The organism is Pseudomonas sp. AC229 (assembly GCF_979254655.1).
Map to the genome: position 1 here is coordinate 170,024 of NZ_CEEDHK010000007.1, position 43,382 is coordinate 213,405.

Annotated in this window: 48 protein-coding genes (1 of these 48 cut by a window edge); 22 read left to right on the forward strand and 26 right to left on the reverse strand. The window is 61.2% G+C overall.

The features are described 5' to 3' along the window. Both AC0IW7_RS11875 and AC0IW7_RS11880 read right to left on the reverse strand, forming a co-directional pair. On the reverse strand, positions 1-600 hold the 5' portion of the coding sequence (locus AC0IW7_RS11875) for a LysR family transcriptional regulator (RefSeq protein WP_471818136.1). 315 nt of this gene lie to the left of the window's left edge; only the first 600 of its 915 coding nucleotides appear in the window; its start codon is at positions 598-600; the stop codon falls past the left edge of the window. Positions 601-762: 162 nt separating this feature from the next. After that, positions 763-1,755, reverse strand: coding sequence for a zinc-dependent alcohol dehydrogenase family protein (locus tag AC0IW7_RS11880; RefSeq protein ID WP_471818138.1), 993 nt, complete (start codon positions 1,753-1,755; stop codon positions 763-765). 283 nt (positions 1,756-2,038) lie between these two features. Here AC0IW7_RS11880 and AC0IW7_RS11885 point away from each other — a divergent pair, with 283 nt between their 5' ends. Beyond that, a complete protein-coding gene (locus AC0IW7_RS11885) occupies positions 2,039-2,557 on the forward strand; it encodes a hypothetical protein (RefSeq protein ID WP_471818140.1) in 519 nt (172 codons plus the stop codon). Positions 2,558-2,811: 254 nt separating this feature from the next. Here the strand turns inward: AC0IW7_RS11885 and AC0IW7_RS11890 are convergent, their stop codons facing one another. From AC0IW7_RS11890 to AC0IW7_RS11930, 9 genes are all read right to left on the reverse strand, one after another. Continuing rightward, positions 2,812-3,759, reverse strand: coding sequence for a hypothetical protein (locus AC0IW7_RS11890; RefSeq protein ID WP_471818142.1), 948 nt, complete (start codon positions 3,757-3,759; stop codon positions 2,812-2,814). 71 nt (positions 3,760-3,830) lie between these two features. After that, positions 3,831-4,106 (reverse strand): DUF1652 domain-containing protein, encoded by a 276-nt coding sequence (locus tag AC0IW7_RS11895; RefSeq protein ID WP_471818143.1) that lies wholly within the window; start codon positions 4,104-4,106, stop codon positions 3,831-3,833. A 331-nt stretch (positions 4,107-4,437) separates the two neighbouring features. Beyond that, positions 4,438-6,042: an HAL/PAL/TAL family ammonia-lyase gene (locus AC0IW7_RS11900; protein ID WP_471818145.1), complete on the reverse strand. Its 1,605-nt coding sequence runs from the start codon at positions 6,040-6,042 to the stop codon at positions 4,438-4,440. After that, complete coding sequence (locus AC0IW7_RS11905; protein WP_471818147.1) at positions 6,039-6,827, reverse strand: ABC transporter ATP-binding protein; 789 nt, start codon at positions 6,825-6,827, stop codon at positions 6,039-6,041. Before AC0IW7_RS11905 ends, AC0IW7_RS11900 begins: the two co-directional genes overlap by 4 nt. Continuing rightward, the gene (locus AC0IW7_RS11910) at positions 6,824-7,576 is read right to left on the reverse strand and encodes an ABC transporter permease (RefSeq protein WP_471818149.1); all 753 of its coding nucleotides are present in this window, start codon (positions 7,574-7,576) and stop codon (positions 6,824-6,826) included. Before AC0IW7_RS11910 ends, AC0IW7_RS11905 begins: the two co-directional genes overlap by 4 nt. 10 nt (positions 7,577-7,586) lie before the next feature. After that, positions 7,587-8,309 (reverse strand): ABC transporter permease, encoded by a 723-nt coding sequence (locus AC0IW7_RS11915; protein ID WP_471818151.1) that lies wholly within the window; start codon positions 8,307-8,309, stop codon positions 7,587-7,589. Between the two features lie 47 nt (positions 8,310-8,356). Beyond that, positions 8,357-9,208 (reverse strand): transporter substrate-binding domain-containing protein, encoded by an 852-nt coding sequence (locus tag AC0IW7_RS11920; protein WP_471818153.1) that lies wholly within the window; start codon positions 9,206-9,208, stop codon positions 8,357-8,359. Between the two features lie 74 nt (positions 9,209-9,282). After that, complete coding sequence (solA, locus tag AC0IW7_RS11925) at positions 9,283-10,413, reverse strand: N-methyl-L-tryptophan oxidase (protein ID WP_471818155.1); 1,131 nt, start codon at positions 10,411-10,413, stop codon at positions 9,283-9,285. A gap of 254 nt (positions 10,414-10,667) precedes the next feature. Beyond that, on the reverse strand, positions 10,668-11,726 hold the full coding sequence (locus tag AC0IW7_RS11930; protein ID WP_471818157.1) for a GlxA family transcriptional regulator: 1,059 nt from the start codon (positions 11,724-11,726) through the stop codon (positions 10,668-10,670). A 103-nt stretch (positions 11,727-11,829) separates the two neighbouring features. Here AC0IW7_RS11930 and AC0IW7_RS11935 point away from each other — a divergent pair, with 103 nt between their 5' ends. The 7 genes from AC0IW7_RS11935 to AC0IW7_RS11965 all read left to right on the forward strand — a co-directional run bounded on the left by AC0IW7_RS11935 (position 11,830) and on the right by AC0IW7_RS11965 (position 17,956). Then, a complete protein-coding gene (locus AC0IW7_RS11935) occupies positions 11,830-12,699 on the forward strand; it encodes a substrate-binding periplasmic protein (RefSeq protein WP_463539477.1) in 870 nt (289 codons plus the stop codon). Between the two features lie 79 nt (positions 12,700-12,778). Then, positions 12,779-13,564 (forward strand): amino acid ABC transporter ATP-binding protein, encoded by a 786-nt coding sequence (locus tag AC0IW7_RS11940; RefSeq protein WP_463539476.1) that lies wholly within the window; start codon positions 12,779-12,781, stop codon positions 13,562-13,564. 3 nt (positions 13,565-13,567) lie between these two features. Continuing rightward, positions 13,568-14,221, forward strand: a complete 654-nt coding sequence (locus AC0IW7_RS11945; RefSeq protein ID WP_471818158.1) for an amino acid ABC transporter permease — start codon at positions 13,568-13,570, stop codon at positions 14,219-14,221. Further along, positions 14,218-14,895: an amino acid ABC transporter permease gene (locus AC0IW7_RS11950; RefSeq protein WP_471818159.1), complete on the forward strand. Its 678-nt coding sequence runs from the start codon at positions 14,218-14,220 to the stop codon at positions 14,893-14,895. The genes AC0IW7_RS11945 and AC0IW7_RS11950 overlap by 4 nt, the downstream gene beginning before the upstream one ends. A gap of 34 nt (positions 14,896-14,929) precedes the next feature. Continuing rightward, positions 14,930-16,357 carry an amidase gene (locus AC0IW7_RS11955; protein ID WP_471818161.1) on the forward strand — a complete coding sequence of 476 codons (1,428 nt, stop codon included), beginning with the start codon at positions 14,930-14,932 and terminating at the stop codon, positions 16,355-16,357. After that, positions 16,357-17,574: a D-amino acid dehydrogenase gene (locus AC0IW7_RS11960; RefSeq protein WP_471818163.1), complete on the forward strand. Its 1,218-nt coding sequence runs from the start codon at positions 16,357-16,359 to the stop codon at positions 17,572-17,574. Before AC0IW7_RS11955 ends, AC0IW7_RS11960 begins: the two co-directional genes overlap by 1 nt. Before the next feature lie 25 nt (positions 17,575-17,599). Further along, positions 17,600-17,956: a RidA family protein gene (locus tag AC0IW7_RS11965; protein ID WP_463539470.1), complete on the forward strand. Its 357-nt coding sequence runs from the start codon at positions 17,600-17,602 to the stop codon at positions 17,954-17,956. A 49-nt stretch (positions 17,957-18,005) separates the two neighbouring features. Here the strand turns inward: AC0IW7_RS11965 and AC0IW7_RS11970 are convergent, their stop codons facing one another. Continuing rightward, complete coding sequence (locus tag AC0IW7_RS11970; protein ID WP_471818165.1) at positions 18,006-18,923, reverse strand: LysR family transcriptional regulator; 918 nt, start codon at positions 18,921-18,923, stop codon at positions 18,006-18,008. Between the two features lie 117 nt (positions 18,924-19,040). Here AC0IW7_RS11970 and AC0IW7_RS11975 point away from each other — a divergent pair, with 117 nt between their 5' ends. Next, positions 19,041-19,883, forward strand: coding sequence for a type 1 glutamine amidotransferase domain-containing protein (locus tag AC0IW7_RS11975; RefSeq protein ID WP_471818167.1), 843 nt, complete (start codon positions 19,041-19,043; stop codon positions 19,881-19,883). Between the two features lie 53 nt (positions 19,884-19,936). On the opposite strand, the gene AC0IW7_RS11980 is transcribed toward AC0IW7_RS11975, so the two are convergent. Then, positions 19,937-20,407, reverse strand: coding sequence for an arsenate reductase ArsC (locus AC0IW7_RS11980; protein WP_471818350.1), 471 nt, complete (start codon positions 20,405-20,407; stop codon positions 19,937-19,939). Positions 20,408-20,720: 313 nt separating this feature from the next. Between AC0IW7_RS11980 and AC0IW7_RS11985 the strand changes: the two genes are divergently transcribed. Genes AC0IW7_RS11985 through AC0IW7_RS11995 form a run of 3 tightly spaced genes read left to right on the forward strand, consistent with a single transcriptional unit; the run spans position 20,721 to position 22,595 of the window. After that, positions 20,721-21,323: a hypothetical protein gene (locus AC0IW7_RS11985; RefSeq protein ID WP_471818169.1), complete on the forward strand. Its 603-nt coding sequence runs from the start codon at positions 20,721-20,723 to the stop codon at positions 21,321-21,323. Position 21,324: 1 nt separating this feature from the next. Next, positions 21,325-21,756, forward strand: coding sequence for a phage holin family protein (locus AC0IW7_RS11990; RefSeq protein WP_471818171.1), 432 nt, complete (start codon positions 21,325-21,327; stop codon positions 21,754-21,756). Further along, positions 21,753-22,595 carry a DUF3618 domain-containing protein gene (locus AC0IW7_RS11995; RefSeq protein WP_471818173.1) on the forward strand — a complete coding sequence of 281 codons (843 nt, stop codon included), beginning with the start codon at positions 21,753-21,755 and terminating at the stop codon, positions 22,593-22,595. The genes AC0IW7_RS11990 and AC0IW7_RS11995 overlap by 4 nt, the downstream gene beginning before the upstream one ends. A 70-nt stretch (positions 22,596-22,665) precedes the next feature. Here AC0IW7_RS11995 and AC0IW7_RS12000 read toward each other — a convergent pair whose 3' ends face one another. From AC0IW7_RS12000 to AC0IW7_RS12015, 4 genes are all read right to left on the reverse strand, one after another. Then, positions 22,666-23,478, reverse strand: a complete 813-nt coding sequence (locus AC0IW7_RS12000) for an SDR family NAD(P)-dependent oxidoreductase (RefSeq protein ID WP_471818175.1) — start codon at positions 23,476-23,478, stop codon at positions 22,666-22,668. A gap of 29 nt (positions 23,479-23,507) precedes the next feature. After that, the gene (locus tag AC0IW7_RS12005) at positions 23,508-24,509 is read right to left on the reverse strand and encodes an NADP-dependent oxidoreductase (RefSeq protein ID WP_471818177.1); all 1,002 of its coding nucleotides are present in this window, start codon (positions 24,507-24,509) and stop codon (positions 23,508-23,510) included. 265 nt (positions 24,510-24,774) lie between these two features. Next, positions 24,775-25,986, reverse strand: a complete 1,212-nt coding sequence (locus AC0IW7_RS12010; RefSeq protein ID WP_471818179.1) for a cytochrome c biogenesis protein DipZ — start codon at positions 25,984-25,986, stop codon at positions 24,775-24,777. Positions 25,987-26,035: 49 nt separating this feature from the next. Next, positions 26,036-26,314, reverse strand: coding sequence for a DUF2790 domain-containing protein (locus tag AC0IW7_RS12015; protein ID WP_471818181.1), 279 nt, complete (start codon positions 26,312-26,314; stop codon positions 26,036-26,038). A gap of 271 nt (positions 26,315-26,585) precedes the next feature. Between AC0IW7_RS12015 and AC0IW7_RS12020 the strand changes: the two genes are divergently transcribed. The 5 genes from AC0IW7_RS12020 (at position 26,586) to AC0IW7_RS12040 (ending at position 31,017) form a co-directional block, all read left to right on the forward strand. After that, a complete protein-coding gene (locus AC0IW7_RS12020; RefSeq protein ID WP_471818183.1) occupies positions 26,586-27,326 on the forward strand; it encodes a response regulator in 741 nt (246 codons plus the stop codon). Continuing rightward, positions 27,323-28,636: a sensor histidine kinase gene (locus AC0IW7_RS12025; protein WP_471818185.1), complete on the forward strand. Its 1,314-nt coding sequence runs from the start codon at positions 27,323-27,325 to the stop codon at positions 28,634-28,636. Before AC0IW7_RS12020 ends, AC0IW7_RS12025 begins: the two co-directional genes overlap by 4 nt. Before the next feature lie 194 nt (positions 28,637-28,830). Further along, the gene (locus AC0IW7_RS12030; protein WP_471818187.1) at positions 28,831-29,469 is read left to right on the forward strand and encodes a ferric reductase-like transmembrane domain-containing protein; all 639 of its coding nucleotides are present in this window, start codon (positions 28,831-28,833) and stop codon (positions 29,467-29,469) included. Positions 29,470-29,542: 73 nt separating this feature from the next. Further along, positions 29,543-30,472: an alpha/beta fold hydrolase gene (locus AC0IW7_RS12035; RefSeq protein ID WP_471818189.1), complete on the forward strand. Its 930-nt coding sequence runs from the start codon at positions 29,543-29,545 to the stop codon at positions 30,470-30,472. 275 nt (positions 30,473-30,747) lie between these two features. After that, positions 30,748-31,017: a hypothetical protein gene (locus AC0IW7_RS12040; protein WP_206000595.1), complete on the forward strand. Its 270-nt coding sequence runs from the start codon at positions 30,748-30,750 to the stop codon at positions 31,015-31,017. 142 nt (positions 31,018-31,159) lie between these two features. Here the strand turns inward: AC0IW7_RS12040 and AC0IW7_RS12045 are convergent, their stop codons facing one another. Both AC0IW7_RS12045 and AC0IW7_RS12050 read right to left on the reverse strand, forming a co-directional pair. Beyond that, positions 31,160-32,041: an alpha/beta fold hydrolase gene (locus tag AC0IW7_RS12045; protein ID WP_471818191.1), complete on the reverse strand. Its 882-nt coding sequence runs from the start codon at positions 32,039-32,041 to the stop codon at positions 31,160-31,162. 92 nt (positions 32,042-32,133) lie between these two features. Next, complete coding sequence (locus tag AC0IW7_RS12050) at positions 32,134-33,342, reverse strand: MFS transporter (protein ID WP_471818193.1); 1,209 nt, start codon at positions 33,340-33,342, stop codon at positions 32,134-32,136. A gap of 179 nt (positions 33,343-33,521) precedes the next feature. On the opposite strand from AC0IW7_RS12050, the gene AC0IW7_RS12055 reads away from it, so the two are divergent. Further along, positions 33,522-34,463, forward strand: coding sequence for a LysR family transcriptional regulator (locus tag AC0IW7_RS12055; protein ID WP_471818195.1), 942 nt, complete (start codon positions 33,522-33,524; stop codon positions 34,461-34,463). 130 nt (positions 34,464-34,593) lie between these two features. Further along, positions 34,594-35,133, forward strand: a complete 540-nt coding sequence (locus AC0IW7_RS12060) for a DUF3833 domain-containing protein (protein ID WP_471818197.1) — start codon at positions 34,594-34,596, stop codon at positions 35,131-35,133. On the opposite strand, the gene AC0IW7_RS12065 is transcribed toward AC0IW7_RS12060, so the two are convergent. The 4 genes from AC0IW7_RS12065 to AC0IW7_RS12080 are packed head-to-tail and all read right to left on the reverse strand — an operon-like array spanning position 35,130 to position 37,956. Next, positions 35,130-35,858 carry an amino acid ABC transporter ATP-binding protein gene (locus AC0IW7_RS12065; RefSeq protein ID WP_122493593.1) on the reverse strand — a complete coding sequence of 243 codons (729 nt, stop codon included), beginning with the start codon at positions 35,856-35,858 and terminating at the stop codon, positions 35,130-35,132. The genes AC0IW7_RS12060 and AC0IW7_RS12065 overlap by 4 nt on opposite strands. After that, a complete protein-coding gene (locus tag AC0IW7_RS12070) occupies positions 35,845-36,495 on the reverse strand; it encodes an amino acid ABC transporter permease (RefSeq protein ID WP_206000607.1) in 651 nt (216 codons plus the stop codon). Before AC0IW7_RS12070 ends, AC0IW7_RS12065 begins: the two co-directional genes overlap by 14 nt. Further along, a complete protein-coding gene (locus AC0IW7_RS12075) occupies positions 36,492-37,157 on the reverse strand; it encodes an amino acid ABC transporter permease (protein ID WP_463383248.1) in 666 nt (221 codons plus the stop codon). Before AC0IW7_RS12075 ends, AC0IW7_RS12070 begins: the two co-directional genes overlap by 4 nt. Positions 37,158-37,170: 13 nt before the next feature. Continuing rightward, complete coding sequence (locus AC0IW7_RS12080) at positions 37,171-37,956, reverse strand: transporter substrate-binding domain-containing protein (RefSeq protein ID WP_471818199.1); 786 nt, start codon at positions 37,954-37,956, stop codon at positions 37,171-37,173. A gap of 272 nt (positions 37,957-38,228) precedes the next feature. Here AC0IW7_RS12080 and AC0IW7_RS12085 point away from each other — a divergent pair, with 272 nt between their 5' ends. After that, positions 38,229-38,933, forward strand: coding sequence for a FadR/GntR family transcriptional regulator (locus tag AC0IW7_RS12085; RefSeq protein ID WP_471818201.1), 705 nt, complete (start codon positions 38,229-38,231; stop codon positions 38,931-38,933). Between the two features lie 287 nt (positions 38,934-39,220). On the opposite strand, the gene AC0IW7_RS12090 is transcribed toward AC0IW7_RS12085, so the two are convergent. After that, positions 39,221-40,132 (reverse strand): ADP-ribosylglycohydrolase family protein, encoded by a 912-nt coding sequence (locus AC0IW7_RS12090; RefSeq protein ID WP_463383245.1) that lies wholly within the window; start codon positions 40,130-40,132, stop codon positions 39,221-39,223. Positions 40,133-40,517: 385 nt separating this feature from the next. Here AC0IW7_RS12090 and AC0IW7_RS12095 point away from each other — a divergent pair, with 385 nt between their 5' ends. Both AC0IW7_RS12095 and AC0IW7_RS12100 read left to right on the forward strand, forming a co-directional pair. Continuing rightward, positions 40,518-41,054, forward strand: coding sequence for a hypothetical protein (locus AC0IW7_RS12095; RefSeq protein ID WP_471818203.1), 537 nt, complete (start codon positions 40,518-40,520; stop codon positions 41,052-41,054). A 134-nt stretch (positions 41,055-41,188) separates the two neighbouring features. Further along, positions 41,189-41,956: a hypothetical protein gene (locus AC0IW7_RS12100; protein WP_471818205.1), complete on the forward strand. Its 768-nt coding sequence runs from the start codon at positions 41,189-41,191 to the stop codon at positions 41,954-41,956. 63 nt (positions 41,957-42,019) lie between these two features. Here AC0IW7_RS12100 and AC0IW7_RS12105 read toward each other — a convergent pair whose 3' ends face one another. Then, on the reverse strand, positions 42,020-42,349 hold the full coding sequence (locus AC0IW7_RS12105; protein ID WP_471818206.1) for a DHCW motif cupin fold protein: 330 nt from the start codon (positions 42,347-42,349) through the stop codon (positions 42,020-42,022). A 142-nt stretch (positions 42,350-42,491) separates the two neighbouring features. Next, positions 42,492-42,878 (reverse strand): GFA family protein, encoded by a 387-nt coding sequence (locus AC0IW7_RS12110; protein WP_471818208.1) that lies wholly within the window; start codon positions 42,876-42,878, stop codon positions 42,492-42,494. Positions 42,879-43,382 lie beyond the last annotated feature (504 nt).

Genomic DNA, 43,382 nt, shown 5'->3' on the forward strand with positions numbered 1-43,382 from the left:
CATGATCTGGCGGCGCTGTTTAACCATGAAGTTAACGGCCGTATGTTCCTTTAGATCGTCCAGCTGGTTTGGTAAGCCGTGTTTCTTCACATAAGCGGGAGCTGCGCAGGTAACCAGTGCGACCTCGCCTACACGCTTGGCAATGAGGCTCGAATCAACCAGGTCACCAAGGCGCACGGCGCAGTCAATCCCTTGCTCAATCAGGTCATTGAGGCTGTCGGAGGTGCCTAAAGAAATCTCCAGGCCAGGGTAGCGTTCCAGGAACTCGGGCAGGCGGGGAATGAGCACCGCGTGGCCCAGTACGGTCTGCAAGTCGATATTGAGCTTTCCTCGCGGGGGGCGGGTCGGGGAGAACCAGTCCAGGGTTTCCGCCAGGTCGGCGAGCGTTCTCAGGCTGCGTTCGTAGAACTCATCGCCGGCCGGCGTGGTGTTCACTCTGCGCGTGGTGCGGTGCAGTAACTGCACGCCCAGTTCCTGTTCCAAGTTCTGGATGACCTTGGACAGCGCGGGGCGATGGACATGGAGCGCTTCGGCGGCTTTTGTGTAGCTCCCACGCTCAACCACCGCCACAAACATTTCCATGGCTTCAATTAAATTCATCGCCATCCTCTTCAGGGTTGTGCACCGGGCTGGGGGGCTTGGGCACAGAGGATGATAGCCGAGCAGGTTTACCTGACTCACCCGCATAACCACAAAAAAGCCACCGCTGTCAGAAGCAAACAGCGATGGCTTTATGGCAAGCAACTGGTTGCCAGAGAACAATCAATCCACGACAACGACGATCTTGCCGATCTGTGCATTCGACTCCATTCGACGATGAGCATCGGCGATGTCAGCCAGTGAAAACACCTTGTCGATGAAGGGCTTGAGCGTGCCTTCTGCCAACCCTTTGGTTACAAAAGCCTTGGCAGCGGCCAGTTTGCCCATGTCCATGGTGATTTCAAAAAGCTCGTAGCCGCGCACGGTCAGGTGCTTGCCAAGAATGTCGAATACCGGAACAGGTATATCGCGGTGATCAAGAGCACCGTACTGAAAGAAGATGCCGGCGTTGGCCATGGACTGAATCAGTTTGGTCGCTTGCGGGCCACCCACCGGGTCAAAGACGATGCGCGCGCCTTTGCCGCCAGTGATCTTGGCCACTTCGGCAACCAGATCGTCTTCCTCAGTGGCGATGACGTGTTTGGCGCCAGCATCCAGCAACGCCTGACGCTTGGCGCTGGTGCGCGTGAGGGCGACGGGGATGGCACCCTGCATGTTGGCGATTTGAATAGCCGCCAGGCCAACGCTGCTCGATGCGGCTGAGACCAAAACCGTTTCGCCAGCTTGCAGGTTGCCGTATTCAATCAAGGCACCGTAGGCCGTGACGAACATCATCCAACTGGCTGCCGCCTCCGCGAAACTCAGGTTGGAAGGATGCTTTACCACGGCATGGGCGGGCGCATTGACCACTTCGCCGTACATGCCGTAATCGGCAAAAGAAAACGCCGGAACGACGCTTACCGCGTCGCCCACAGCAAAGCCGCTGACGTCACTGCCAACGGCCCGCACGATGCCAGCGGCTTCATAGCCAAGCGTTGCCGGAAACTGCGGCTCTATTACGTATTGCCCTGTGCGATACATAATTTCAGCACGGTTCAGGCCGATGGCTTTCACCTCGATCTGAACCTCATTGCTTTTCGGCGCTTGTACGGCAACGTCGTCGAGTGACAGAACGTCAGCGCCACCGGTACGGTGAAATCGGACGACTTTAGGCATGGCTCACCTCGTGAGTGATGATGTCGAAAGGAAGTGCGACATCTGGAAAAGTTGTCGCCATGCTACGGCCTCTTACTCACCGGATAGAGCGCTGCACGCTTCACAATCTGTTATCCACAGAGAACTAATCAGTGAGCAAGCAAGGCGGGCGGACTTATAGGTCAGCTTGCCATTGCCGAACGCAGACCTTGCGCAGCCTCACAATAACGTCCACGCGCCACTGCACGTTGCCCGTGCCAAGCGCTAGCATTCCCATCCCCTTCAACACCTTCGGATTCTCCCCATGAACCTGCGTGTGCTTGCCGCCAGCCTATTGTTCGTTTGTACCGTTGCCTATGGCGCCGAGCCTGCGCCGCTTCCTAAAGCGTTGGAGCAGCAGGTCGAGCGGTTGGTGGCGCTGGTTAAAGACAGCTATGCCACTGGCTACCCGGAAGCGGCCATGACGCAAACGCTCAATACCGGCGAGGAAAGCCAGGTCACGCTGGTGGTTTTCACGGTCGAGGGCTTCGGCATGGGCAACAATTACAGCCAATACCTGGCGGCATTTACCCCGGACGAAGACGAACAAGGCGTGCCGTATTACAGCCTGCTCGATGTGGTGCGAATCGGTGGCGACAGTTGGCGAGCGATTGAAACGCTGGAGGCGAAACTGGTCAGCGACCCGGCGGGTGAACAAACGCTGATCGACATTCCGGCAATGGAAAATACCCCCGACGACCCGGCGAATTCACCGAGCAAAGTGGCGGTTATTCATCTGTCGCTGGAAGGCTCGCAGACGCAGCGGCTGGTTGAGGTCAAGTAACGACGCAGCGCCGTGTACGAGGCGCAATGCGGGCAAGCGGCTTCGGGTTTGCGCTGCAATGTCGTGCCGCTTGCTATTCGTGATGCTGCGCCGCTTCCACGTTACGTCGGTTAACGATGCCGATCATCGGCGGTGCTGGTTTGGACAGTCACCAAGCGAGTATCGGAAAGTCGTAAAACGCTGACGGGTCAGTTATGCCATTGAGCAGTTCGTGGCCATTTCAATCTGCCATTTGCAACGGCCAAACCCGCCCATCAAGGTTCAGCTTTCATCCGTCCCTGAACTGCCATACGCAGGCAGCCCCAGGCGATGAATCCAAGAAGCAACACCTCGCCAATGCCGACCAGGACGTTGAACGAAAAGGTCCACGGTTGCTCGGCGAAGAAGAAGCGCGACGTGCCCGAGCGCACGCCGCTGAAGCGCAGCTCTCCGGTAAACAGCGCACGCACCAAGGCGATCACCTGTGTCAGCTCCAGCACGGCCACGAAAGCGCCGATCAGGGCGAGCAGAAGGCGGCCGGGCACGCCTATTTTTTCCGTGCGCTCTTGCTCCGCCGGCGGTTTTTTGCCCTTGTGTTGGGTGCGCTTGGCTGAGGCCATTCGGGCCGGTGCGGGAGCCGGCTGGTAGGCGGCTGCCAAGCCTGCTGGGGCCACCTCGACGACTTCGGTAGGCACCGGCACTTCCAGGTAGTCGGCGAGTTCGCGCAGCCAGGTATCCGTGCGTTTACTGCCCGGCACCACTGGCACCGTGGAGGTTGTCAGGCGGTGCTCGGGACCGTCGCGCATCACCAGCCACAGCTGGGTGTAAATCGGCTTGGCGTCTCGATTGCGGCGAAGTTCAAGGCGCTTGGGGCCTCGAATTTTAAAGGTGGTTATGCGTTCGCGGCGGCCGAAAAAATTCTGCATGCGCTGCTTGCCCACACCCTCTTGGCGGGAGAACACAAACGTCTCACGCGAGCCGATGTAGATCGCCATCATCAGCGAGATCGCGGGAATCAGCAGCAGCGCCAGAATGAGTGTGAGCAGGTGCAGCGGGTGCATCTGCCCCGGAATGTCGCTGACGATGGCAAACACCACAAATGCCACGGGCGCGGCGACGGAGACTGCGCCTGCCAGAACGATGGCGATCGTCTGCGCCCGGTTGTAGGAATGGATATGCAGGTCACCCTGCGGGGTGCGTTCAAACCGATGACCAACCAACATGCAACGAACTCCCTGTCCTCGTTTCAGCGCTTAACCGTGGTGCCGCAGCTGACCCCAAAGGCCCCGTTTTTTTAGGTTTGCGGCGGTAAGTTGGCGGAGGGCGGGTCGAAGACCAGCTCGCGAATTTCCATCTCCTGTTCAATCGCTTCCACGATCGGTACCAGGTCGTCTTGCGTGGCGCTGGCGCTCCAGGGCAACCCGGCCAGGACGGCGAAATCTTCGCCGGTCTTGATATCGAAAACGCGTACGCTCATCGCGGTCGGCGACTCAAGCGCCGCCTCGAAGCCTAACGGTGAGAAATACTCTCTCAGCCGGGCACACGCAAAGGGGAACGTCATCTTCGCCATGGGTCATCCTGGGGTGGGGGCAAGAGGCCCAAGGATACGCGACGGCATGCCCGCTTGCTTGCCAGGCTTGCGGACGACGCTAGCCTCCGCGCTTGCCCTGTGTGAGCTATTTCCGAGCACCCGATCACCGTTGGCGTTCCCCGCCTCTGATGCTGTCAGAACGACGCACTTGCTGGATTTATGGCAGAGCAAAATCCCGGTGACAGTGCTCCTCGCAGTAAACAGCTCGCGGCTAAAGCCGCTCCTACAGGCTGTGCGGTCTGTGGGAGCGGCTTTAGCCGCGATGCTTTTGCGCGAAAAACGTCCATCTTTCCAGGCCGCCTTTACCCGCTTACGCCCTCTGCCTAAACGCCGCCTCACCCGGCCCATCCCCACCCGGCGGCTCGCTTCCCACGTCAGGCCAGTTCAACACCGCCTCGGTATTTCTTAGTAGCTGAAACACCGTTTCGATGTCGGGTGCCAGCCAGCGGTCTTGGTCGTAGGGCGGTACGTGTTGACGCAGGCCGCGCCAGGCGTGGTCGGTGCCGATGCCGAAGGTTTCCAAGGTGAGCAGTTCGAAGGCCTGACCGGCCAGCAGGTATTCGATGGCAAGCACGCGGTAGCTGTTTTCCACGGCTTTGAGCAGCTTGAGTGCGGCGCTGGTGCCCAGGCTCAGGTGATCTTCTTGCAGGCCGGACGTGACGAAGTTGTCGACCACGGCCGGCTGGGCCAGTTGGCGGTTTTCGCCGACCAGGGCGGCGGCGACGTATTGGGCAATCATCATTCCTGAGTTGACCCCAGGCTGTGCCACGAGAAAGGCGGGCAGGCCGCTGACCAGCGGGTTGATTAGCCGGTCCAGGCGGCGCTCGGCCACGCCGGCCAGTTCCGCGACGGCGATGCACAGCAGGTCGGCGGCCATGGCGACCGATTCGCCATGGGGGTTGGCTTGCGACATCACGCGGTAGTTATCCAGCGTGCCGAGCAGCAGCGGGTTGTCGCTGACCGAGGCCAGTTCGATGTTGATTTGCGCCTGGGCGTGGGCGATCTGGTCGCGGCACGCGCCGTGTATTTGTGGAATGGAGCGAATGCTCAGGGCGTCCTGGGTGCGCAGGTTTCGCTGGCTGGCCAGGCGCTTGCTGCCGGCCAAGAGCGCGCGCAGGTGTGTGCCGACCTGTTGCATGCCGGGGTGTGGTTTGAGGGCGAGCACCGCTTCGTCAAAGGCGTTGAGCTGGCCGCCCAGGGCTTCAAAACTCATGGCGCCGATCACGTCTGCCCAGTCTGCCAATTGCCAGGCGTCGGCGAGTGCGAGGCAGGCCAGCCCGGTCATGCAGGGGGTGCCGTTTACCAGGCTGAGGCCGTCTTTGGCGGCAAGCTGCACGGGCGCCAGGTTGGCGTCGGCCAAGGCCTGCGCAGCGCTGATGCGCTGGCCGCGGTAGCTGACGTCACCCATGCCCAGCAAGGCGATGCCCACGTGCGCCATGTGGGTGAGGTAGCCCACCGAACCCTGGGCCGGAACGCAGGGGGTGATGCCGTGGTTGAGCAAGTCCAGCAACCCTTGCAGCACCGAGCGCTGCAAGCCCGAGCGGCCGTGAGCGAAGTTGTTGACGGCGGCGCACATGATGGCGCGGGTTTGCTCAACCGGCAGCGCGGCACCGACGCCGCACGCATGGCTGAGCAGGGTATTGCGCGAGAGCTGCGCCAGTTGCTCGCCTTGCAAGGCCACGTTGCACAGCGCGCCCAGGCCAGTATTGATGCCATAGGCGCGCTCGCCGCTGAGTACGATGTGCTCAACAATCGCCCGCGCGGCCTCCACCCGTTGCCAGGCCTGTGGCGATAGTTCCAGACGCGCGCCGTGACGAGCCACTGCCACCACCTGGCGAAAGGTTAAGGGTGTGCTGTCGATCACCACCGGGATAGCGGGATTGGTTGGCAGGTTCAACAACGCCGGCGAGGTCATTCGGTGCTCCGCAGTTGGTGGCTGGAAATGAATTGGCGGAAACGTTCGCTGGCAGGACCGTCGAACAGTTCATCCGGGGTGCCGGTAACGTCGACCAGGCCTTGGTGCATAAACACCACGCGGTTCGATACATGCCGGGCAAAGCCCATTTCGTGGGTGACCACCAGCATGGTGCGGCCTTCTTCGGCCAGACCGCGCATCACGCGCAGCACTTCGCCGACCAGCTCCGGGTCGAGGGCCGAGGTGGGTTCATCGAACAGCAGTACTTCCGGGTTCATGGCCAGGGCGCGAGCGATGGCGACGCGTTGTTGTTGGCCGCCTGACAGGTGCGCCGGGTAGTAGTCGCGTCGCTCGTACAAACCAACTTTTTGCAGCAGCTGTTCTGCGTCGTGCAGGCATTCGGCGCGAGGGCGTTTGAGCACCCGCAGCGGGCCTTCCATCACGTTTTGCAGCACGGTCATGTGCGACCACAAATTGAAGCTTTGAAACACCATGCCCAGACGCGCCCGCATACGCTCCACCTGTTTGCGGTTGGTCGCTGCCATGGAGCCGTCGCGTTTGCGATGCAGGGCGATGTGTTCATCGCCCACTTGAATGCTGCCCTCGTCGGGCGTTTCCAGCAGGTTGATGCAGCGAAGAAAGGTACTTTTACCCGAGCCGCTGGCGCCGAGTATGGAAATGACGTCGCCTTTGTTGGCCTGCAGGTCGATGCCTTTGAGCACATGGGCGCTGCCGTAAGACTTATGGATATTGGCAACCGTGAGGGTCGGGGCGGGAGATGTCATGGCGCTCCAGGCAACTTGTTTTCGGTGGAGGGAACAGGGGCGGGCGAGGCGCGGGCGTCTTGCCGGGGCCGTGCGGGAATGGCCAGGCGACTTTCAAACCAGCCCACGGCGCGCACGACGAGGAAATTCAGCACCAGGTAAATCAGCGCCGCGCAGGCAAACACTTCCATGGTGCGGTAGCTGCGCTGGATGATTTGCTGAGCCACGCCGGTCACGTCCCACACGGTCAGCAGGCTGGCCAGTGCGGTGGATTTCACCAACAGCACCGCCTCGGTGGAGTACGCCGGCAGGGCTTGGCGCAGGGTCACCGGCAGGATGATGCGGTACAGCAATTGCCAGCGGGACAGGCCGATGGCCATGCCGGCTTCGATTTGCCCGTGCGGCACGCTCAGCAAGCCACCGCGAATGATCTCGGCGGTGTAACCGGCTGTGCACAAGGCCAGCGACACAATCGCGCAGCCATAAGGCGAGCGCAGCACCGACCAGGCAAAGCTTTCGCGCACCAGCGGAAATTGCCCGAGGCCGTAGTAGATGAGGAACATCTGAATCATCAGCGGCGTGCCGCGAAACAGGGCGATGTAACCGCGCGCCGGCAAGCTGAACCACGGCCAGCGGCTGACGCGCATCGCGACAATGACCAACGACCAGGCGAGGCCCACCACCAACGACGCGAAGAACAGGCTCAGCGTGGTGGGCAGCGCGGCCAGCAGTTTCAGCAAGGTGCTGGTAAGGAAAGGCAGGTCGAGCATGGGTCAACCTCTATGGCGACAGGAAGTTAGCGCGCTGGGTGCGGCGCACCCGCGCTTCGGCCCGGCTGAACACGCGGCTGGATCCCCACGTGAGCAGCAGGTAGCCGATACCGCCAACGATGTAAAAGGTGAAGTACTGCCGCGTTGAACCCGCGGCTACCTGACTGGCGCGCATCAGCTCCACCAGACCGATTACCGAGATCAGCGCAGAGTCCTTGAGGGTCATTTGCCAGACGTTGCCCAGCCCCGGCAGCGCATAACGCATCACCTGAGGAATGAGCACATGGCGCAGCCGCTGGCCGGGGCTCATGCCGATAGCGGCCGCCGCTTCCAGTTCACCCACTGGCACGGCCTTGTAGGCGCCGCGATACACCTCGGCTTGGTAGGAGCCGGAAATCAGCCCCACCGCCAGGGCGCCGATGGCGAACGGCGGCAGGTCGACATAGCCGCTGCCGCCGAACAGGCTTGCCACGGCCGAGACCATCGTGCCGCCACCGAAGTAGAACAGGTAGATGATCAGCAGCTCCGGAATGCCGCGAAACAGAATGGAATACAGCTCGCCGACCCAGCGCAACATGCGCCGTTTTGACAGTTTCGCCGCGGCCACCAGGCCGCCGAACACCGCGCCCACCAGCAGCGCGGCGGCGGTCAGCACAAGGGTCATGCCGGCGGCCTGTAACAGCGCCGCGCCCCAACCCTGCTCGCTAAAACCCAGCAGTTGCACAAGGTTCATGGTCTCTCCTTTTCGCCAAAGCGCCCGGCGTTAACCGGGCTGAGCACTCATGGGGTGAGGTCGACCTTGAACCATTTTTCGCTGAGCTTTTTCACCGTGCCGTCGGCGATGGCCTCTTTCAATGCGCCGTCGAATTTGGCTTTCAGATCGGTGTCGGCCTTGCGAAACGCCAGGGCTTCGCCTTCGCCCCAGATCGGGCCGGCGATTTCTGGGCCGGTGTAAACCAAGCCTTTGTTGTCGGCTTTTTCCATGAGGGAATTGAGGAACGTCACGTCGTCGAACACCACGTCGATGCGGCCAGCGGTCAGGTCGAGCACGGCGTCGGCCGAGGTGCTGTATTCGCGGATGGTGGCGACGTCTTTGAAGTAGGTGTCGATAAAGGGCGTGTACACGGTGCCCGATGCGATGCCGATGGTTTTGCCATCCAGCGCTTTGCGCAGGGCTTCGACGGCTGGCTTGATTTGCGCGGCGTCGGTGCTCAGGGTCAGAGCGTTGGCCTGGCCGGTTTTACCGGGCAGCAAGTTGGCGTCCATCGAGGCGAAGCTGGCGGGCGTGCGGGCGTAGGGAATGGAGAAATCCATCACTTCCTTGCGCTCCGGAGTGATGACGATGGCGTCCATCAGCACGTCGAATTTGCCGGCGTTGAGGCTGGCGATCATGCCGTCCCAGTTTTGCACCTGCACATCGCATTTCATCTTCAGGCGCTGGCACAGAATCTCCATCAGCTCGGGTTCGAAGCCACTGATCTTGCCGCCCGGCAGGGTCAGGTTCCACGGCTCGTAGCTGCCTTCGGTGGCGATTTTTACGGCGTTCCACTCCTTGGCCTGGCTGGCCGTCGCGGCCGCCAGCAAGCTAAGGGTGAGGAGGGCGGTAGCGCTAAGTCTTTTCGCATTAAGCATCGAAATCATCCTGTTGGGTGGGCCTGGTTATGGAATCAAAAGCTCGAATAACGGCGCAGCAGTAAAGCGATGCATCAGGTAAAGCCGTGTCGCTGGAACGAAAAGCTTTGAATCGGCAGTTGCGTGTGGCCATCACTTGCCAGGTCGGCCAAAGCCTCGCCCAAGGCGCTGGCGAATTTGAAACCGTGGCCTGAACAGGGCGAGGCAATCACCAGGTTGGGGTCTTCGGGGTGAAGGTCGACCAGGAAGTCTTCGCTCGGCAGCAAGGTGTAGCGGCAGGTGTCGGCGTGCTGGCGCTGACCCGTCCACGCTGGCAGGTAGCGGGCCACGAAGTTGTCGAGCAGGTTGAGGTCCTCGGCGTTCACCGGCGGGTTCGGCTGGTTGGGGTCGATGGGCTCGCGGAAATGACAATGCAGGCCCACCTTGATGCCGTGGCCGTCGATATCGCCAAAGCCAAAGTAGGAACCTTGCTGGCCAAGGTCACGCAGGAACACCGGCATTTGGCTGGGGTCGGCCTGCACGCCCTCGGGTGTGCGGTACCAGGCCACCACCTGTTTGATTGGCTGCGCACGGCCACGCAACTGCGGCACCAATTCGGCAATCCACGGCCCGGTGGCGACGATCACGCGGCGTGCCTGATAGCGGCCGAACTCGGTATGCAGCGTGACGCCGGCATCGCCGCTGTCGATGTGGGTAACCCGCTCGCCCGTGCGCAGCGTGGCGCCAGCGTTTTCAGCGAGTCGCAGGAAAGCCTGAATCGCGCGCTCGGGCCGAACAAAACCGCCCTGGGATTCGAACAAACCCACCTCGTCGTCCGCCAACGCGAACTGCGGGTACTGCGCGCGAACGCGTTGCGCATCAAGCAGGGTGTAGGGCAGCTCATGGTTCTCACACGCCCGACGCGTGCCGTCCACAATCTTGCTGTCGGCTCGGCCGATGTGCAAAACGCCCGTCACCTGCAACACCGCCTCGCCGGACGCCGCTTCCAGCGCGCGCCAGTTTTCATAAGCGCGCCGGCCCAGCGGCACGTAATCATCGCCCTCGAAATAACCCAGGCGAATCAGGCGGCTATCTCCGTGCGACGAACTGCCGGCATGGGCCGGTTTCGCCGCTTCCAAGCCCAGCAATTTCAGCCCGCGCTGCGCCAGAAAATGCACGGCGGCGCTGCCCATGGCGCCAAGACCGATTACTGCTACGTCATGCATAAAGGTATCCAAATTAAGCCGATGTATTAGCTTGTATGTACATGTAAAGCAAAATTAAGGCCAGGGTGCGCGAAGGCTCTGGAATGGGGAGTTTTGCAAATCGATCAGAAAAAACGTTACGACGGCGCACGCTTTTTGCGCGTGGCTGCACCGTTTTTACTCACACGTGGAGGGGAGTTGAGAAACGGTGAGCATCGCGGGCCAAACGACGGGTCGGCTTGTTGCGCGACGGCCGCCGAGCGACGGCGTCGAACCTAGCCTGCGCGTTCCAGCAAGGTGCGCAGTTTGCCCGGCGACATGCCGAATTCGCGCTGAAAGTGGCGAATGAAATGCGGTGCATCGGCGAAGCCACATTCATAGGCGATTTCGCCGATCTGCCTATCCGAGCTCACCAGCAACCAACGGCCAAAGCGTAAGCGCATCTGTCGGTAAAACTGGCTGGGCGTACTGCTCGTTTGCTCCACGAAAATGCGCTCGAGTTGGCGCTTGCTGGTGCCTACAAGCGTGGCGATGGTGTCGATTTCCAGCGGCTCGGCCAGGTGTTTTTCCATCAGCATCACGGCTTCGCGCACCCGGCGGTTGGGCAGGTTGGCGTAACCGAGGGCTTTGCGTTTATCGATGCTGCCGGGGCTGGCGGTTTTCGCCACGGTCATCTGGTGAATGACTTTCGCGGCGCGGTCGGCGCCGCAGTGCAGCCCGATCAGGTAAACGGCCATTTCCACCACCGAGATGCCTCCTGCGCAGGTAATGCGTGGGCCGTCCACCAAGTAGTCGCAGTTATTCACTTGGCGCAGGCCGGGGTTCAGGCGTTTCCAATCGTCGCGGTGGTAGGCGTGCACACAGGCCGTGCGGCCTTCGAGCAACCCGGCCTGGGCCAGCACAAAACTGCCAGTGCACAGGCCAATGAGGGGAATGTTGGCGGCCGCCGCCTGCTGCAGAAAACGCCAGTAGGCGGCAGGCACCTCGCAGTCGCCGTTGAGCAGGCCGCCGATCACGGCTATGTAGTCGAAGCGTTGCGGCTCGCTCAGCACATCATCGGTGGGTACATCGAAGCCGCAACTGGCAACGGTGCGCTGGCCGGGTAAGCCGAGGATTTTCCATTGGCAGCGAATTTGCCGGCTCTGGTCGCCAATGTCGGCGGCGTGGCGCAGCGCGTCGGTGAGCCCGGACAGCGACAGCAGCGGAAAACGCGGCCACAACACAATGCCAATCGACAGCTCAAGCCCGGCTCGGCGAGGCGTCACGCTGGTGCTGTCGAGCCGCTCGATCAGGGCTTCGGTGCGGCTGGCAACATGTCGTGATTGTTCAATCATCTGTGCAGAACCTCCAATTCGTTTCCCCTCCCTGCGCTCTACAGTGGCAACGCGGGCCAAGCACTCGCCACGCACCTAACAACAGCCTCAGGGGACGCAGAATATGAACGCAGCAAAACCGTATCGGTGGTGGGTCATGGGCGCAGCGTTGCTGACGTCTGTTGTATTGCTACCGGTTACAGCAGCGGCACAGACCGTCGAGCCAGGCGCACTGACGATTGCCTTCAGTGGCGACATGCCGGGCACAGGTTATCAGGACGGTCAGATGATCGGCTACGACGGGGAAATTCTTCAACTGATCGCCGGCAAGCTCGGGTTGAAAGTGAAGCCGGCATTGATGGAATGGTCAGGCACCATTGCCTCGGTGCAAACCAAGCGCGTCGACGTAATGGCCGGCACCATGGGCTGGACCGAACAGCGCTCCAAGCTGATGACCCTCAGCGACCCGATCCAGTACTTCAAAAACGGCATTACGCAAACCGAAAAAACCGACTGGAAAACGCTCGACGATCTCACCGACAAACGCGTGGGCACCATCACCGGGTTTTCCTTTATTCCAGAGTTGCGCAAATTGCCGGGCGTGAAAGTTGCCCTGTACGACACCTCGGACGCCGCAGTGCGCGACCTGTTGGCGGGGCGCATCGATGCAGTGATTGGCGACCCACCCGTCATGCAGTTCGCCATCTCGCGTAACCCTCAATGGCACCTGCGTTTTAACGCCTTTACCGATGACAACCCCAAGTACCCCTTGCTCACCGGTTTGGGGCAGGTGGTGTTCGGCTTCAGTAAAGACAACGCCGAACTTGCCGAGCAGTTCAATCAGCAGATCGCCAGCCTTTGGCAAAGCTGCGAGATGCGCAAAATCGGCGAGCGTTACGGCCTCACGCAGGACGTTTGGTATGTGCCGCAAGGCGGCACGCCGCGCCCTGGCCTGGACCGTGCCGTGGCCTGGCAGCTGCCGGGCTGCAAATAACCCAAACAGCCCTCGAGGCATGGCGGTAGCCCTCACGGGGCTGCCACTTCTCTGTTTATTCGCTTGCCGGGAAATAACAATGAAAACCCCTGACAGCGCGGTGTTGCTGCGCGTGCACGAGCTGCACAAATCCTACGGCAACCTGGAGGTCCTCAAGGGCATCAGCCTGGAGCTCAAGGCCGGTGAAACCTTGTCGCTGCTGGGGCCCAGTGGTTCGGGAAAATCCACCTGCCTGCGCTGCATCAATTACCTGGAACAGCCCACCAGCGGCGAGATCTGGCTGGGCCAGGCGTTGGTCGGCCAACTGCGCAAAGGGGCCGGGCTGCGCGCGATGAGTGACCGCGAGCTGGCACCGCAGCGGCGCGAGATGGCCATGGTGTTTCAGCTGTTTTACCTGTGGCCCCACCTGAGCGTTCGCGACAACGTGGCGCTTGGGCCGATGGTGGCTCAGGGCCTGTCGCGCAAGGTCGCCTATGAGCTGGCCGATGCCATGCTCGACAAAGTGCACCTGCGCCACAAGGCTGATGCGTACCCCGAACATTTGTCTGGCGGTCAGCAGCAGCGCGTAGCAATTGCCCGGGCATTGGCCCAGCAGCCCAAGGTGATTTTGTTCGACGAGCCCACCTCGGCACTGGACCCTGAACTGGTCGGCGAAGTGCTGGCGGTCATCCGCGAGTTGGCGGAGGAGGGACGCAGCATGATTCTGGTCACCCACGAAGTGCGCTTCGCTCGCGACGTGGCGGATCGGGTCATTTTTATGGCCGACGGGCACATCGTCGAGCAAGGGCCGGCGGTGCGCCTGATCGACCAACCCGAGCACCCGCGAACCCAGGCGTTCCTCGGCAAAATGGCGGCGGGGGCCTGAACCATGGAGACCCTTCACACCTTTCTGGGCTTATTACCGGTGTTGCTGCGCGGCGCCTTGTCGGCGCTGTTGATCGGCGTCGGCTCCCTGCTACTGGCCACGTTGGGCGGTGCGTTGCTGGCCGTGGCCCACACCTTTGGTGGCCTGCGGGCGCGGGCACCAATCAACCTGTTTGTGGAGTGGATGCGCAATGTGCCGGCGCTGGCGCACCTGTTTTTGATCTACTTCGGGCTGTCGTATTTAGGGCTTAACTTGCCGCCGTGGTTGGCCGCGATCATCGGTTTAGGCTTGGTGGGCAGCGCCATTTTGACCGATGTATTTCGCAGCGCCCTCAAGGCGTTGCACCTGGGCCAGCGCGAAGCGGGGCTCACGGTGGGCCTGTCGCCGCGTCAGGTGCTGGTCCATATTCTGCTGCCGCAAGCCTGGCGTATGGCGCTGCCGTCGTACGCCAATTACGTCAGTCAGTTGCTTAAAGACACCTCCATTGCTTCGGCCATCGCCGTGCCGGAAATCATGTTCCTGGCGCGCAATCTGGTGACCTCGACCTTTGAAACCACGCTGATCTACCTGGCCGTGATCGTGCTGTACGCCGCCATGATTTTGCCCATCGGCTACGGCTTCGCCGGCCTGGAACGCAAGTTGGGGGTGAGCCGATGATCGAGTTCTTTGCCCAGTACCCAACCTACTGGAGTGATTGGGGCCCGCGTTTGGCCGAAGGGGCGAAGATCACCGCGCAGCTGTCGCTGGTCAGTTTCACCTTGGCGTTGGCGCTCGGGCTGCTACTGACCTGGGCCACGCGTCAGCCACGGCGGTGGATACAGCGCGGTGCCGGTGGGTTTATCCAGAGCATGCGTGCGGTGCCGCTGCTGGCCTTGCTGCTGTTGCTGTACTTCGCCCTGCCGGCGTTCGGCCTCACGCTTTCAGCGTTTGCCGCCGGGGTGCTGGGCCTTGGCTTGCAGGGCTCGGCGTATGTAGCCGAAGTGCTACGCGGCGGGTTGCAGTCTTTGCACCGGGGGCAACGTGAAGCCGCCCTGGCCGTTGGCCTGACACCGTTGCAAGCGTTCACCCGCGTGACGCTGCCGCAAGCGGTGCGCATCGTGCTGCCGCCGCTTCTCAACACCTACGCCTCGCTGCTCAAAGACAGCTCTCTGTGCGCATTAATTGCCACCGATGAGCTGATGTTGGCGGCACGGGCGATTGCTTCCGAATCGTTTCTGCCGCTGCACATCTTCCTGCTGGTGGGGCTGTGCTACTTCGCCATTGCGTTCCCGCTGTCGATGCTGGCCCGGGTCTTCGAACGCCGTTTTGCCCGCGGCCGCCGCGCCCTCTAAGCACTTTTTACTGCCGATTGTTTTGAGAGGTTCCATGACCCATTTCGCTATTCCAAGCTTTGCCAGCATGGCTGAGCTCAGTCGCCTGATGGCCGAAGGGGCGTTGCGCAGCGAGCAGTTGGTCGCGCATTACCTGGCGCGCATCGACCGCTTTGATGGCCAACTCAATGCCTATATCGACGTGTACGCCGAGCGTGCCCTCAGCGCGGCGCGGGCAGCAGACCAGCAGCGCGACGTTGGCATCAGCCTGGGGCCGTTGCATGGCATTCCCGTGGCGATCAAAGACCTGTTCGACATTGCCGGCCAGCCGCTGACCGGCGGCTCCAAGGCCCAGCCGGCGCGTATTTCCAGCCACACCGCCACCGCCGTGCAGAGGCTGCAACGCCACGGCGCCATCGTGCTGGGCAAAACCCACACCGTGGAATTTGCGTTTGGCGGGTGGGGCACCAACGCCGTAATGGGCACGCCCTGGAACCCCTGGGATAAAACCGAGCATCGCGCCCCAGGCGGCTCGAGCAGCGGCTCGGCGGTGGCAGTGGCCGCTGGCCTGGCCTGCGCAGCGCTGGGCACCGACACCGGCGGCTCGGTCCGAATTCCGGCAGGCATGTGCGGCCTGGTGGGGTTGAAAACCACCCGCGGTTTGATCAGCCGCCATGGCTTGATCGAGTTGTGCCCGTCGCTGGACACCGTTGGCCCGATCACCCGCACCGTCGAGGACGCCGCCTGGATGCTCGATGCCATGCTTGGCCCCGATCCGCTGGACCCGGTCTCCGCCCATGCGCCCACCTTTCTCTCCAGCGCGCAGCTGCACGACGACATGCAGGGCTTGCGGGTCTGGGTATTGCCGCGCGCCGAGCGCAACCAGATTGCGCGGGGAGTGCTGGCCGCCTACGACCGATCGTTGGGCGTGTTGGAGCGCCTGGGCATGCAGTTGGTTGAGCAGCCGTTGCCGGTGTCTTTGAATGAATGCATGCAAATCGCCGGCGGGCTGATGAGCGCCGAGGGCTATGCCAACCTAGGCGCGCTGTTCGAACGTGACGACCTGAGCTTCGACCCTCATGTGCAGCGCCGCATCCTCGGCGGCAAGGCGATTGATGCGGCCACTTACATTAGCCTGCAGCGCCGGCGCCTCGCTGCCCGTCAGGCCATGGCCGAGGCGATGCGGCGGGTGGATATTTGCGCATTTCCCACCAACGCCATCGGCAGTTTGCCCGTGACCGAGGTCGACGAATACGGCACGCCATTGGCGCTGCTAGGACGCTTCGCCAATCTACTGGACCTGTGCTCGGTGGCTTTGCCCGCCGGCTTTGATGAGCGGGGCATGCCGGTATCGATGCAATTGGTCGGCTCGGCATTTACCGAAGCGCGGGTGTTGGGCGCGGGCATGGCGTTTCAACAGCACACCGACTGGCATACCCGGGTGCCGCCGGGCTGGCAGTCGCCCACGCAGGAGGTGGCCTGATGCACGTTTGCGTCATTGGCGGCGGCATCATCGGCCAGACCAGCGCCTATTTTTTGCGGCAGCACGGCCACCAGGTGACAGTAATTGAACGCGAAGCAGGGCCAGGGCTTGGCGCCAGTGCCGCCAACGGCGCGCAACTGAGCTACAGCTACGTGCAGCCGCTGGCTGACCCGTCGGTTATCGCCGCTATTCCCAAGCTGCTGCTGGCGCGCGACAGCCCGCTCAAATGGGTACCGCAACTGCACGTTGCGCAGTGGCGCTGGTGCCTGGCATTCCTGGCCGCGTGTCGCACCGCGCAATCGCAGCAGACCACCCTGCAACTGCTGCAATTGGCTGAAGAAAGCCGGCTGGCCTTTGAGCAATTTCGCCTTCAGGAGCAGTTGGATTGCGACTTCGCCGCCAGCGGAAAACTGGTGTTGTACCCGGATGCATCGAGCCTGGAAGGCGGCAAGCGCCAAGTGGACTTTCAGGCCCGACATGGCAGCCGGCAGCGCGTGGTGACAGTGGCTCAGGCCCTGGAGTTTGAGCCGGCATTGCGCGGCTACGCCGCCTCGTTTCATGGCGCGGTGTACACCGAAAGCGAGTGTGCCATCGACGGTTTAAAACTCTGCCGCGCCCTCGACCGTAGGCTGCGTGCCGACGGCGCCACCATGCTGTACCAGCATCGCGCCGAGCGCTTTATCAGCCAGGCCAAGCGGATTCATGCCGTGCAGGTCACTGACGCCGATGGCCAGGAAAAAACCGTGGAAGCGGACCAATTCGTGGTCGCCGCAGGCGCCCTGAGCGCGCCGTTGCTGAGCACCTTGGGGCTCAAGCCAGCGGTTTACCCACTCAAGGGCTACAGCATCACCGTGCCGGTAACTGCGGTGGGCCAGGCGCCGCGCGTCAGCATCACTGACCTGCGGCGAAAAACCGTGTTTGCCCGCCTGGGCGAACGCCTGCGCGTGGCCGGCATGGTGGAACTCTGTGGCTATGACCGCAGTATTCCGGCAGGGCGCATTGCCGAACTGCACAATGCCGCCGTCGCGCTGTTCGGGGCGGGCACAGTGCCGAGCGAAAACCACGCCTGGATGGGCTGGCGCCCGGCGACGCCAACCGGACGGCCGATCATTGGCGCGTATGGATTCGATAATCTGCTGCTTAACTCGGGACAGGGCGCCCTCGGCATGACCTTGGCGTTTGGTAGCGCCCAACGGTTGGCGCAACTGTTGGCGTGAAACTCACTTTTTGAAGGACTTTTTTATGCCCGATATTCAACGTTTTTCCACCACCGAACGGCTTTCCGGCGCCGTGGTTCATGGCGGCTTGGTTTACCTCTCCGGTCAGGTACCGGACAGCCTGGGCGCACCCATCGAACAACAGACTCAGGAAGTGCTGAACAAAATTGACGCCCTGCTGGCCGCAGCGGGCAGCGACACCCGCCGTCTGCTGAGCGCGCAGATTTGGGTCAGCGATATCAGCCGCCACTTTGCCGGCATGAACCAGGTGTGGCAGGCCTGGCTACCCGAAGGCAGCGCACCCGCAAGAGCCACCGTACAAGCCACCTTGGCTCGGCCGGGCATCGACGTGGAGATCATGCTGGTCGCTGCCATCGGTTGAAGGTCAATTGCCACATCGCGAATAAACGCTGCTGCCCCGTGCGCGAACGTTAGTCACCGCTCGCTACACGGGGATTGCCGGCAAGGAAATCAATCAACGCCCGAGCCGCCGATGACAGCTGGCGGTGCGGCGCATAGATGATGGAGAAGGGCCGGCTGCGCCCGCTCAGCGGTAGCAGAATTTCCACCAGTTCGCCGCGCTGCGCACGCTCGCGGCTGATGAAGTCGTACGTTTGGCAAATGCCCATACCGCTTTGCGCCAGGGAAACCACGCCGAGTACATCGTCCGATACCACCACGTTGGCGTGCGGTATCCAGTCCACGTCCTGACCCTCAACCCGAAACAGCCAGGGCGCGACCTTGCCGCTGCTGGGCATGATGAAGGGCAAACACACGTGCTCGCTCAGCGCCTCCAGCGTCGCAGGCTGGCCCGCTCGCGCCAGGTAGTCGGGCGAGGCGACCAGCGCCAAGCGCGCCGCTTCCAGGGTGCGACCCACCAGGCCGCTGTCGGGCAGCTGGCCCAGGCGAATGGCCAGGTCGTAGCCCTCGGCCACGAGGTCGACGTTGCGATTGGTGATGCTCAGTTCCACCTGCACGGCAGGGTAGTGGCGGGCAAACGCGCTGAGCAGCGGCGGCAGGCGGTAGTGCCCGTAGGTGGTCGGCACGCTCATGCGCACGCGGCCGCTCAACTCGCCGTCCTGGCCACGAATGGCGTGCTCCACCTGCTCGATCTGGCTGAACGCTTGGCGCGTTTGTTCCAGGTACAGGCTGCCGGCGTCGGTCAGGCTTAGCCGGCGGGTGGTGCGTCGCAGCAACTGCACACCCAGGCGCGCTTCAAGCCTGGCCAAGGCCCGGCTGAGCACCGAGGGCGTAGTGCCCAAGGCAACGGCGGCGGCGCTGACGGTGCCTTGCTCCACCACGCGGATAAAGGCTTCCACATCACCCAAGTGATCGAATTGACGCGGCATTATTGCTTCCTGGGGCCAAATGATTTGCGCCTAAGGGCGTTTATCGCCATTTAACGCATCAATACAGTGTCTAGCCAAGAGGTGACGCTCGATCACCTGCGTATTTCTGGACTCGACATGAAACGACTGACCCGCATCGCCCTGGCCACCGCCCTGGTCGGCAGCAGCCTGACCGCCAATGCCGCGAACGTCCTTGTGGTGCTCTCCGACTCCGCCAGCCTGGACCTGAAAGACGGCAAGGTATTCGCCACCGGCTTCTACCTGAACGAGGCCTTGCAGCCGGTGAAGATGCTGCTCGACGCCGGCCACCACGTCACCTTCGCCACCCCGAACGGCAAGGCGCCGACCGTAGACAAAAGCTCCGTCGATAAAATGTATTTCAACAACGACGCGGCCACGCTTGAAACCTACCAAGGCCTGCTTGAGCAATTGCAACTGACAGACCCTGAGCAATCGCCGGTCATCAGCCTCGCGCGGGTCGAACGGATCGGCTACCAGCAGTTCGACGCCGTTTACATTCCGGGCGGCCATGCGCCCATGCAAGACCTGCTGCATAACCGTGCCCTGGGTCGCTTGCTAACCGACTTCCATACCCGCCAAAAAACCACGGCGCTGGTGTGCCATGGCCCGATTGCGTTGCTGTCGACACTGCCGGACGCCGAGCGCTTTACCGCGCAATTGCAGACGGCGAAACCGGCGAGCGCCAGCGCCGACTGGATTTACGCGGGCTACAAAATGACCGTCATCAGCAACAACGAAGAGCAAGCCGCCAAGGCGCTGCTCAACGGCGGCGAAATGAAGTTCTACCCGCAAACTGCGCTGGAAAAAGCCGGCGGCTCGTACAGCAGCAACACCAGCAACTGGACGGCGCATGTGGTCACCGACCGCGAGTTGATCACCGGGCAGAACCCGGCCTCGGCGGTGGATGTTGGCACGGCTTTGCTGGAGCGCTTGAAGTAACGAAGGGTGCAGCTCAGGTCCGTCGTTGGCGACAACAGCGGGCCGTTTCCTGGTTACAGAGTGCCGATGCGCTCAAGCTCGCGCTGCAATTCTTCCCGACTCAAGCGCTCAAACGGCAACGCTTGAAATGCTCGGCAGCGCTTTTCGATGGTCGCCAGGGTGGCGTGGAAGGCGGCGGAAATTGCGGCCTCGTCGCCTTTCACATCGCTCGGATCGTCCAGCCCCCAATGCGCTTTCAGTGCGGGACCGAAGTACACCGGGCAGGCTTCGCCGGCGGCTTTGTCACACACGGTGATCACCACGTCGGGCACGCTGGTTTCGAAGGCGTCGTTACCTTTGCTCGAAAGCCCGACGGTGGATAATCCCGCTTCCTCAAGTGTTTGCAACGTGCGCGGCAATACTTGGCCTTTGGGGAAACTCCCCGCGCTGACGGCTTCGAAATTGGCCGGCGCCAGGTGGTTAAACATGGCTTCGGACAGAATGCTTCGGCAGCTATTGGCCGTACACATAAACAGCACTTTCACGATGGCGTCTCCGAATGGAATGGAGGTTGAGTTCATGGCTTCGCCAAGTCGCTCCCCCTGCTGGAAGGCGACTATAAGGATTAACCGGTGAGCCTTAAAGAACCTTTGAATATGCCTAGGTTTTTCCGGCCTTTTTTCCCGCTTTCCCGCTTCGCTTAAGCGAAGCGGGCCGCTCTATTTCGCACTTCTTCGCCTATCAAATGTTCTGAACTTCCGGCAAAAAAACCACGTCCTTCCCTATGCCTGTAGTGAAACCAATGCGCTCGGCAAGCCGTGCAGTCTGCCCAGCGTTTCAAACGATGGGGAACGAAAAATGAGCATATCGGGACAACCACAGCAGGGGTCGGGTGCAGGTGCACCGAACGACTCGACGCAACATCACATTAAGGGTCTTGCTGATGCAGCAGGCGCGACGCTCAACGACGCAGCCGGCCAAGGTGAGGCGCAGTTCGAGCAGCTGCGTGAGCGCGCGACCGAGCAGATCGACTCGCTGGCCGAGGGCGCGCATTCAGCAGCTTCCGCCCTTGAGGGCAAAGACGCGCTAGGTATTTCCAGCTACCTCGGGCAACTCGCTGACGGCTTGGGCGCATTCGCCGACCGTGTGCGCGACAAGAGCGCCGAAGACCTGCTTCACGAAGGCGCGCGCTTGGCTCGCGATAACCCGGCGCTGTTTGTCGCCGGCAGCGTGGCCATCGGCTTTGGCCTGTCACGTTTCCTGCGCGCCAGTGCCGAACATGGCAGCCAAGCGCAGACAGACGATTCGGCATCGGCGTCGGCTAGTTCGTTAAGCCGCTCGCCGACCTCTACGCCTAGCGGTACGACGACGTCGGCGTCCGCGTTTACCAACGGTGAGGCGGGGCTGGCCGCTGGCACGGGGTCTGATCCACTGTTCGATAGCGATGTGCGAGGTATTTGAAATGAACACTGATCCGTTTGATACCGCGCCATCGAACGCGCGACCTGCCGCCAACGACAACGCCTCCATCGGCGCCTTGTTGCGCCAACTCAGCCGCGAAGTGCCGGAGCTGTTCACCAAGGAAATTGCCCTGGCCAAAGCGGAGTTGCAGCACAGCCTGACCACGCTCAAAGCCGGCGTCGCGGCAGTTGCAGGTGGCGCCATGGTGCTGCTTGCCGGCTTGATCATCCTGCTGATGGCGGCGGTATACGGTCTGGGCACCATGATGCAGTTGTGGCTCGCCGCACTGATTGTCGGAGTGGTCACGTTGGTGATCGGTTTTGTCATGGTGCAGTCCGGCAAAAAACAATTCGAGCCGTCGCACTTCACGCCTGAGCGAACGCTGCATGCCGTGCAGCAAGACAAGGACGCTTTGAAGAGGAAAGTCCCATGAGCACTTCATTCCAAAACGAATCCCATAAAAGCCCGGAAGTTCTGGAACAGGAAATCGACGCTAAACGCCGCAGCATCAATAACATTGTCGATTCACTGGAGAGTCGCTTTACGCCCGGTCAACTGATTGATCAGGCGCTGGCGTACACCAAAGGCAATGGCGGCGAGTTCTTCCAGAACCTGGGCACTACGCTTAAAAACAACCCCGTGCCCACTACCTTGACCGGCCTCGGCTTGGCTTGGCTGGCCATGAATCAAAACAAGCCGTTCAACCCCGGCCCGGCGCATTCCGGTCCCGGTTTGGGCGAGAAAGTTGGCGACGCCTTTCACAGCGTGACCGGTGCGTTGTCGTCTGCCAGCGATGGCCTGCGCAGCGCCGCAGATTCCGCCAAGGCCAAAGGGCAGCACCTGCGTGACCGCGCCAGCGACTCGCTGCACCGTACCGGCGACTCGTTGAACGAGTCTTCCACTGCCCTCAACGACAACGTCCACCACATGGGTGACCAGCTCAACGCGCAAGCCAGTCAGCTCAAGGGCCAGCTTAATCACATGATGAAAGATCAGCCCTTGGTGCTCGCCGCCATCGGCATCGCCCTGGGCGCTGCCATTGGCGCCGCGCTGCCCACCAGCAAGCGCGAAGACCAGTTGTTCGGCAAAGCCAGCGACAAAACCCTGGCCTCGGTGAAGGCCAAGGGTGAGCAGGTGTACGAGGCGGCAAAAGAGCAGGCCAAGCCGGTCGCCCAGGCGTTGAAGGGCAAGGCTGACGACGCCAGCGGCACTGCGCCAAGAAAGGACGAGGCGGGTACGGACCTGTCCGCCGGGCTGGGCATTCGCTCCTGAGGAGATAACCACAGGGACGGATTTATTCAGCGGCGCTGCGTCTAGCGCCGTGGACTAAATCCGTCCTTTTTTATGCGCGCGCTGGCAATGCCAAACGTGGCTTGCCCAGCACCCGCGTGGCCACCCACGAGGCTGCCGGGCGGGACAACAAGCGCACGCCAAAGCACGTCAACTTATTGAACACGCCCGGCACCACGGTGCGCTTACCGTCGAGCATCGCCTCGATGGCGGCGTGCGCCACGAAGTCAGCGCTTTTCGTGGAAGCGTTGGCAATCCAGGAATAATCGCCACCGCCCGACGCGGCATGAAACGCGGTTTCGGTGCCGCCGGGGCAAATGCACGTCACCGACAGCGGTGTGCCTCGGTGCTCGTCATGCAGGGCTTCGCTGAAGTTGCGCACAAACGCTTTGGACGCGGCGTAGAGCGCCATATTCGGCACCGATTGATAGGCGCCCGTGGAGGCGATATCGACCATGTGCGCCGGCGCCTTGTTGCCGCTGTGGGCATCAACGAAGCAGCGCGCCAATGCCACCAGCGAGGTCATGTTCAGTTGCATCAGCTCCGCATCGCGCGCCCAGTCCACCTGGTCGAAACGGCGGAAATAACCAAACCCGGCGTTGTTGATCAGGATGTCTACCGGGCCGTTCACCGTGGCGGCGCGCCACAATGCGTGAGCCGCATCGGGCTGGCCGAGGTCGGCGGTAATGATCTCGACGTTGACGCCGGTGCAGGTGGCGGCAACTGCCTCCAGTGCGTCGCGGCGTCGGGCCGTGAGTACCAGGTTGATGCCACGTTTAGCGAGCGCTTGCGCGATGGCCGCGCCAATGCCGCTGGACGCGCCAGTGACCAGTGCGCGCGTGCCGAGGATAGGTGTGGTGGTCATGTGCTTCTCCAGTAGTAAGGGCTGCGCCGCTAAATAACCTGCACCACAACCTTGCCTTTCACGCGCCCGCTCTCTGAATAAGCGAGGGCTTTTTGCGTGTCGGCAAAGGCAAAAACGGTGTCGATGATTGGCCGAATAGCGCCGCCATCGATCAGCGCCGCCAGCTCACGCAACTGCCCCCCATCGGCCCGCATAAACACGAAGCTGTAGGAAACGCCGCGCTTTTTCGCCTTGCGCCGGATGCCGGAACTGATCAACCGCAGCACCTGCTTGAGCGGCCAGGCCAACCCGCGCGCAGTGGCGAAGGCGGGCGTGGGAGGGCCGGAGATGGAGATCAGGTGACCGCCGGGTTTGAGTATCTTCAGCGACTTATTCAGCTCGTCGTTGCCGAGGCTGTTGAGCACTACGTCGTAGTCGTGCAGCACGGTGGCGAAGTCATGGGTTTTGTAGTCAATCACTAGATCCGCGCCCAGGGCTTTTGCCCAGGCGACATTGGCCGTGCTGGTGCTGGTAGCCACAAACGCGCCCAGGTGTTTGGCGAGCTGTATGGCGACCGAGCCCACGCCGCCGGAGCCGGCTTGAATAAATACCTTCTGGCCCTTCTTCAGCTTTGCGGTTTCGACCAGCACTTGCCAGGCTGTTAGGCCCACTAGCGGCATGGCAGCGGCTTCGATCATGCTCAGGCTTTTAGGCTTGTGCGCCACAGACGAAGCCTTCACGGCAATGCGCTCGGCGAAGGTGCCGATGCGGTCATCGTCGGGGCGTGCGTACACCTCGTCGCCCGGCTTGAAATCCTTCACCTTGGCGCCGACGCGCAGCACCTTGCCGGCCACGTCATTGCCTAGAATCAGCGGCAGACGGTAGGGGAGAATCAGCTTGAATTCGCCACTTTTGATCTTGCCGTCCAGCGGGTTGACGCCGGCGGCGTGCACTTCAATCAGTACGTCATCGTCGCGTACTTCAGGCTCGGGCATGTCGGCGAGGCGGCCGCGCTCTTTCTTGCCGTAACGATCAATGGTGAACGCCTTCATGGTGGCTACTGCTCTCTGGACGGGTAAGTGGAATGCGGGTCGGCACGCGGGGAGGCGTTACCAGGTTTCTTTGAGATTGAGCGCTTGCGTCCAGGCCGATTTGTGCTCGTTGTGCAGCATCGTTGGCTGACTCATTTCACCGTTCCCGTTGTGATGAGGAAAAGCCGCTGAACCTGACGGTCAGCGGCGCATGCGGCTAATGATGTTGGGCGTAATCTAAGCTGTCAATGGTTTTGATTGCGGCCGACATCAAAACGGCGTCCGTTCACGGCGTATTGGCTGTACGGGCCTCCTCCAACAGTTGCTGAATCACCTGTTCCTGCTGCTCGTAGCGGCCTTCGCCGAAGTGGCTGAAGCGCACCTGGCCTTTGGCGTCGATGAAGTAATGAGCGGGCCAGTACTGGTTATCGAACGCGCGCCAGATCGCATAGTTGTTGTCGATCGCCACCGGGTAGGCGATGTCGCGCTGTTGCACTTCGCGCTGCACATTACTGATGATTTTTTCAAAGGCGTATTCCGGTGTGTGCACGCCGATGACCACCAAGCCCTGGTCTTTGTATTTCTTCGCCCACTGGTTCACGTAGGGCAGGCTGCGTTTACAGTTGATGCAGTCGAAGGTCCAGAAGTCGACCAGCACCACCTTGCCGCGCAGCGACTCGCTGGTCAGCGGCTCGGAGTTCAGCCACTGCACGGCGCCGTTTAGCGACGGCATCGGCTGGCTGGCGTCAGCGGGCATCAGCGAGACGGCATTGGCTTTGCTGATGACGTAGTCGATGAGTTTCGGTGCGTTCTCCAGCACGCTCTGTTCGATGGCCGCGCTGCCTTGCGACGACACCTGTTGGTAGAGGTAACGGTCGGCGCCGGTGGCAATCGCCACGGTGGCCAGCAACGCCGCCACACCGGTGGCGCGTCGCAGCCACGAAGTAATCGGCAGCAGCGGTTTTAGCCGCGTCACCAAGCCGCGTCCGGCCACCAGCAGCACACCGAGCGAACAGGCACTGCCGGCGCCGTAGGCCAACAGCAGCAAACTGGTGTGCGTATTGGCGCCTTGCAGCATGGCGCTGGACAGAATCGCCCCCAGAATCGGCCCCGCGCAGGGTGCCCACAGCAGGCCGGTGGTAACGCCGACCGTCAGCGCTGCAAACGGTCCGCCATTGCCGCCGGAACCGAGCCGGTTGGCCACCGCCACAAAAGGCGTGGCCAGCCAGGTGCCTAGCCGGGCAGAAATCAGCGACAGGGCGAATACACCGAGAATCACCAGCGCCACCTGGCGCCCGGCGACGTTGGCTTGCGCCACCCATTCACTGCTGACCACGGCCAGGCTTGAGACCAGAGCAAAGGTCAATGCCATGCCGCTTAACACCAACGCGATGGAGCGGCGTGAATGGCTAATGCCGGCAAACAGCAGCGGCACAACCGGAAGAATGCACGGGCTGAAGACGGTGAGCATCCCGCCCAGGAATGCGATAAGCAGCATGGCGCTACCTCTGAATTAAAAGACCAAGTCGCAAGGCCGCGAGCGGCGACTAGTTGCCGTTGTTGCAAGCGTCGGCGAGCTTGCTGTAGGTCAGCGCACGCTTGTCGCCCATGGAATCGAGGTAAACCATTTGCGCGCTGACCACGCCGCAGGAGTGGCTGCTGTCTTCGCTAACGGACAACACGCGGTCGATGTCCAGCTGGGTGCCGTAGGTGTAGGTTTCGCTGGCAACATGGCTGGCGGCACTTACGCCCTGGGCCAAGGCGGGGAGGGCGCCGGCGCTCAGAACGGTCAGCAGGCAGGCGGCGCAGAGGGCTTTGAAGTTCATGGTGGTGTCCTTTTAAGTCAATGAGTTCGATGTGGTTTGTCGAGGCCGGTTGTCTGCGCTCGATGGGGCTCATTGAATGCCGCTGAGGTATCTCGCCTGTGTCGAGAAACCCGCCCGTTAAATTCGTTACGTGTCTGCGGTCGGCTGAGATACACAGCGATACAATCGCAACCGTTTTTGCTGGCGCGCAGGTGCGCGGTTCGGTAGATAGACTGAGCACGCCCGCAGCAGCCGGCACTTCACCCCATGCGCACACTTCGGAGAACAAGGAATGGGACACACCGATCACGTATTGATCGTTGATGATGATCGTGAAATCAGGGAGCTGGTCGGCAACTACCTGCAAAAGAACGGGTTGCGCACCACCGTGGTGGCCGACGGCCGCCAGATGCGCGCGTTTCTGGATGCCAACCAAGTCGACCTGATCGTGCTCGACATCATGCTGCCGGGCGATGACGGCTTGCAGCTGTGCCGCGAATTGCGGGTGGGCAAACACAAGGCCACGCCGGTGCTGATGCTCACCGCGCGCACCGATGAAACCGACCGCATCATCGGCCTGGAGATGGGCGCCGATGACTACCTGACCAAACCCTTCGCTGCCCGTGAGTTGCTGGCGCGCATCAACGCCGTGCTGCGGCGCACGCGCATGTTGCCGCCTAATCTGGTGGTGACCGAAAGCGGTCGGCTGCTGCGCTTCGGTCGTTGGCGCCTGGACACCACGGCCCGTCATCTGCTCGACGACAACGACACCTTGGTCGCCCTCAGCGGCGCTGAATATCGCCTGTTGCGCGTGTTCCTCGATCACCCGCAGCGCGTGCTTAGCCGCGACCAACTGCTCAACCTGACCCAGGGCCGCGAAGCCGATCTGTTCGACCGCTCCATCGACCTGCTGGTCAGCCGCCTGCGCCAACGCCTGCTGGATGACGCCCGCGAGCCGGCTTATATAAAGACCGTGCGCAGCGAAGGCTATGTGTTCACCTTCCCCGTGGAGCTGCTTGAGGAACAGGTATGAGGCGAGTGCTGCACTGGCCGCACACACTGGCCTCGCGCTTGTGGCTGATTTTTCTGGTCGGCTTGGTATTGGCCCAGGCGCTGACGTTCGGCGCGCAATATTACGAGCGCTACCAAAGCACCAAAGACGCCATGCTCGGCAACTTTGAGCACGACACCGCCACCTCCATCGCCATTCTCAACCGCGTGCCCGCCGCCGAGCGTCCGGCCTGGACCAAACGCCTGCAGCGGCGCAACTACGACTACCTGCTGCGCGAGCACGACGCCGGCATACCGCTGACCTCAGACGACCTGGCGGCCACCGTCGCGCAATCACTCGAAGCCTCGCTGGGGCGCGACTATGACCTGACCGTGGTACAGATTCCTGGCCCGCGCGAGCACTTCCAGGCCCAACTGCGCCTGGCCGATGGCAGCCCGGTCACCATCGACGTGCGGCCTACCGTTCGGCCACTGGCGCCGTGGCTGCCGGTGGTGTTGTTCGGCCAGTTGGTGCTGATGATCATCTGCACGGGGTTGGCGGTGGGCATTGCCACGCGCCCGCTCAGTCGTCTGGCCGAGGCGGTGGAGAACCTCGACCCCAACGCCCACCCCGTGCCGCTGGATGAAAACGGCCCTCGGGAAGTGGCCTACGCTGCCCGGGCTTTCAATACCATGCAGGCGCGCATCGCTGACTACTTAAAGGAACGCATGCAACTGCTGGCGGCGATTTCCCACGACCTGCAAACGCCCATCACGCGCATGAAATTGCGCGCCGAGTTCATGGCCGACTCGGCGGAGAAAGACAAACTCGACAGCGACCTCAACGAAATCGAGCACCTGGTGCGCGAGGGCGTCGCCTATGCGCGCAGCGTGCATGGCGCCTCGGAAAGCAGCTGCCGCATCAACCTCGATTCGTTCCTCGACAGCCTGGTGTTCGACTACCAAGACACCGGCCACGACGTCAGCCTGAGCGGCAAGAACGGCGCGGTCGTCGACACGCGGCCCCATGCCTTGCGACGCATTTTGGTGAACCTGGTGGACAACGCCCTCAAGTACGCCGGCACGGCTGAGCTGGAAATTGCTGGCACCGAGCAGACCGGCCTATCTATCAGCGTGCTCGACCGCGGCCCCGGCATTCCTGACGAGGTGTTGGCCGATGTCACCAAACCGTTCTACCGCGTCGAAAGCTCGCGCAACCGCAGCACCGGCGGCACCGGCCTGGGCTTGGCCATTGCTCAGCAACTGGCGGTCGCCATTGGCGGCTCGCTGCGCGTCAACAACCGCGACGGCGGCGGCTTGTGCGTCACCCTCACGCTGGCCGCAACGGCGTAAGCGTTTCCTGCCTGTGCCGCTCACAACAGGGCGCGCGCGGGTGGGGTTTTGTAAGCCACTGTATCCAACCCCTGTTCATACGCATGCGCTTGCATAACGGCGCCTTGCCGACATAGCCGGTATACACGCGCCAGCAAGAATTCTCCCCGTCGACTCGCTACTCGAACAGCGAGCCAAAACAAGGAGAACTTGCTATGAACAACCCACCCCACAGCCTTCGAGGCTGGACGCTTTTCGGTTTTATCGCCGCCTTGGTTGTGGTGATGAGCGCCCTGGCCGTAGCCGCCCAACCTGAACTGGTTGAAGGCCTGCGCAGCGCCATTCGCGCCACCGCCCGTTCCTCGTTCGTGCTGTTCGTTGTTGCCTTCACTGCCTCGGCCTTCGCCGTGCTGGTGCCCTCGCCACTGACCAAATCGCTGGTGCGTGAGCGCCGCTTTATCGGCCTGGCGTTTGCCTTTTCCCATCTTGTCCATGCGGTGCTCATTTACTTCTATGGACAAGTGAACACCGAGTTCTGGCCCGGCCGCACCGTGGCCAACAACATTCCGGGCAGCACCGCGTACGTGTTCATTCTGCTGATGGCCGTGACCTCGTTCAAAGGCCCGGCGCGGCTGATCGGGCCCAAGGCCTGGAAGGCGCTGCATGTCACCGGCATGTGGTTCATCGTCGCGGTGTTCACCTACTCCAACTTCAAACGCATCCCCATGAGCGACTGGTACGTGCTGCCGTTCGGCATCGCTTGCGCCGCCATTGCCATTCGCCTGGTCGGCAAGCTGGCCCAAGCCAACAGCCGCCGCCAAACCGCCATTCGCCGCGCCGCTGTCGCCTCCTGACGAGCCCGTTATTCGCACCCCTACTTAATCGCTTGAACCGATCTTTTCGATCATCAACCCTGAGGAAACTGTAATGAGCAAAATCACCCACGCACTTCTGGCCGTTAGCGCAGCGTTCGCCACCTTGGCCGCCGACTTCACCCTGGCCGACACCGCGTCAACCCGTGGCAACAGCTACATCACCACCCGAGACGGCGTGCAGCTGTACTACAAAGACTGGGGCCCGAAAGATGGCCAGGTCGTTACCTTCAGCCACGGCTGGCCGCTGAATTCGGACAGTTGGGAATCGCAAATGCTGTTCCTGGCCGACAAAGGCTACCGCGTGATTGCCCACGACCGTCGCGGCCATGGTCGCTCCAGCCAGCCGTGGGAAGGCAACGACATGGACCACTACGCCGACGACCTTGCCACTGTGATTGAAACCCTCGATCTCAAGGACGTGACCCTGGTTGGTTTCTCTACCGGTGGCGGCGAGGTGGCGCGCTACATCGGTCGGCACGGCACCAAACGGGTGAAGAAAGCGGCCCTGATCAGCGCGGTTCCACCGCTGATGCTGAAAACCGCAGACAACCCAGGCGGCTTGCCGATGGAGGTGTTCGACGGTCTGCGCAAAGCGTCGTTGGAAAACCGTTCGCAGTTGTACCGCGACATCGCCAGCGGCCCGTTCTTTGGCTTCAACCGCGAAGGCGCCAAACCCTCGCAAGGGTTGATCGACTCGTTCTGGGCGCAGGGTATGCAAGCCGGTCACAAGAACACCTACGACTCCATCGCGGCGTTCTCGGCCACCGACTTCCGGGCGGACCTGGCCAAGTTCGATGTGCCGACCCTGATCGTTCACGGTGATGCCGACCAGATCGTACCGATCGATGCTTCAGCCCACGCCGCTGCCAAGCTGATCAAGAACGCCACACTCATCGTGTACCCTGGCGCCCCTCATGGTCTGGCCGACACGCACAAAGACCGTCTGAACCAGGATTTGCTGGCCTTCCTGCAAAAGAAGTAACAGCCGCGCCCCGCGAAAGCGGGGTTTTTGCAGGCTAGCCGCTCTGCAACGCGGCTTTCGCAGCCCCGCCTCACGCACGTGACGCGGGGTTTATGTGTATGCCGAGGCTTCTTGCCGGCGTTAGTCGTCGTAAATAGTCGAGTAATAGCGCTTAAGTTTTTACTGAACTGTTGACCTTTGACCTGTCTATGCCATGAGATACGCACGCTGGCCAGGCGAACCCAGACGATTCGCTTAAATGAAGGTGGCTTTGACAGCCCGGAGTAGTGCAACACATGCAACTGACTGAAAACGAAATGCGCCGCGCCCTTGGATTGGAGCCGGTGGTTACTCCAGTCAAGGAAGACGTGAAGAAGAAGAGAGTGGAGCTTCCCCACACGCTGATCACCTACAGCGTGCGAAAAGCCAGCGGCGGGCCGGCTTTTAAATACCAACACAAATCGCGCTCCATCAGCACCGACATCGCCAAGCTTGAAGCCGAGCAAGAAATCAAACGGCAAGGGCTGGTGGTATGGGCGTTGCTGGATGTGGAACAGTTTTCGTAGCGCCGGAACGATTAGCACCATCGCCGTTTTCAGGCCCGGCCAATCGCGGCTAAAGCCGCTCCCACAAAAGCAACTACGACTTCATCTTTCTGTGGGAGCGGCTTTAGCCGCGATTCCCGCAAACGCTATCAATCCCCCTGACTTACACCCGACAAATTCCCTGAATAATCTGCGGCCACAGCGGCTCGGGCAGGTCGTGCGCCATATCGGCTATCAACTGCAACCGCGCCCCAGGAATCGCCCGTGCAATCGCGCGGCCGCAGGCAGGACGTACCAGTTTGTCGGCCAGGCCATGGATCACCAGCGTCGGCGCTTGCACGCGTTTGCAATACGGTCGCAAATCGCCGCTACCCAGCACGGCGGCGAATTGCCGGGCGGTGGCTTTGAAGTCAGCGCCGCGGGCAATTTGCAGGCGAATCAACGCGTCCAGCTCCGCCTCCGGCATGGGATACGCCGCGCTACCCATCGTGCGAATCAGGTCGCGCTGGCGCTGCACAATTACGTCCTCGCTGGCGCCCACAGGCGGTGTCGACATCAGTTTCAAAAACACGCTTGGCGCCGGTGGCGTCGGCAGCGGTTGGTTCGTCGAGGAAAACAGAATGGTTAGCGCGCGTACTTTGTCGGGATATTTGCCGGCGAAGATCTGCGCAATCATGCCGCCCATCGAAGCGCCGACAATGTGCGCGGTGGGTACCTCCAATGCGGCCATCAGCTGCGCCACGTCGTCAGCCATGTCTTCGAGCGAATAGGGCGTCGGCGACTTTAGGCCCAACTGCGCGCGGGCAAACAGTTTCCATTGCGCGGTGGTGTAGGGCTTGTTCACGCGGCTCGACAAGCCGACATCACGGTTATCAAAGCGAATCACCCGCAAGCCGCAGTCCACCAGGCGTTGGCAAAAGCCATCCGGCCACAACACCAACTGCGCCCCCAAACCCATGATTAACACCAGCGGCGGCGCGGCGCTGTCGCCCCAGTCTTCATACGCCAGGTCAACGTCGTTGCAGTGGGCAATGCCGGTACGCATGGGGGGCCTTAAATGCACGATTCGAAGGGCCACACGATGCATGAAGTGGCGGGGCAATTTCCAGCGTCATAACCGCAGCGCGGCTCAGTGCATCACGCTTTTGAAGCGCAGTTGGACGCGGCGTTGGCCGCCGGTTCGGTGCCTGGAAAGCCATGCTGTTTGGCCGACCAAACAACCAGCAGCGTGGCCAGCAGCAACGCCAACACGACCGGTGCAAACGCGCCGACGCCAAACCCGCCAAGCAGCAGACCGCCCGCAATGCCGCCCCCGGCGATGGCCATATTCCATGCCGTCACCAGCATTGATTGCGCGACATCAGCGGCCGGCCCGGCGGCATTGGCCAGCGCGGTTTGAAACAACGTTGCTGCGCCGCCAAAAGCCAGGCCCCACAGGCCGACCGCTATCACGATGGCCACGGGGGCGTTGCCGGCGAGCCCCAACACCAGCGCCGCCACGGCAAACAACGCGGTGCTCGCCAGCGTCAGCGCGCGCAAGTGGCGGTCGATCAGTGCGCCAATCAGCCAAATGCCCAGCAACGAGGTTGCGCCGAAGATCAGCAGCACGGCGTCGGTGCGTTCAAGCATGCCGGCGGCCAGCAAAAACGGGGCGATGTAGGTGTACAAAATGGTGTGCGCCAACACATACGCCAGCACCACGAACAGCACCGCGCGTATGCCCGGCAGCACGAAAACGTGGCGCAGCGTCAGGCGTTTTCCGGCTGGCTGGCCGGCGAAGTCCGGCAGGTTGAAGCGCACCCACACCATCAACACCACCGCCAACGCGCTCATGCCCCCAAAGCACAAGCGCCAACCCACCACGTTGCCCAGCAAGGTGCCAGCCGGAATGCCCAGCGCCAGCGCCAACGGTGTGCCGACCATGGCGATGGCAATGGCCCGGCCCCTACGCTGCTCGGGCACCAGGCGCGCGGCGTAACCGGCCACCAGCGCCCACAACAAACCCGCTGCCACGCCCGCCAAAAACCGCGCCGCGAGCGTCAGGGCGAAGCTGGTGGAGACGGTGGTGATGGTATTGGCGACGGCGAACCCGCCGATGGCGATCAACAACAACCGACGGCGACGCGCGCCCTGAGTGGCTGCCGTCAACGGCATGGCCGCCAGTAGCGAGCCAATGGCATAGGCGGTAACCGTCTGGCCAACCCAGGCCTCGGATACCGCCAGCCCCTGCGCCATTTGCGGCAGCAGCCCGGCTGGCAGCGCCTCGGTAAGAATGGTGATGAACGTCGCCATCGCCAACGCCAGCAACGGCGCGTAAGGCAGGCGCTGCTGCGTTGGCGAACTCATTGCGCACCTCCAAGGCGGATAAAAAACAGGTTCGTTGCGGGCGTTGCGTGGGCGCAGGTCATGGGTTGTTCCTTGGGTGAGTGAATAGCTGCGTTCACCATAGAAAGACGCGCATTAAAGAAAAACCGGGGTAGAGTTCCAGTTTGTGCGGAGTTGAATGTCCGTAATGGAGGCGTGAGATGGACAGCCTGAACGGCTTTGTGGTGTTTGTGCAGGTCGCTGAAACCCGCAGTTTTGTTGCCGCTGGCCGGCTGCTGGGCGTGTCGGCCTCCGCCGTTGGCAAGAGCGTGGCACGGCTGGAAGAAAAGCTCGGCGTGCGCTTGTTTCACCGCAGCACACGCAGCGTGACGCCAACGGCCGAAGGCATGCTGTTTCTGGAACGCAGCCGGCGAATTCTGGCGGAAATTGAGGCGGCGCAGCTGGAGTTGTCCCACGCCAGCGCGGCGCCGCGCGGGCGGCTGCGGGTCAGTTTGCCCCTGGTCAGTTCACTGGTGCTGCCGGTGCTCGGCGACTTTATGCGCGAGTACCCCGCCATCGAACTGGACCTGGATTTCAGCGACCGGATGGTGGATGTCATCGAAGAGGGTTTCGACGCGGTGGTGCGCACCGGCACGCCGACGGATTCGCGGCTTTCTGCGCGCAAACTTGGCGCGTTTCGCTCCGTGCTGGTTGCCTCTGCGGGCTACTTGGCCGAGCGGGGCACACCCAGCGTGCCGGCAGATTTGCTTGGCCACAGCTGCCTGCATTACCGCTATCCCCACAGCGGCAAACTGGAAACCTGGCCCTTGCGCCGCGCGGCCGAGGAGCCGGAACTGGCGCTGCCCACCTCCATGATCTGCAACACCATCGAAGCCCGGTTGTGTTTTGCCATGCGCGGTCTGGGCATCGCCCACGTGCCGGATTTCTCCGCCAGGCAGGCGCTTGCCGATGGGCAGCTGTGCACCGTGTTGGCGGATTTCACCGAACGCACCGGCGTGTTTCATGTGCTCTGGCCGGCCAGCAAACACCCCTCACCGAAGGTGCGCGCGTTTGTCGATTTCCTTTCTGAACGGGTATTCCCAGCCACGCAACACAGCGGGTTGCCTCATCCAGCCAAACGCCGAGCCCCTCGTACCCAGTAAGCACGCGGCATCGAGTGGCTTAGAAAAACCTATGCAAAGTTTTGCTTTTGTATAAGTATTTCGAGCGGCGGAGCAATCTGCGTTGCGCCGCAGCCTCGCTGCCCCAGCTAATGAGTCAAGGAGATCGACCATGCGTGTCGCACTAGTAATGCTGTGCTGCCTGTTATTCAGCGGTTGTGGTGGCGTGGGGGTTGAGCACTACGCACAAGAACGCCCACAGCTGGACTTGCCCGGTTACTTCTCCCAGCCCGTGCAGGCGTGGGGCATTTTTCAGAATCGCTCGGGGGAGGTGGTGAAGCGCTTCACCGTGAATATCAGCAGCCGCCGCGACGGTGAAAAACTGATTCTTGACGAGCGTTTCCTCTACAGCGACGGCACTCGTCAACAACGCGTCTGGACCCTGGTGCCAAGCGGCGACGGCCACTGGCGCGGCACCGCTGGTGATGTGGTTGGCGAGGCCGAGGGCGAGATTGCCGGCAATGCCCTGCGCTGGCGCTACAAGCTGAACCTGGACGTGGACGGCTCCACCTGGGTGGTCGACTTCGATGACTGGATGTACCTCATGGACCCGGACACCCTCATCAACCGCTCCAGCATGAGCAAACTCGGCGTCGAGCTGGGCCAGGTGACCCTGTTCTTCCGCCGGGGTGCGCCGCTCGCGCAGGACTAACCGATACTGCCAATAAAATTCGCCAACTCCGGGGTTCCTGGTGCCTGGAACAGCTCCTTGGGCGCGCCCACTTCGTGCACGCGCCCTTGGTGCATAAACACCAGCTTGTCGCCGACCTCGCGGGCGAAACGCATTTCGTGGGTGACCATAATCAGCGTCATGCCTTCCTTGGCCAGCTCGCGCACCACGCTCAGCACCTCGTTGACCAATTCCGGATCGAGCGCCGAGGTGATCTCGTCGCACAGCAACACGCGTGGCGACATGGCCAACGCGCGAGCAATGGCCACGCGCTGTTGCTGACCGCCAGACAACTGCTCGGGAAAGGCATTGAATTTATCCGCCAGGCCCACGCGCTCGAGCATTTTTTCCGCGAGCCGGCGCGATTCTGCGCGGTCGGTTTTCTTCACCACCTGCGGTGCGAGCATCACGTTTTCGCCGACGCTCAAGTGCGGGAACAGGTTGAATTGTTGAAACACCATGCCGACTTTTTGCCGCAGTGCGCGCAGGTCTGAGCGCTGGGCGTCGAGGTATTGGCCGTCCACTTCAATCACGCCATCGTTGATCGACTCCAAACCATTGAGCGTGCGCAGCAGCGTGCTTTTGCCCGAGCCGCTGCGCCCGATAATGGCCACCACTTCACCTTCCTCTACCTTGAGGTCGACGCCCTTGAGCACGTGGTTCGAACCGTAATACTTGTGCAGGCCCGTAATACTAAGCAGCGACATGCAACCTCCTTTCTAGGTAGCGGGCGCCCATAGAGAGCGGGAAACACAGCAGGAAATAGCCGAGGGCAATCAGCGAATAAACGAGGAAAGGTTCGAAGGTGGCATTGGCGATCATGCTGCCGGTTTTGGTCAGCTCGGTAAAACCGATGATCGAGGTCACTGCGGTGCCCTTGACCACCTGCACCGAGAAACCCACGGTGGGCGCCACGGCAATGCGCAGCGCTTGCGGCAAAATCACATAGCGCAGTTGCTCCAACCGGTTCAGCGCCAGGCTCGCGGATGCCTCCCATTGGCCCTTGGTGACCGACTCGACGCAGCCTCGCCAGATTTCGGCCAGGTACGCGCTCGTGAACAACGTCAGCGCCACGGCAGCGGCCAGCCAGGCCGACACATCCACGCCCAACAAGGCGATGCCGAAGAACACCAGAAACAGTTGCATCAACAACGGCGTACCCTGGAACAACTCGATGTAACCGCGCGCCAAAACACGCAACGCGGTCAGTTGCGAAATGCGCGCAAGCATCACCAGCAGCCCCGCCACGCCGCCACACACAAAGGCCACCAGCGACAGCAGCACCGTCCACTGCAGCCCGGTTAGCAGGTTGCGGATGATGTCCCATAGGGTGAAATCCATCAGCGTCTCCCCACTATCACGTGGCGGCCCACCAGGTTCAGCAACTGGCGCAGGGCGATGGCCATGCACAGGTAGAGCAAGGTGGTCAGTAGGTAGGTTTCGAACGCACGAAAGTTGCGCGACTGAATAAAGTTGGCGGCGAACGACAACTCCTCGGTGGCAATTTGTGAACACACCGCCGAGCCGAGCATCACGATAATGATTTGGCTCGACAGCGCCGGCCACACCTTGGCCAAGGCCGGGCGCAACACCACATGGCGAAAGATTTCATAGCGCGTCATCGCCAACGCCGACGCCGCTTCGATCTGCCCGGCCGGAATAGCCTGGATACCCGCACGGATAATTTCCGTGGAGTACGCGCCCAGGTTGATCACCATCGCCAGCGACGCTGCTTGCCACTCCGTCATACGCACGCCGAGCGAGGGCAGTCCGAAAAAGATAAAGAACAGCTGAACAATGAACGGCGTGTTGCGGATCAGCTCCACATAGGCGCTGAACAACCAATTGAACGGGCGCACCTGCCAGGCGCGCATTACCGCGCCCAGTACGCCGATGCCCACTCCGGCGAACATGCCGATGGCCGTCAGCTCCAGGGTGAACAACGCGCCCTTGAGCAGCTGATCGCTATGGGCCAACACCGCCGCGAAATCAAATGAATAAGCCATCGGCTGCGGCCGCTCAGAGGTCAGCAGGCAGCGGTTGTTTCAGCCACTTTTTAGCAATGCCATTGAGGCTGCCGTCGGCCTTGGCGGCGGTCAGAATGCCGTTCACTTTTTCCAGCAGTGCTGGTTGCTCTTTGGCCAGGCCGACGTACACGGGCGAGTCTTTCAACTTCAGTTTCAGTACCGGTACTTTCTTCGGATTCTTCTCGGCAATGGCACTCATCACCACGCTGCCGCTGGCAATCAAATCGACCTGGCCGGACAGGTAGGCGGCGATGGTCGAGTTGTTGTCTTCGAAGCGTTTGATCGTCGTTCCTTCCGGCGCCACGGCGCTCAGCTCCATGTCTTCAATGGCACCGCGAGTCACGCTGATGGTTTTGCCTTTGAGTGCGTCGGTGCTGGCGATGTCGGCTTCAGCCGGGCCGAACACCGCGAGGTAAAAGGGCGCATAAGCCTTGGAGAAGTCGATGACCTTTTCGCGCTCCGGATTTTTGCCCAGGCTGGAAATCACCAGGTCTACTTTACCGGTGGTGAGAAAAGGAATGCGGTTGGTGCTGTTCACCGGCGTGAGGGCCAGCTTCACCCCGAGTTTGTCGGCAATCAGTTTAGCTGTGTCGATATCCAGCCCGCGCGGCTGCATGTCTGGCCCCACCGAACCGAATGGCGGGAAGTCTTGAGGCACCGCCACCTTCAATGTGCCGCTGGCCTGGATATCGGCGAGCGCATCGGCATTCGCCGCCGAGTGCATTAACGCGCCGCTGGCGAGAAGGGCGGAGAGCAGCAAGTGACGAACTGTACGCATGGGAAAAACCTCGTGGCGTCGCAATAAAGTGTGCAAAGGCGATAGCACGGGACATGCCACTTTTGCCGAAACGAAGGGCAAATTGCCTTCGCTCGTTGCGAATCAAGGTCTTACTGGTCTGAACAGTTGGCGCTTCCTGATTGAGTCGACAAGTTTTAATCGCACCCATGTAGGGCGCGGGTTTCAGCCAGGGTGCCAGGCTGGTGCGTGACTTGCCTGAGCGATGAAAATCAGCGTAAAAAGCAGCTACTTCTTCTGACTGGTCTGAACAGATGGCCGATACAGCAGTGCGTGGCGCGGTGCCCGAACAGGCCCTTCAGGCCATTCAAAAACTGATTCGCGAGGGCGGCTATCAAGCTGGAGATGCCTTGCCCTCGCAACGCGATTTAGCCGAGCGGCTGGGCGTTAGTCGCGCATCGCTGCGGGAAGCGTTGTCGTCATTGAGCGCCTTGGGCGTGGTCAGCGTGCAAGCGGGGAAGGGCGTGTATGTGCAGGCCACCCGAGCCGCTAATAGCCCGAGCGCCCGAGCGTTTTCCTGGCCCTATGCCGAGCAGGTGTCTGCCGCTGATACCTTCCAACTGCGCTACGTACTCGAAGGCTTTGCCGCCGGCCGCGCCGCCAGCACCCTGACCGCGCTCGACATCGACGAGCTGCACGACAACGTCGAAGCGATGCGCCTGGAACTGCGCGCCGCCAACTTCGAAGCAGCCGCACGGTTGGACTTCGAATTCCACCGACGCCTGCTCCAAGCCAGCGGCAACCTAGCCATTGAGCACATCATCAGCGCCAACGAAACCGTGTTCCTCGAAAGCCAAAAGTTGCCGTTTATTCGCCCTGAACGCGCCATGGAAACCTGGCAAGAACACCGCAAAATCCTCCGCCAACTCGCCCGCCACGCCAACGAACCCGCGCGCAAAGCCATGCAGGAACACATCCGCAATGCGGCGTCGCGAACGGGAATAATTTTTCCGATTTGAGGGGGGCGGCAGAAGGGGACTTTAGCGGCGCTTAGGGGAACTTCGCCCGGTCGACAAACTGGATATCCTTGTCCTCACCAACGGCATTCACCGCATGCGAGCCGAGGGGCGGGGGCCGCCTCGAAAGCTGGGATCAGATGATCCTTCAATAGGCGATTTGCCTGGGGCTGTGATGATATGTGCCGGGGTCTCACCGGCGCAGGACGCGAAAAAAAGGGAGCAGACCATAGCTGAGGTTCCGTTCTGGCAAAAAGGCGGCGCCTGCAGGCCACATGTGCTTCACACCATTACCGCGAGCTTGCGTGTCGAAAGAGATCCATGGCGATATGCTCAATGTCCTCGCCCATGTGTAGCTTGGCTAACCACTTTTGCGCGATCCCGGACTTGCCGTAAAACGCACCTGCCAACTGGCCCGTAATGGCGGCGGTTGTATCGGCATCATCGCCGAGGTTGGCCGCAGCAAGCACTGCAGTGTCGAAAGTGGACGTGGTGGCGAAACTCCACAGAGCGGCTTCCAGCGAATCGACGCAATATCCTGTGCCCCGAATTTGATCCCGCGTTTTGCTGAGGTATTCGCCAGCGGCGATTGCGTTGACTTTAGCTTCGGTAAACACAGTAGAAGAGGCTGCCAGGATGTGTTCTTTGGCGCAGCCAGCAAGTGCCTTGCCAATCATTTCTGCAAAAAGATGGCAACACTCGGTAGCTTGCGGGGCGGCATGGGTTGTGCGGGAGCTGTCGACCGCATAGCGAGCGACGTCGGCAGTTTTAGGGTGGAAAAACAGAACCACTGGAGCAAGCCGCATGAGTGAACCGTTCCCGGCAGAGCCAGGGCGGGACGAACCGGAAAATCCGATGCCGTCCCGCTGAAAGCTTTCCAGCGCTTCCCGGACGGTGCCGCCGATATCAAAGCAAGTTCCCGTCGAACTCAGATAACCCCACTGCCACCAGTTGAGATAGCGGACCATCTGATCGTTTGCGTCGAAACCGCTTTTCGCCAGAAGGCTTTCCGCCAAGCACAGAGCCATTGAGGTGTCGTCAGTCCACTGTCCTGGTTTGAGCTTGAACGGGCCGCCTCCGATCATGTCTCTCAACGGCTCGAACGTACCGCGTGGACAGAATTCAACCGTTGTGCCGATTGCGTCACCGCAAGCAAGGCCCAGCAGGCTTCCTGCGTAGCGATCTGCGAGCGAAATGGTCATCTGATATCCCTGTCGTTGAACGCGGTTGTCTTGGGCAAGAAATGAGAGGGCGTTTGTTTTCAGCTACGCAAAATGTGTTCGCGTTTTTCCCTGCTTAGCGCCGCTATTCACTTCGTTCTGCAAAGGGCCAGCCACCCTTTTCAAGTAGGGTTCTGTTGTAGCTCAATCGTGACCAAGCACAAAGCAGTTCGTGAAATTCGCGATGCCAGCGGGTGACATGTGGCGGCTTGCCTTGGGCGTATTGCGCCCTTTAGTCTGGCGCGATTGAACCAGGGACGGACGGGCAACCTCGATGCGACAAGAACGGTGGCAGTGCCTTTACTGCGAGGCACAAAACAACCTGAATGCTGAAACATGTTCTACGTGCGGTAAGTCCTGTTACGAGGTGTCGGACGGCGACGCGCACGTTCAAAGACGGCTTTCCTCCTCGCGCCCCGCGACACCGCCAGCGAAGAACGGCCCTCAGAGCGCAGCAGACAAAGCGTATGAAGCCAAAATTCAGGCCCGGGCCCAGCGTGAAAACGCGCGGGCGAAAGCGGCGCTGGATCCTCGGCGCAGAGACGGCTCCAATATCGTCAATTGGAAATTACTGCTGGGTTGTTTGGTGGCCGTGCCTGTCTGCAGTTACCTCACGTTAGACACGTTGATCAGCGACCACGTTGTCGGCGGCATTTGCAGCAAAGGCCGCTGCACGCACTGGGAAGTACAGGGCTTTACACCCATGCTGTTGCTGGCCCTGTCATGGCTTTCGGTCGCGATTGCAGCAGGGTCAATCGTGCTCGACCATATGGACCGCCGCGTACATAACGAAGTCATTTATTACCGCATTCGCGTCATAGGCATGACGTTGTATTTTGGCCTACAGGCGGCATCCGTGGTAGTGGGTGCCTGGTTAGGGCAGGTTACGTTTCTGCCGGATTAACCACGGCTCGCTCTCAGGGTTCTAACGCATCGGTCGTACGTTTGATGTCGTCTGCGCATCCGCTGCCGATAGCGACTTCTCATGAATTTTCTGTTTTGACGACCAAACTTTTCATCACCCCAGAAGGATCTGCCATGCGATGGAAGCTGCTGTTCGGTTCACTCTTTTTACCCTGCTTTTTAATGCTGTCAGGGTGCATCCCGACCCAGCATATTATTCCCGGTGGTGACGGTGGGCGTTTTGTCCTCACTGAAGACATTTACGCATTCACCGAGCCGCGTTGGGGCGATCCGTGGTTGGAGGGGCTTGCGAAAGGCGAATATATCGCTGTGGGTTATGACGAGGCAGGTGTCTATTACCGGGGTCCGCACCGATGCCTGATCTGGCTTCCCAACGACAAAGCCCTCCACTTCCTCGAAACGGGTGAGCGGCCCAGCGCAACGGAAAACCCGCAACATGTTGAGCTTTTCTACGGCGACGAGGGCGGCGTGTACATTCCTAACGACCTGGAACATGAACCGCCTTCTTATTTTTTCTACGCCGATTATCGCCACGTTACCGGTGACCCAGACTCGAAAATACCGGTGCCGCCTGCGTCTGAAATCAACGCGCACGTTCCGGGTTCGGAGCCCGCTCAGGCCGTTGCAACATATCCCTCGGTAAAAGTAATCAACCCGGCGAACCCGACAGCTCCACCTTCCATAGCCGCTTCCGCAGGTACGGTCATAGGTGTTGCCGCGGGTAGGCAGATAGGCCTGGCCGGCTTTCGAGATGCACAGGGCGGCGTTATTCGAATGTTCAATGTCGGCAACCCGCGGATTCTGGCCATCGTACGTTCGACGCGGCAAAGTACGGCCCAGCGCGTACCTGAGTCGCGGAAAATAGTGGCACGGGATTTTTAACATCTCCAAGCGGAAGTCGTTTATCAACTGAGTGCCATTGATTCACGTGCTCCTGCTCAAGCCTCAATCGACAATAAACAACCTGGCGCCCGAGGCGGTCGACGACCGATGCGCCTCTGCGTGGTCAGCGACCTGGTAGCTCATTCCAGCACTCAACGTAAACGTGCGGCCGTCCTCCAGTTCAGTTTCAAGCTGCCCGTCCAGGCACAGCAAAATATGGCCCTTGTGGCACCAATGATCGGCCAGGTAACCGGCGCTGTATTCAACCATTCGAACGCGAACGCTACCGAACTGGCAGGTGCGCCAGTAGGCCGTGCCGGTTTCGCCGGGATGAACGCTGGGTTCGAGTTGGGACCAGTCGGTGGTGCCGAACGGGATGTCGGTGAGTTGCATAGGTGCTTCGCCTGTGGGAGGAAGTCGAAATGCTATCGAGGCGGCGAAGCGGGCAATAGATACAGATCCGGCTGATTACGCCAATACTTCGGCAGCAGCGGCGCTTCGTGTTCCTGGCGGCTTGGCGGGCGGCGACATAGCGCTATTCGAACTGCGGCAAATCATCCTCAATCGTCCACCAGTTGGCTTTCGAGCCAGTATGAAAATGCGCCTCGGGCTTAACCGAAACCGGCTCATTGATCAGCCCGACTCGAATGCGCAGCACGCCGGGCAGACTGTCTCTTTTGCTGTAAATCGGCGAACCGCAGCGGCTACAAAAAGCGCGTTGTTTGCCGGGCGAGGACTCGAAAACGGTAATCAGCTCGGCACCGCTCAGAAGATGAAAAGCGGTTGTGCTAACCGGCGTATTCGTCGCGAATGGTGTGCCCTGTGCTTTGCGGCACTGGGAGCAATGGCATACCTGAATAGGCTCCAGTTCGGAGTCGATGCTGAACTGAATGCCGCCGCATAAGCAACTGCCTGTGTACATCGGTGCCTCCGGATTAAAAGGGGTAGCGAGCAGCTTAGGGCAGTGCGTTTAAATGCGCCAAATCGAAGTGATCAGCACATTTAGCGCATTTTAATGCGCTGAATACTCCTGCTCGGCGAACGCAGACTCTGAGCTCGCTGCTGCACCGGGCTCGGCAGCCCAGAGGGAGACCGATCGCGGCTAAAGCCGCTCCTATAGCCCGCATCGTCTTCGAGATTCTGGATCCCCGCGTGCGCGAGGATGACGGTGGGGTGTGGGTATTTCTCGTCATTCCCGCGAAGGCGGGAATCCAGAATCGCGAGTCCAGCGCGCCGCTCAAGCCCACACGCCGTCCTGTGGGAGCGGCTTTAGCCGCGATGCTTTTGATTCCGTGCTTTGCAGGAATCGCGGCATCGTCTTCGAGACTCTGGATCCCCGCGTGCGCGAGGATGACGGTGGGGTGTGGGAATTTCTCGTCATTCCCGCGAAGGCGGGAATCTAGAATCGCAGCTCCAGCGTGTCGCT

Excerpts from the sequence above, each read along its gene's own strand:
- AC0IW7_RS11880 (WP_471818138.1), bottom strand. The coding sequence starts at position 1,755 with ATGCCTAAAGTCGTCCGATTTCACCGTACCGGTGGCGCTGACGTTCTG.
- AC0IW7_RS11885 (WP_471818140.1), top strand. The coding sequence starts at position 2,039 with ATGAACCTGCGTGTGCTTGCCGCCAGCCTATTGTTCGTTTGTACCGTT.
- AC0IW7_RS11890 (WP_471818142.1), bottom strand. The coding sequence starts at position 3,759 with ATGTTGGTTGGTCATCGGTTTGAACGCACCCCGCAGGGTGACCTGCAT.
- AC0IW7_RS11895 (WP_471818143.1), bottom strand. The coding sequence starts at position 4,106 with ATGGCGAAGATGACGTTCCCCTTTGCGTGTGCCCGGCTGAGAGAGTAT.
- AC0IW7_RS11900 (WP_471818145.1), bottom strand. The coding sequence starts at position 6,042 with ATGACCTCGCCGGCGTTGTTGAACCTGCCAACCAATCCCGCTATCCCG.
- AC0IW7_RS11905 (WP_471818147.1), bottom strand. The coding sequence starts at position 6,827 with ATGACATCTCCCGCCCCGACCCTCACGGTTGCCAATATCCATAAGTCT.
- AC0IW7_RS11910 (WP_471818149.1), bottom strand. The coding sequence starts at position 7,576 with ATGCTCGACCTGCCTTTCCTTACCAGCACCTTGCTGAAACTGCTGGCC.
- AC0IW7_RS11915 (WP_471818151.1), bottom strand. The coding sequence starts at position 8,309 with ATGAACCTTGTGCAACTGCTGGGTTTTAGCGAGCAGGGTTGGGGCGCG.
- AC0IW7_RS11920 (WP_471818153.1), bottom strand. The coding sequence starts at position 9,208 with ATGCTTAATGCGAAAAGACTTAGCGCTACCGCCCTCCTCACCCTTAGC.
- solA (WP_471818155.1), bottom strand. The coding sequence starts at position 10,413 with ATGCATGACGTAGCAGTAATCGGTCTTGGCGCCATGGGCAGCGCCGCC.
- AC0IW7_RS11930 (WP_471818157.1), bottom strand. The coding sequence starts at position 11,726 with ATGATTGAACAATCACGACATGTTGCCAGCCGCACCGAAGCCCTGATC.
- AC0IW7_RS11935 (WP_463539477.1), top strand. The coding sequence starts at position 11,830 with ATGAACGCAGCAAAACCGTATCGGTGGTGGGTCATGGGCGCAGCGTTG.
- AC0IW7_RS11940 (WP_463539476.1), top strand. The coding sequence starts at position 12,779 with ATGAAAACCCCTGACAGCGCGGTGTTGCTGCGCGTGCACGAGCTGCAC.
- AC0IW7_RS11945 (WP_471818158.1), top strand. The coding sequence starts at position 13,568 with ATGGAGACCCTTCACACCTTTCTGGGCTTATTACCGGTGTTGCTGCGC.
- AC0IW7_RS11950 (WP_471818159.1), top strand. The coding sequence starts at position 14,218 with ATGATCGAGTTCTTTGCCCAGTACCCAACCTACTGGAGTGATTGGGGC.
- AC0IW7_RS11955 (WP_471818161.1), top strand. The coding sequence starts at position 14,930 with ATGACCCATTTCGCTATTCCAAGCTTTGCCAGCATGGCTGAGCTCAGT.
- AC0IW7_RS11960 (WP_471818163.1), top strand. The coding sequence starts at position 16,357 with ATGCACGTTTGCGTCATTGGCGGCGGCATCATCGGCCAGACCAGCGCC.
- AC0IW7_RS11965 (WP_463539470.1), top strand. The coding sequence starts at position 17,600 with ATGCCCGATATTCAACGTTTTTCCACCACCGAACGGCTTTCCGGCGCC.
- AC0IW7_RS11970 (WP_471818165.1), bottom strand. The coding sequence starts at position 18,923 with ATGCCGCGTCAATTCGATCACTTGGGTGATGTGGAAGCCTTTATCCGC.
- AC0IW7_RS11975 (WP_471818167.1), top strand. The coding sequence starts at position 19,041 with ATGAAACGACTGACCCGCATCGCCCTGGCCACCGCCCTGGTCGGCAGC.
- AC0IW7_RS11985 (WP_471818169.1), top strand. The coding sequence starts at position 20,721 with ATGAGCATATCGGGACAACCACAGCAGGGGTCGGGTGCAGGTGCACCG.
- AC0IW7_RS11990 (WP_471818171.1), top strand. The coding sequence starts at position 21,325 with ATGAACACTGATCCGTTTGATACCGCGCCATCGAACGCGCGACCTGCC.
- AC0IW7_RS11995 (WP_471818173.1), top strand. The coding sequence starts at position 21,753 with ATGAGCACTTCATTCCAAAACGAATCCCATAAAAGCCCGGAAGTTCTG.
- AC0IW7_RS12000 (WP_471818175.1), bottom strand. The coding sequence starts at position 23,478 with ATGACCACCACACCTATCCTCGGCACGCGCGCACTGGTCACTGGCGCG.
- AC0IW7_RS12005 (WP_471818177.1), bottom strand. The coding sequence starts at position 24,509 with ATGAAGGCGTTCACCATTGATCGTTACGGCAAGAAAGAGCGCGGCCGC.
- AC0IW7_RS12010 (WP_471818179.1), bottom strand. The coding sequence starts at position 25,986 with ATGCTGCTTATCGCATTCCTGGGCGGGATGCTCACCGTCTTCAGCCCG.
- AC0IW7_RS12015 (WP_471818181.1), bottom strand. The coding sequence starts at position 26,314 with ATGAACTTCAAAGCCCTCTGCGCCGCCTGCCTGCTGACCGTTCTGAGC.
- AC0IW7_RS12020 (WP_471818183.1), top strand. The coding sequence starts at position 26,586 with ATGGGACACACCGATCACGTATTGATCGTTGATGATGATCGTGAAATC.
- AC0IW7_RS12025 (WP_471818185.1), top strand. The coding sequence starts at position 27,323 with ATGAGGCGAGTGCTGCACTGGCCGCACACACTGGCCTCGCGCTTGTGG.
- AC0IW7_RS12030 (WP_471818187.1), top strand. The coding sequence starts at position 28,831 with ATGAACAACCCACCCCACAGCCTTCGAGGCTGGACGCTTTTCGGTTTT.
- AC0IW7_RS12035 (WP_471818189.1), top strand. The coding sequence starts at position 29,543 with ATGAGCAAAATCACCCACGCACTTCTGGCCGTTAGCGCAGCGTTCGCC.
- AC0IW7_RS12040 (WP_206000595.1), top strand. The coding sequence starts at position 30,748 with ATGCAACTGACTGAAAACGAAATGCGCCGCGCCCTTGGATTGGAGCCG.
- AC0IW7_RS12045 (WP_471818191.1), bottom strand. The coding sequence starts at position 32,041 with ATGCGTACCGGCATTGCCCACTGCAACGACGTTGACCTGGCGTATGAA.
- AC0IW7_RS12050 (WP_471818193.1), bottom strand. The coding sequence starts at position 33,342 with ATGAGTTCGCCAACGCAGCAGCGCCTGCCTTACGCGCCGTTGCTGGCG.
- AC0IW7_RS12055 (WP_471818195.1), top strand. The coding sequence starts at position 33,522 with ATGGACAGCCTGAACGGCTTTGTGGTGTTTGTGCAGGTCGCTGAAACC.
- AC0IW7_RS12060 (WP_471818197.1), top strand. The coding sequence starts at position 34,594 with ATGCGTGTCGCACTAGTAATGCTGTGCTGCCTGTTATTCAGCGGTTGT.
- AC0IW7_RS12065 (WP_122493593.1), bottom strand. The coding sequence starts at position 35,858 with ATGTCGCTGCTTAGTATTACGGGCCTGCACAAGTATTACGGTTCGAAC.
- AC0IW7_RS12075 (WP_463383248.1), bottom strand. The coding sequence starts at position 37,157 with ATGGCTTATTCATTTGATTTCGCGGCGGTGTTGGCCCATAGCGATCAG.
- AC0IW7_RS12080 (WP_471818199.1), bottom strand. The coding sequence starts at position 37,956 with ATGCGTACAGTTCGTCACTTGCTGCTCTCCGCCCTTCTCGCCAGCGGC.
- AC0IW7_RS12085 (WP_471818201.1), top strand. The coding sequence starts at position 38,229 with ATGGCCGATACAGCAGTGCGTGGCGCGGTGCCCGAACAGGCCCTTCAG.
- AC0IW7_RS12090 (WP_463383245.1), bottom strand. The coding sequence starts at position 40,132 with ATGACCATTTCGCTCGCAGATCGCTACGCAGGAAGCCTGCTGGGCCTT.
- AC0IW7_RS12100 (WP_471818205.1), top strand. The coding sequence starts at position 41,189 with ATGCGATGGAAGCTGCTGTTCGGTTCACTCTTTTTACCCTGCTTTTTA.
- AC0IW7_RS12105 (WP_471818206.1), bottom strand. The coding sequence starts at position 42,349 with ATGCAACTCACCGACATCCCGTTCGGCACCACCGACTGGTCCCAACTC.
- AC0IW7_RS12110 (WP_471818208.1), bottom strand. The coding sequence starts at position 42,878 with ATGTACACAGGCAGTTGCTTATGCGGCGGCATTCAGTTCAGCATCGAC.